This window comes from Levilactobacillus yiduensis (assembly GCF_024718525.1).
Lineage (GTDB): Bacteria > Bacillota > Bacilli > Lactobacillales > Lactobacillaceae > Levilactobacillus > Levilactobacillus yiduensis.
On record NZ_JAMXAZ010000013.1, the window covers coordinates 1 to 57671 of the forward strand.

At 52.0% G+C, this 57671-nt stretch carries 50 protein-coding genes, 1 tRNA gene, 1 rRNA gene and 1 CRISPR repeat array (1 of these 53 running past the window's edge); of the genes, 45 read left to right on the forward strand and 7 right to left on the reverse strand.

Going from position 1 to position 57671, the window contains the following annotated elements:
• From rrf to NGM66_RS08470, 5 genes are all read left to right on the forward strand, one after another.
• Nucleotides 1-98 (forward strand): 5S ribosomal RNA (gene rrf, locus NGM66_RS08450); the annotation flags it as partial.
• A gap of 74 nt (nucleotides 99-172) precedes the next feature.
• Nucleotides 173-245, forward strand: a tRNA-Thr gene (locus NGM66_RS08455).
• Between the two features lie 338 nt (nucleotides 246-583).
• Complete coding sequence (locus NGM66_RS08460; protein ID WP_245155269.1) at nucleotides 584-1495, forward strand: C39 family peptidase; 912 nt, start codon at nucleotides 584-586, stop codon at nucleotides 1493-1495.
• A gap of 4 nt (nucleotides 1496-1499) precedes the next feature.
• Nucleotides 1500-2345, forward strand: a complete 846-nt coding sequence (locus tag NGM66_RS08465; protein WP_208910845.1) for a C39 family peptidase — start codon at nucleotides 1500-1502, stop codon at nucleotides 2343-2345.
• Nucleotides 2346-2501: 156 nt separating this feature from the next.
• On the forward strand, nucleotides 2502-5525 hold the full coding sequence (locus NGM66_RS08470; protein ID WP_208910844.1) for a MucBP domain-containing protein: 3024 nt from the start codon (nucleotides 2502-2504) through the stop codon (nucleotides 5523-5525).
• A gap of 254 nt (nucleotides 5526-5779) precedes the next feature.
• Here NGM66_RS08470 and NGM66_RS08475 read toward each other — a convergent pair whose 3' ends face one another.
• The 3 genes from NGM66_RS08475 to NGM66_RS08485 all read right to left on the reverse strand — a co-directional run bounded on the left by NGM66_RS08475 (nucleotide 5780) and on the right by NGM66_RS08485 (nucleotide 7476).
• Nucleotides 5780-6310 (reverse strand): NUDIX hydrolase, encoded by a 531-nt coding sequence (locus NGM66_RS08475; protein ID WP_208910843.1) that lies wholly within the window; start codon nucleotides 6308-6310, stop codon nucleotides 5780-5782.
• Between the two features lie 77 nt (nucleotides 6311-6387).
• A complete protein-coding gene (locus NGM66_RS08480) occupies nucleotides 6388-7026 on the reverse strand; it encodes a DUF421 domain-containing protein (protein WP_208910840.1) in 639 nt (212 codons plus the stop codon).
• Nucleotides 7027-7029: 3 nt separating this feature from the next.
• On the reverse strand, nucleotides 7030-7476 hold the full coding sequence (locus NGM66_RS08485; protein WP_208910838.1) for a DUF3290 domain-containing protein: 447 nt from the start codon (nucleotides 7474-7476) through the stop codon (nucleotides 7030-7032).
• 136 nt (nucleotides 7477-7612) lie between these two features.
• Between NGM66_RS08485 and NGM66_RS08490 the strand changes: the two genes are divergently transcribed.
• The 7 genes from NGM66_RS08490 to NGM66_RS08520 all read left to right on the forward strand — a co-directional run bounded on the left by NGM66_RS08490 (nucleotide 7613) and on the right by NGM66_RS08520 (nucleotide 14751).
• Nucleotides 7613-8875 (forward strand): MFS transporter, encoded by a 1263-nt coding sequence (locus NGM66_RS08490; protein ID WP_208910836.1) that lies wholly within the window; start codon nucleotides 7613-7615, stop codon nucleotides 8873-8875.
• A 56-nt stretch (nucleotides 8876-8931) separates the two neighbouring features.
• Nucleotides 8932-10266 carry a dihydrolipoyl dehydrogenase family protein gene (locus tag NGM66_RS08495; RefSeq protein ID WP_208910834.1) on the forward strand — a complete coding sequence of 445 codons (1335 nt, stop codon included), beginning with the start codon at nucleotides 8932-8934 and terminating at the stop codon, nucleotides 10264-10266.
• Between the two features lie 883 nt (nucleotides 10267-11149).
• Complete coding sequence (locus tag NGM66_RS08500) at nucleotides 11150-12331, forward strand: cation:proton antiporter (protein WP_208910832.1); 1182 nt, start codon at nucleotides 11150-11152, stop codon at nucleotides 12329-12331.
• Between the two features lie 49 nt (nucleotides 12332-12380).
• On the forward strand, nucleotides 12381-12563 hold the full coding sequence (locus NGM66_RS08505) for a hypothetical protein (protein ID WP_208910830.1): 183 nt from the start codon (nucleotides 12381-12383) through the stop codon (nucleotides 12561-12563).
• Between the two features lie 286 nt (nucleotides 12564-12849).
• Nucleotides 12850-13311, forward strand: coding sequence for a hypothetical protein (locus NGM66_RS08510; protein ID WP_208910828.1), 462 nt, complete (start codon nucleotides 12850-12852; stop codon nucleotides 13309-13311).
• Nucleotides 13312-13586: 275 nt separating this feature from the next.
• Nucleotides 13587-14504, forward strand: coding sequence for a minor capsid protein (locus tag NGM66_RS08515; protein WP_208910826.1), 918 nt, complete (start codon nucleotides 13587-13589; stop codon nucleotides 14502-14504).
• On the forward strand, nucleotides 14491-14751 hold the full coding sequence (locus tag NGM66_RS08520; RefSeq protein ID WP_245155267.1) for a hypothetical protein: 261 nt from the start codon (nucleotides 14491-14493) through the stop codon (nucleotides 14749-14751). The genes NGM66_RS08515 and NGM66_RS08520 overlap by 14 nt, the downstream gene beginning before the upstream one ends.
• Before the next feature lie 71 nt (nucleotides 14752-14822).
• Here the strand turns inward: NGM66_RS08520 and helD are convergent, their stop codons facing one another.
• From helD to NGM66_RS08535, 3 genes are all read right to left on the reverse strand, one after another.
• A complete protein-coding gene (helD, locus tag NGM66_RS08525) occupies nucleotides 14823-17129 on the reverse strand; it encodes an RNA polymerase recycling motor HelD (RefSeq protein ID WP_258115552.1) in 2307 nt (768 codons plus the stop codon).
• Between the two features lie 191 nt (nucleotides 17130-17320).
• Nucleotides 17321-18958 (reverse strand): hypothetical protein, encoded by a 1638-nt coding sequence (locus NGM66_RS08530; protein ID WP_208910822.1) that lies wholly within the window; start codon nucleotides 18956-18958, stop codon nucleotides 17321-17323.
• A gap of 147 nt (nucleotides 18959-19105) precedes the next feature.
• A complete protein-coding gene (locus NGM66_RS08535; RefSeq protein WP_208910820.1) occupies nucleotides 19106-19789 on the reverse strand; it encodes a hypothetical protein in 684 nt (227 codons plus the stop codon).
• 1457 nt (nucleotides 19790-21246) lie between these two features.
• Here NGM66_RS08535 and NGM66_RS08540 point away from each other — a divergent pair.
• From NGM66_RS08540 to NGM66_RS08625, 18 genes are all read left to right on the forward strand, one after another.
• The gene (locus tag NGM66_RS08540; RefSeq protein ID WP_209279983.1) at nucleotides 21247-22206 is read left to right on the forward strand and encodes an alcohol dehydrogenase catalytic domain-containing protein; all 960 of its coding nucleotides are present in this window, start codon (nucleotides 21247-21249) and stop codon (nucleotides 22204-22206) included.
• 372 nt (nucleotides 22207-22578) lie between these two features.
• The gene (gene trpS, locus NGM66_RS08545) at nucleotides 22579-23598 is read left to right on the forward strand and encodes a tryptophan--tRNA ligase (RefSeq protein ID WP_208910818.1); all 1020 of its coding nucleotides are present in this window, start codon (nucleotides 22579-22581) and stop codon (nucleotides 23596-23598) included.
• 20 nt (nucleotides 23599-23618) lie between these two features.
• A complete protein-coding gene (locus NGM66_RS08550) occupies nucleotides 23619-24539 on the forward strand; it encodes a Ppx/GppA family phosphatase (protein WP_208910816.1) in 921 nt (306 codons plus the stop codon).
• 12 nt (nucleotides 24540-24551) lie between these two features.
• Nucleotides 24552-25814, forward strand: a complete 1263-nt coding sequence (locus NGM66_RS08555; protein WP_208910814.1) for a hydroxymethylglutaryl-CoA reductase, degradative — start codon at nucleotides 24552-24554, stop codon at nucleotides 25812-25814.
• A gap of 15 nt (nucleotides 25815-25829) precedes the next feature.
• Nucleotides 25830-26795, forward strand: a complete 966-nt coding sequence (locus tag NGM66_RS08560) for an IpaB/EvcA family protein (protein ID WP_208910812.1) — start codon at nucleotides 25830-25832, stop codon at nucleotides 26793-26795.
• A 30-nt stretch (nucleotides 26796-26825) separates the two neighbouring features.
• Nucleotides 26826-27530 (forward strand): NAD-dependent protein deacylase, encoded by a 705-nt coding sequence (locus tag NGM66_RS08565; RefSeq protein WP_208910809.1) that lies wholly within the window; start codon nucleotides 26826-26828, stop codon nucleotides 27528-27530.
• Nucleotides 27531-27535: 5 nt separating this feature from the next.
• Nucleotides 27536-27862 carry a hypothetical protein gene (locus NGM66_RS08570; RefSeq protein ID WP_208910807.1) on the forward strand — a complete coding sequence of 109 codons (327 nt, stop codon included), beginning with the start codon at nucleotides 27536-27538 and terminating at the stop codon, nucleotides 27860-27862.
• Between the two features lie 335 nt (nucleotides 27863-28197).
• Complete coding sequence (locus NGM66_RS08575; protein WP_208910804.1) at nucleotides 28198-29043, forward strand: DUF72 domain-containing protein; 846 nt, start codon at nucleotides 28198-28200, stop codon at nucleotides 29041-29043.
• A 371-nt stretch (nucleotides 29044-29414) separates the two neighbouring features.
• Entirely contained in the window at nucleotides 29415-31448 is a 2034-nt protein-coding gene (gene metG / locus NGM66_RS08580) for a methionine--tRNA ligase (protein WP_208910803.1), read from the forward strand.
• Between the two features lie 653 nt (nucleotides 31449-32101).
• On the forward strand, nucleotides 32102-32881 hold the full coding sequence (locus tag NGM66_RS08585) for a TatD family hydrolase (RefSeq protein ID WP_208910802.1): 780 nt from the start codon (nucleotides 32102-32104) through the stop codon (nucleotides 32879-32881).
• Nucleotides 32868-33431, forward strand: a complete 564-nt coding sequence (gene rnmV, locus NGM66_RS08590) for a ribonuclease M5 (protein WP_208910801.1) — start codon at nucleotides 32868-32870, stop codon at nucleotides 33429-33431. Before NGM66_RS08585 ends, rnmV begins: the two co-directional genes overlap by 14 nt.
• Entirely contained in the window at nucleotides 33431-34321 is an 891-nt protein-coding gene (rsmA, locus tag NGM66_RS08595) for a 16S rRNA (adenine(1518)-N(6)/adenine(1519)-N(6))-dimethyltransferase RsmA (RefSeq protein ID WP_208910799.1), read from the forward strand. Before rnmV ends, rsmA begins: the two co-directional genes overlap by 1 nt.
• Before the next feature lie 99 nt (nucleotides 34322-34420).
• Entirely contained in the window at nucleotides 34421-34657 is a 237-nt protein-coding gene (locus tag NGM66_RS08600) for a Veg family protein (RefSeq protein WP_061777444.1), read from the forward strand.
• Nucleotides 34658-34769: 112 nt separating this feature from the next.
• The gene (gene ispE, locus NGM66_RS08605; RefSeq protein ID WP_125576245.1) at nucleotides 34770-35624 is read left to right on the forward strand and encodes a 4-(cytidine 5'-diphospho)-2-C-methyl-D-erythritol kinase; all 855 of its coding nucleotides are present in this window, start codon (nucleotides 34770-34772) and stop codon (nucleotides 35622-35624) included.
• Between the two features lie 116 nt (nucleotides 35625-35740).
• Complete coding sequence (locus tag NGM66_RS08610; protein WP_258115553.1) at nucleotides 35741-36307, forward strand: ImmA/IrrE family metallo-endopeptidase; 567 nt, start codon at nucleotides 35741-35743, stop codon at nucleotides 36305-36307.
• A complete protein-coding gene (locus NGM66_RS08615; protein WP_208910795.1) occupies nucleotides 36300-36905 on the forward strand; it encodes an FRG domain-containing protein in 606 nt (201 codons plus the stop codon). Before NGM66_RS08610 ends, NGM66_RS08615 begins: the two co-directional genes overlap by 8 nt.
• A gap of 41 nt (nucleotides 36906-36946) precedes the next feature.
• Nucleotides 36947-37462: a hypothetical protein gene (locus NGM66_RS08620; RefSeq protein WP_208910794.1), complete on the forward strand. Its 516-nt coding sequence runs from the start codon at nucleotides 36947-36949 to the stop codon at nucleotides 37460-37462.
• A gap of 55 nt (nucleotides 37463-37517) precedes the next feature.
• Nucleotides 37518-38060: a uracil-DNA glycosylase family protein gene (locus NGM66_RS08625; protein WP_208910793.1), complete on the forward strand. Its 543-nt coding sequence runs from the start codon at nucleotides 37518-37520 to the stop codon at nucleotides 38058-38060.
• A gap of 97 nt (nucleotides 38061-38157) precedes the next feature.
• Here NGM66_RS08625 and yicI read toward each other — a convergent pair whose 3' ends face one another.
• On the reverse strand, nucleotides 38158-40446 hold the full coding sequence (yicI, locus tag NGM66_RS08630) for an alpha-xylosidase (protein ID WP_208910792.1): 2289 nt from the start codon (nucleotides 40444-40446) through the stop codon (nucleotides 38158-38160).
• A 502-nt stretch (nucleotides 40447-40948) separates the two neighbouring features.
• Between yicI and NGM66_RS08635 the strand changes: the two genes are divergently transcribed.
• The 15 genes from NGM66_RS08635 to NGM66_RS08705 all read left to right on the forward strand — a co-directional run.
• On the forward strand, nucleotides 40949-42349 hold the full coding sequence (locus tag NGM66_RS08635) for an MFS transporter (RefSeq protein WP_208910791.1): 1401 nt from the start codon (nucleotides 40949-40951) through the stop codon (nucleotides 42347-42349).
• A 21-nt stretch (nucleotides 42350-42370) separates the two neighbouring features.
• The gene (locus NGM66_RS08640) at nucleotides 42371-43522 is read left to right on the forward strand and encodes an ROK family transcriptional regulator (protein ID WP_208910790.1); all 1152 of its coding nucleotides are present in this window, start codon (nucleotides 42371-42373) and stop codon (nucleotides 43520-43522) included.
• 530 nt (nucleotides 43523-44052) lie between these two features.
• The gene (locus tag NGM66_RS08645) at nucleotides 44053-45528 is read left to right on the forward strand and encodes a 6-phospho-beta-glucosidase (RefSeq protein WP_258115555.1); all 1476 of its coding nucleotides are present in this window, start codon (nucleotides 44053-44055) and stop codon (nucleotides 45526-45528) included.
• Complete coding sequence (locus tag NGM66_RS08650; RefSeq protein ID WP_208910786.1) at nucleotides 45512-46423, forward strand: ROK family protein; 912 nt, start codon at nucleotides 45512-45514, stop codon at nucleotides 46421-46423. Before NGM66_RS08645 ends, NGM66_RS08650 begins: the two co-directional genes overlap by 17 nt.
• 113 nt (nucleotides 46424-46536) lie before the next feature.
• Complete coding sequence (locus NGM66_RS08655) at nucleotides 46537-47490, forward strand: alpha/beta hydrolase (protein ID WP_208910784.1); 954 nt, start codon at nucleotides 46537-46539, stop codon at nucleotides 47488-47490.
• A 55-nt stretch (nucleotides 47491-47545) separates the two neighbouring features.
• Nucleotides 47546-47878: direct repeats of the CRISPR family, unit length 28 nt; unit sequence GTATTCCCCACAGGTGTGGGGGTGATCC.
• A 275-nt stretch (nucleotides 47879-48153) separates the two neighbouring features.
• On the forward strand, nucleotides 48154-49095 hold the full coding sequence (locus NGM66_RS08660) for a dihydroorotate dehydrogenase (RefSeq protein ID WP_208910783.1): 942 nt from the start codon (nucleotides 48154-48156) through the stop codon (nucleotides 49093-49095).
• A 310-nt stretch (nucleotides 49096-49405) separates the two neighbouring features.
• Nucleotides 49406-50329: a metal ABC transporter solute-binding protein, Zn/Mn family gene (locus NGM66_RS08665; protein WP_208910782.1), complete on the forward strand. Its 924-nt coding sequence runs from the start codon at nucleotides 49406-49408 to the stop codon at nucleotides 50327-50329.
• Nucleotides 50326-51027, forward strand: a complete 702-nt coding sequence (locus NGM66_RS08670) for a metal ABC transporter ATP-binding protein (protein ID WP_135368859.1) — start codon at nucleotides 50326-50328, stop codon at nucleotides 51025-51027. Before NGM66_RS08665 ends, NGM66_RS08670 begins: the two co-directional genes overlap by 4 nt.
• The gene (locus tag NGM66_RS08675; RefSeq protein WP_208910781.1) at nucleotides 51020-51817 is read left to right on the forward strand and encodes a metal ABC transporter permease; all 798 of its coding nucleotides are present in this window, start codon (nucleotides 51020-51022) and stop codon (nucleotides 51815-51817) included. The genes NGM66_RS08670 and NGM66_RS08675 overlap by 8 nt, the downstream gene beginning before the upstream one ends.
• Before the next feature lie 779 nt (nucleotides 51818-52596).
• Complete coding sequence (gene purR, locus NGM66_RS08680) at nucleotides 52597-53436, forward strand: pur operon repressor (RefSeq protein ID WP_208910780.1); 840 nt, start codon at nucleotides 52597-52599, stop codon at nucleotides 53434-53436.
• A 16-nt stretch (nucleotides 53437-53452) separates the two neighbouring features.
• On the forward strand, nucleotides 53453-54832 hold the full coding sequence (gene glmU, locus NGM66_RS08685) for a bifunctional UDP-N-acetylglucosamine diphosphorylase/glucosamine-1-phosphate N-acetyltransferase GlmU (RefSeq protein ID WP_208910779.1): 1380 nt from the start codon (nucleotides 53453-53455) through the stop codon (nucleotides 54830-54832).
• A gap of 83 nt (nucleotides 54833-54915) precedes the next feature.
• Nucleotides 54916-55896 (forward strand): ribose-phosphate diphosphokinase, encoded by a 981-nt coding sequence (locus tag NGM66_RS08690; protein ID WP_125576272.1) that lies wholly within the window; start codon nucleotides 54916-54918, stop codon nucleotides 55894-55896.
• 148 nt (nucleotides 55897-56044) lie between these two features.
• A complete protein-coding gene (locus tag NGM66_RS08695; protein ID WP_208910778.1) occupies nucleotides 56045-56398 on the forward strand; it encodes a DUF3899 domain-containing protein in 354 nt (117 codons plus the stop codon).
• 197 nt (nucleotides 56399-56595) lie between these two features.
• Nucleotides 56596-56877 carry a hypothetical protein gene (locus NGM66_RS08700; RefSeq protein WP_208910776.1) on the forward strand — a complete coding sequence of 94 codons (282 nt, stop codon included), beginning with the start codon at nucleotides 56596-56598 and terminating at the stop codon, nucleotides 56875-56877.
• A 396-nt stretch (nucleotides 56878-57273) separates the two neighbouring features.
• A protein-coding gene (locus NGM66_RS08705; RefSeq protein ID WP_208910774.1) for a class I SAM-dependent methyltransferase crosses the window boundary here: on the forward strand, nucleotides 57274-57671 show its 5' portion. It continues 322 nt past the right edge of the window; the window shows 398 of its 720 coding nt (coding positions 1-398); its start codon is at nucleotides 57274-57276; its stop codon lies off the right edge, out of view.

Here is a 57671-nt window from a genome sequence, read left to right on the forward strand (position 1 = left end):
AGGATACACCCGTTCCCATGCCGAACACGGAAGTTAAGCTTTAGCACGCCGATAGTAGTTGGGGGATCGCCCCCTGCAAGGATAGGACGTTGCCACGCGACTGAAAGGACCCAGTGATTGGGTTCTTTTTTTGTATTGTCATTGCGTTTAAAATCGGTGATAATAGGAGTATGCCGCTTTAGCTCAGGAGGTAGAGCGTTTCCATGGTAAGGAAGAGGTCGTTGGTTCAAATCCAATAAGCGGCTTATGGGTAATATGTGAAAGGTCATGTTTAAAGGGAAGCGCCACGTTGGATAAGAATATCCGGCGTGGCCTTTTTTTAAAAACACCGGACTTATGGTGACGGGCTAGCGTTCAACGTTGATACGCCGTTGTGCCAGAAGCAGTTTAAAAGCAAGGAAGAGATGGTAAGTAGTCACCCAGTTATTTGGCACGGGGACAGGTCCTTCTGCCGGCTAAACAACACCATCAATAACTCGGCATCGAAGCCGTTAATATCATAACTATCCTTGTTTTCCGAAGGTTTCCCGCTGTATACTTTAAGTATATGTCAAAGGTTAATTTGAGGAATGGAGACGGAAAAATGAAGGTTAAAATGATGGTGTTGGGCCTGGCCACGCTGGGTGCGTTGGGGTTAGGGGCCGCACCACTGACGGCGCAGGCTAGTACCACGCAGAAAATCGTATCGCAAAAGTCAGTAGCCAAATTTGGTAAGGTCACCGGCAACGCGGCCGGTAGTCTGTACGCGTTTCGTACCACTGATGGGGCGTTGACGCTGACCGCCACGCATCAGTTGAAGAATTTTAAGCATACAGCTTGGGAAATCAGCAAGTCGGCGCTGATCCAAAAGGCCAATGGCAAAACGTATCGTTACTACTACGTGAAGGCGCTGGGTGCCAAGCAGACGGCGCGTGGTTGGGTGTGGCACCGTTATTTGAAGACACCAACGACCGTTAAATTGGGGGTCCCTTACGTTAGCCAACAGGCCGTCAAAGCCTGGATGGGGTGTGAGTCGGCCAGCCTACTGGAGGGCCTGCACTATAAGGGCGTGTTGAAGTCGACGGGCCTCGTCGCCTTCATGAAGCATTTGCCACGCAGTAAAAATAATAATCCTAATAATGGGTTTGCGGGGAGTCCTTACAAAGTAACACCGGGTGTCTTTCAATCGATTTTCCCGCGGCCATTAGCCAAGTGGGGCAACACCTACACGCCCGTGAAGAATATTAGTGGGGCTAAGCTCAGCCAGTTGCGGTCACAGTTACGGCGGCACAATCCCGTCGTGGTCTACGTGACATTGCACTTTGCCAAAGCCCAGTATGGCCATTACTTCTGGGGGACCGGGATCAACAACAGTCACGTCATGTTGCTGGACGGTTATCGCAAGGGTGGCTATCACGTGGCGGATCCGAACCACGGCAAGTACTGGGTCAGTGCGGCTAAATTTGCGCGTAGCTACAACTACAAGCACTTCGCCGTCGCTGTCGAAGGGAGATAACTGAATGAAGCAGTGGGTAAAATATCTAAGTAGCGTGATTGTGGGCCTGGGGCTCTTGAGCGTGGGCGTCACTGCTCAGGCCCAACAGGTCGTAACCAAATCTGGCCGGACTTACAATTCACGCGTCGTCCGTAGTGCTGGTTGGCGGTTGTGGCGCACAGCGGCGACCAAACAGGCTGTCCGCAAGACGGGCAACCTGACCGGCAAGCTGGTCCAAATTGACCGGGTAGCGCACGTGGGGCAAGCAACCTATATGCAGATCAGTCGGCGGGGACACGTGTACGGTTGGCTGAATCAAAAGGGGTTGCGGACGACAAAGAAATTTGTTTTGCCATATACCTACACCAGTCAGCTGTACCCGTTATATGCGCCCAACGGCTGTGAAGCAGCGAGCTTGAAAATGGCGTTGTCGGTCAAAGGCATTGCGACCAAGACGTCACTCAAAACGATCATCAGCAAGATGCCTAAGGCCAAAACACCTAGTAAGGGCTTCGTTGGCAACCCTTACACGGAGAGTCGACCGGGAGAAACACGCACCATTTATCCCAAGCCACTAACGGCCTATACCAATACGTATGATGCCCGGGCTACCAACATTACTGGCGCTACGAAAAAGCAATTGATTCGTGAAATCAAACGTGGGAATGCTGTCATTTTTGCGGGGGCTTGGCGGATGCAAGGGTCCCGACCGTATCACGTTTTGACCCTGGTTGGGTATCGCCGCGGTCAGTTTTTAGTCGCTGATCCATACATGAAAAAGAGCTGGCCAAATAAAACTTATTGGACCGGCACACGTAATTTTATGAAAGTGTACCAATCCCGCCATTCGCGGGCGATTGCGGTGCGTTAAGCCGCTACTGGGAGTCACCGTTCAAAGGCGGTGGTTCCTTTTTTGATTGTTCAGTAAAGAACTTATTCTCTTCTGTCTATGAACCTGATAGGATATTGATTATCGGAGAAAGAACTACAGCACTTATAGACATGATAATTTTTGGAGGAGAATAACATGGCACAAAACGTACGAACAACTCTTTGGCTCACTGCCGCAGCAGCCCTCGTGGGGACGGGGATGCTGATTGAATCACCGAAGGCTAGCGCAGACACGACAGATAGCGACAGGTATGGCGAACTCACCCGTAAGCGCGTGCCGATTACGTCGTGGATGCCCAGTCCGGAATTGCGTAAGATTGTGTTGAAAACGCTTCAACAGATGGGGAAGCGCATCAAAACGGAAGAAGAAATTAAACCATCCTACATGAAAGAAATTACGGAAATCATTGTGGATGAGACCAACGTCATTGGTAGCGGGGTCCAAAGCCGTTTGCCGGTCAGCTTGGAAGGCCTGGAATTAGCCACCAAGCTCCACACGTTGATTTTAGATGGTGGCGTCACCAATTATGATCACGAAGGAAACACCGTCTACGGTGAGCATCCAACGACCGCGCCGCGCGGGAACGTGACCAATTTAAGACCCCTGAGTGCCTTAACGAATCTGCGCACGCTGAAATTACCGAACAACCGACTGTCAGATATCCGCGTTTTAGCTGGTGTCACCAGTCTGCGCGACGTGGATCTCAGCGGCTGCCAAATTGAAGATTTTAGTATTTTGAGTCAAGGTCAGTTTGATAGTTTCAAGAGCGATAACCAAATCATTACGCGGTCGGTCCTGCTAAACGACAACAAATTAGTGGGAAGCTTACCCAACAAGACGCGGACGCGGGATAATCAGCGTTATCAAATCAAGTCATTAGATAAATACGCGCTGTTAATGTTTACGGAAGAAACGCGTCATAAGGATAACGGCGATTTGATCTCAACGAAGCCATTCTACCGTGTGCACTTTAGCGGTGGAGAGGCCAAGCCTGATGGCCAAGATGGTTTGCAATTTGACAAGCTGCACTACCAAGAACAGTTGAAGCCTAGCGATAACTTTACGGACGGCGAGGTGACCAATACGGTTTCCAAGCAACGGTATGCGATGATGGGGGAAATCCGGGATCCTAAGAAACCTGACCGGGTGCTGTGGACGTTCGTTCAGCAGTATCGGCCCAAGGATGAATCCGCGCCGGTTAAAGTGCATTACGTAGATACGACGGGCAAAACGATTGCCGAAGATGATGTCTTAGAAGGCGGTATCGGTGAAGCCTATGACGCGCAACCTAAAGACATTGAAGGTTTCACGTACAAGGAGACTAAAGGATCGTTGACCGGGAGCTTTACCCAAACTGAACAGGAAATTACCCACGTCTTTGATGTCGCCGCGACTGATGTCGATGACGGCGATGATGATGGTGATGGGTCAGGCAGCGATGGGAACAACAACGGTAACGACGGAGACAACAACGGCTCTGACGGTAACGGTGGCGGCGATGCAGGTTCTGGCGGTGACGACGGAGACAATAACGGCTCTGACGGCAACGGAGGCGGCGATGCAGGTTCTGGCGGTGACGACGGAAACAACAACGGCTCTGGCGGCAACGGTGGAGGTAATGCAGGTTCTGGCGGTAACGACGGAAACAACAGCGGCTCTGATGGCAATGGCGGAGGCGATGAAGGCTCTGGTGGTAATGACGGAGACAACAATGGCTCTGACGGCAACGGAGGCGGCGATGCAGGTTCTGGCGGTAACGACGGAGACAATAACGGCTCTGACGGCAACGGTGGAGGTGATGCAGGTTCTGGCGGCAACGACGGAGACAATAACGGCTCTGACGGTGATGGGGATGATAACAACTCTGGCGGCAACGACGGGGACAATAACGGTTCTGACGGCAACGGCGGAGACGGTAACGTGACTGGACCGGGAGGCGGTGGCAACGGAGGCGGTAATGGCTCTGGTGGCGGATCGGGTTCTGGTGGTTCCGATGGCGGAGACGGCTCTGGTAACGGCGATGGTGACGACTCTGACGGCAACGACGGGGACAATAATGGTTCTGACGGCAACGGTGGAGACGGTAATGTGACCGGACCAGGAGGCGGTAACGGCGGCAACGGCTCTGGCGGCGGATCAGGCTCTGGTGGTTCCGAAGGTGGAGACGGCTCTGGTAACGGAGATGGCGACGGCGATGGTGACGGAGACGGCAGCGGTTCTGATGGCAACGGAGACGGCAGCGGTTCTGATGGCAACGGAGACGGCAGCGGTTCTGATGGCAACGGAGACGGCAGCGGCTCTGATGGCAACGGCGGCAACGGTTCTGATGGCAACGGCGGCGGTAACGGCTCTGATGGCAACGGAGACGGCAGCGGTTCTGATGGCAACGGAGGCGGTAATGGCTCTGATGGCAATGGAGGCGGTAACGGCTCTGGTGGCAGCGGGTCCGGCGACGGCAACGGCACTGACGAGGGCGACCAAAACGATACCGGCAACGGTGGTGGCTCCGGCAGTGGTACCGGTAATGGTAACAACGGTGGCGGCACTGGTACTGGCAACGGCAACGGTAACGGTAACAATGGAGGTGGCTCTGGTACTGGCAACGGCAGTGGTAACAACGGTGGCGGCTCCGGTAGTGGTACTGGTAATGGCAACAACGGGAGCGGCTCCGGGAACACCAACGGCTCTGACGCTGGCAACAACAACACTGGTACCGGCAATGGCAACAACACCGGTAACAACCAAGGCAACGACAACACCAACGGTTCCGGCACTGGTACTGGCAACACGACCGGTAATGGCAGTGGCTCAACTGGGAGTTCTACAGGTCAAACGGGCGTTGAAGACGACGCCGAAGATCAAGAAATCACTGGTTCCGACGCCGATGATTTGACGGGGAGCACAGGTGGTAGTTACGGTGGTGGCAGTAGTTCGCCAAGCGGGATGAGCTACGGCGGTTCCGGGTCCTCTGGCTACTCCGGTGGGAGCGGGTCAGGTTCTGGTTCCGGTAGCTATGGCCATTCTAGCGGCGGTACTAGCGGTGGTGGCTCCGGCTTCTTACCGCAAACGGATGAACAGCAGTCCAAGCTCGCTTGGTTCGGCGCGTTACTGGCAGCCTTCACGCTGAGTGGCTGGAAGAAACGACGTGACCACGAATAAGCAGCAGAATAGAACAGCGACATGTAAGCGTGACGGCTTAGCCCGTTGTTAGCAGATTTGGCCAAAGAAACGAGGAGGAAAACAATGCGTGGTAAAACGGAAAACGTTCCCGTAACGTTTACCCCATTACACTGGTTGGGAAGCTTGCTGGCGGCGTTTCGTGAGGAAAGTTACGAACCCAAGCAGCATCGCTAACTGAACACAAAAGGACCGGGAAAATGGCTATCCCGGTCCTTTTTACATAGCAATAGCAATTAAGCCTCTGCGCGTTGACGCTGGTCGAGGTGGTCCCAAGCACGACTCAGCTCAGTCGTGTAGGCGTTGAATCCCACCTGATTGAGGTGGTCATGGGCAGTAGTCCGGTCAAAGTAGGCCACGCGTTGGAGCTCCTCACGTTGAATCGTGAAATCCGTCAAGGCGTGGTCTGTTTGAAAGGCAAACCAGGCTTCGATCCAGTGAGTGTGCGGCTGCAACAAAAAGTTGTCGGCCGGACTGACGGGAATGTCCACACCCAGTTCCTCCGTGATTTCGCGGTGCATGGCGGCCGTGATGGTCTCGCCGGCCACAACGGAGCCGCCAACGGAACAGTCCCAGCAGCTGGGAAAGTTCAGCTTGTTGGGCGACCGTTGCTGCAAGAGCACCTCACCCGCGGTATTAAAAATAAAGGCATCGACCACCAAGTGAAAACAGCCCGGACGAACGGGGTCTTGGCGCTGTTGCTGGCCGACGCGTTGGAGACGCTGGTTGTACACGTCCCAATATTCAGTTAAACGATCTGCGGCCATGTCGGTCATCTCCTTACCTCTAATCCTAGCGTACCACTTTTAAGGCTAAAGGTTGACCCACAAATTAAATAATCGGGTTAGTCAGCGTCGTAACGGGTAATTTCGAACTGGTGATTTTCGTATTTCGCCATGTACACGTCGCGAATATTTTGCACGCCGTGTTGCTTGAGCTGGGCCAGTAACCAGTCTTCGTCGTGGCTCATCAGCTCTAAGACGTCGTAGTCAATCTGACCGTCAACGATGACCGGGTAGCGAATCGAGCCGTCGCCCTGCCGCAATACCGTGAGACTCCCGTTTTGTTCGACGATGGCCCGCTTCACGTCGTTGATTTGATAGACGCCCGCGGTCCGCAGCTTGAAGTCGATTTCTTTAGCGGAGAGGTTGGCTTTCAGACAATTGTGGACCAGCAGTTGGCCGTTACGAATCACGGTGATGGGGCCGCCGTCGATGAATTTACCAATGGCGCGCACGTGAATCTTCAGGTAGCGGGTCACCAGAATCAGCAGTGACCAGATCAGCAGGACGATGACGAACTGAATCAGCGTGACGGCGGAATTGTAAATGACCCCACCGACGATGCCCCCTAACACGTAGTTTTGCACCTGGTCGATGGCCGAAGTGGGCGCCAAATTGCCTTTGCCAGAGAAGTTGATCAGCAGCGTCATAAACACGAAACCAACTAGTAATTTAATAAAGACATCTGAATAGACGAACATAGTTTACTCCTTTACGATGGTGACTTTGGGCCGGTGTAGCTGGACGCGCTCCAACACGTAAGCGGACCCGTCAGCGTTGTAATCCAAACGGTAGTAGCCGCTGGGGGCCTTGATCAAGAGGTTGGTATTGGTCGTGGTCGCGTTGACGGCCAGCTTACTGGGGTGCACATCGAGTTGCTTGGCCACGTTTTGCACGGTCGCTGTGATTTCACCAGTCTGTTCGGTTGCCGAACGCAACGAGACCAGACCGTTGATTTGAAAGCCTAAAACCAGTAAAACTAATGTGCCGGTTATAATACTCATATCTTTGTATTTGACGTTCCACCGGTGTCGGAGGTAGTAAACGAATAAGCCGATGAAGACCGCTAAAAGCGCGATAATCAGCCCGATTCGCAGGTACTGCCAGCTATTGTGATGCGTGGTGAGATAGCCATAAGTATAGAATGTCATCGTGTACTCCCTTCAATGATTGCTAGGGATAAGTTTATCACGAAATTTGGCCGATGGGGGAAATGACGCGAATGACCTTTTAATTAAAAAAACAATGAGAGTATAATTAGAATATTTATTAAAAGGGGGTGTCGCCGTGGGCATTCAGATTACAAATCGCCAGTCGATCATTCAAATTGTGAAGGCGGCTAGTAGCGATATCATTGGCACATTGGGTGGTGACGTGTTCAGTTTTGCCTTGGGGTTGATGCTGTTGCACGCCACACATTCAGCCATTAGTTTTGGCCTGGGGTCGATCATTTATCCGTTAGTCGGTCTCCTGCTGGTCGTGCCAGTTGGTAATCTGGTCGACCACCGGCGGCACAAACCGTTGCTGTTGACCAGTCGGGGCGTGGTCGTCGTTAGTTTTGGGGTGTACGCCCTGGTGGCACCGCACGTCAGTAACGTCATGGTGCTGGCGGTCATCGTTTTGACGGTCATTGCCTGTGCGGACAAGGTGACGACCACGACCTACATGGCGTCCGTTCACGAACTGGTCAACGACGAACACGTCAAGACCCTGGCAACCATTGAACAAGCGGCGACGGCTGGCATCCAGTTAGTTTCGCCCGTCTTAGCAGCCATGCTGTATTCCTGGATTGGGTTCGAGGGCATCGTCCGGGCCGAAATGGTGGTGGAGATCACGACCTGGCTGATTGCGCTAAGCATGCGATTCCATCCGTTGGTCGATGAGGAGAATCCGACCGAAACGTCCAAGTCGCCGTGGGCCCAATTTCGGGTCGGCCTCGACTTCATCCGGACCCATTTCACCTTACAGGCCGTGGTTACCATGGGGGTGTTTCTCAACTTCCTGCTGGCCTCCATCGACGTCGGCTTGCCGTATGCGCTGGTACAGACGCGTCATCTAGGCAATAATCGGCTGAGCTGGGTGCTGAGTGCCTTTGCCGGTGGCGTGTTATTGGGAAATATCGTGCTGACTGCGCTACCGAGATTTAAAAATGTCTTGATGGCGGTCTTGCGGTTGTCCTTGAGCCTCGGTGGCGTCATCGCCGTCATTGGTATCTGCTTCATTGCGCCATTGCAGGGGATGACGCTGATTGGCTGGCTGATTGGGCTAGCACTGATCTCTGGCATCGTCTTGGCCTTCGTCAACACGCCGATGTCCGTGTATATGCAGATGACGGTACCCACCAAATTGCTGGGGCGCGTCGGGTCGACGTTTAGCACGCTGATGCAACTGGCCCTGCCCCTCGGGACCGCCGCTTACGGCTTGTTCTTCCAGAAATTTCCCGCCGGTCCGGTTTACCTGGTAACGGGCATCGTCATCATGGTGTACATTGGCTTTAACCTCATTTTAGTTCGCCGTCACGATGCCGCGGAGCAAATTAAGCGAGGTTGAGGACGTTTCGTGCTAAACTCGAAGGCGTAGATGAGACGAAATGGAGGGTTCCAACTATGCAAGAGTTTGATATCGTGATTATCGGCGGCGGCCCCGGTGGCCTGGCTGCGGCGTATGGTCTGCACGCCAACGACATGAGCGTGGCGGTGGTGGAAAAAGACCTGTGGGGTGGCACCTGCCCCAACCGCGGGTGTGATCCTAAGAAGATTCTGATGGCCGCCGTGGAAGCGCAAGGTCGCAGTGAGGCCTTACAGGGCCACGGATTGACCAGTGTGCCACAGATCGACTGGACCGCCCTGATGGCGAAGAAACGGGCCTACACGGCTAAGATTCCGAGTGGCACCAAGAGTGGCCTGCAGGCGGCGGATATCGCGACCTTTGAGGGCAACGCCAGCTTCAACACAGATGGCACGCTGTCCGTGGGTGATACCCGGTTGAACGCGGCCAATTGGATCATTGCCACGGGGCAAGAACCCCGGTTACTCAACATTCCGGGCAAGGAATTTCTGCGCACCAGCAACGACTTCTTGGACCTGGACCAATTACCCGCCGACATCACGTTGATTGGTGCCGGGTACGTCGGCGTCGAGCTGGCAGCGATTGCTAACGCCGCCGGTAGTCGTGTGCATTTGGTTCACCACAATGACCGACCACTCCGGGCTTTTGACGGCGACCTAGTCCACGACTTGATGGAACGGTTGACGGCTGAGGGGGTCGATGTGAAATTAGACACGGACGTCACCGCCGTTTCTGCCGTTGACGATCAGTATCAACTGGCAACGGCGAGCGGCGAGGCCTGGACGTCTGATCTGGTCTTTGCCACGGCTGGTCGGACGCCGGTGATTGCCGACCTGCATTTGGACCGCATCAATGTGGTCACGACGTCCCACGGTATTACGGTCAATGGCCGTTTGCAGACGACCAACCACCACGTCTTTGCGTTAGGCGACGTGGTCGATCGGCCGCAGCCAAAATTAACGCCGGTGGCCGGCTATGAGGGCCGTTACCTGACGGATACGCTGACCAACGGGGATGCTGACCCCATCAGCTACCCGGTCATCCCGTCAGTCGTCTACGGTAAAACGCAACTGGCTCAGTTGGGCGTGACGCCGGCTGAAGCTGTAGCGGCACCGGAAAAATACCACGTCAACGACCTGGACTTGACCCACTGGTACAGCTATCAGCGGACGGCCGACCCAGCGGCTAGAATCAAAGTGGTCGTCGATCAAACCAGCGGCAATATCGTCGGTGCGGCAGTGCTAAGCAGTGAAGCCGAACAGGTCATCAACTACTTGGACTTCGTGATTCAAAACCACATGAGCACGGCCGACATCAACCAGACGATTCTGGCTTACCCAACGCTGGCCTCTGACTTGACGTACTTTAATTAATTACTCAAGGTTGCGGGTGTGAAAACACACGATAGTATCCGCCTCCCGTCCGCCAAATATGAGCCGGAACGCGGTGGGCGGCGGGACGAGCCAAGGAGCGGTCTCGTCTCCGCGACTTTGAGCCGAAAGACCGCGTCTCAAAGTCGCCAGTTCCCTAACCGGCGTGAACCGTGCCGCTAAAGGAACTCCCACGGCTGAGCTCATATTTGGCGGACTCCCGGCTACGAAGATGTTTCACTGCCAGTTGGTCTAGTCTTTGGCAGCAGTTGAACTGCGGTTGAATCTGACCACTTTCCCGTACGATGTTCTCTGAAAAACGAATTGGGCCAGCCGCTTAACCAAGCCGATTGACTGGTAGCGGCATAAAACTGCGATTAAGACAGGAGTCAAAACAAGCACCTCCGAAAATCAGCAGGAGGTGCTTTTGTGTTGGCCAATTTTGGCGTATGATGGAATTTATTAGTTGTTGTGGTCAGTGTTGATCGACGAGCGAACCAGTGACCGCTACCGGTATGGTGTAGGCGTATATGTAATGATATGTTGTGCAGTGGCATGGCCGTTACTGTTTAAAAACAATGGTGCAAGATTGTCGTGTTGGCGGTTGCGGTCGGTTGCTGACAACCGCAAGTTTAGCCGAGAGTTCGCTAGATATGAGTTCAGCCGCGGGAGTGTTCTTAGCAGCTTGCTGGTTAGAACACTGGCACCTTGGAGACGTGTTCTTTGGCTCCAAGGTGAGGGGCGAGACCGCTCTGTGGCTCGGCCCGTCCGCCCACAGCGTCACGACTCATATTGCGCGCCACGGCTGGCGGCCAGTACATACAACGTCGCAGCACTGAACCATCCGACCGCAACGATTAGCGAGACTAAAGAAGGAGGAATCCGCGTGGCATTTCTAGGAACGTTATGTTTGATTTTGATTCTGACGACCTTAGCGGGCAACTTGTCCAACCGCTTGGGCGTGCCAGCAGTCATCGGTGAGTTACTAGTAGGAATTGTTCTGGGACCGGCGCTACTGAACTGGGTACAGTTAAATAGTTTAGTCAGCTTATTCGCCGATATCGGGGTAGTGATTTTGATGTTTCTCGGGGGGCTGGAGAGTAATCTGCAGTTACTGATGAAGTATTTGCGCCCAGCTATCGTGGTGGCAACCTCCGGCGTGATTTTTCCGGTGACCTTGATGGGGCTGACGTCCTGGTGGTGGGGCTTTACCCCGCTGGAGTCGCTCTTTATTGGGGTGATTTTCTCGGCGACCTCGGTCTCGATTTCGGTGGCCGTGTTAAAGGAATATCACGCACTGACCACGCGTGAGGGTGCCACGATCCTGGGCGCAGCAGTGGCCGATGACATCATTGGTGTGATTTTGTTGTCCTTGATGATCAGCTTGTTAGCGAGCCAGGGGATTCAGACGGCGGGAAATCATCCGGCGCTGGCCCTGGTATTGTTGGAACAGGTCATCTTCTTTGTTGGGACGTACGCCTTGGTCAAATGGATTGCGCCGTACCTCATGCACTTGAGCGAGCGCCTGGTCATGGCGTCCAGCGTGACCATCATGTCGATGGTGATCTGTCTGGGGATGGCCTGGATTGCGGATATCGTTGGGCTGAGCGGTGCGATTGGCGCATTCTTCGCCGGTATCGCCGTAGCCCACACGCCGTACCGCGCCGTCTTGGCCGACCACGTGGAGCCGTTGGGAAATGCGATTTTCATTCCCGTATTTTTCGTCAGCGTGGGGCTGAACATGACGCTGAATCACTTGGTTGAAAATCTTGGCATCATCGTGATCTTAACGATTCTCGCCTGCGTGACGAAGCTGATTGGGTGTGGCCTGGGCGCACGGCTAAGTGGCTTTAATGCCAACAGTAGTACCGTCATCGGCACCGGGATGATTGCCCGTGGCGAAATGGGATTGATCACCGCCCAGATTGGTCACGAGGCTGGTCTGTTGGGCGGTAGCGATTACTCCGCCATGATTTTAGTGATTATTTTAGCAACTATTTTAGCACCATTGCTATTGAAACAGGCGCTCAAACGCATGCCGGCCGGGCGACCAGAAGAGGCCGTCTGACAGTGTTGGGGAACACTTAAAAATTTTGTCAAAGGGGTAGGGGAGCAACATGCGGTTTAATCGATTATTTTATCGCCAGATTGAGTTTTGGTTTGGTGTGATGTTAGTGCTGGCGGGGTTGGTCTTTCTGTTGATGGGCCAAGCATTTACCATGAGTTGGTGGCTAACCATTGTTGAAATCTTGATTGGTATCGCCCTCATCGGGGACTGTCTGGTGGATAGTCTGCGATAGTTGGGTTAGAAAAGGCGCCTGGGATGCCTCCCGGACGCCTTTTCCAATTTGCGGGTTCTAGATTGGTTACCCCTACCTTACCGAAGTTAGCCGCCACCGTCAACGATTTTCGTTTTAATGAAGAAATGGTTGGCGACAACGACTGATGCATTCTTAACCCAATCGACTAGCTGACAGGGTTTGTAAAATTTGTTCGATTAGTTAATAATCAGACTTGCTTTCTAGGCGGAAGACGCGTAAATTTAATGCAAGATGAACGGTACACGGATTTTCAAGGAGGAGCAGTATGAGTAAACCCTATTTTCTGATCGGTCTAGCCGCGGTCAGCTTCGGCCTGGCAGCGACCAGCCTGACGAATGCCCAGGCCGCCACGTGGCACAAAGGCACGCCCAAGGTCATGCGCCACACCTGGTATTACAACGGTAAGGCGGACAACAAGGCCTACATCACATACAACAAAACCAAGAGTATTGGCAATCTGTTCGGCTACGATACGGACAGCGGGAGCTACTACCGGCTACCGGGCTATGGCTTGAAAAAGCTGAAATACCAGTCACTGGGCAAGCACGTTTACCGGGTGTCCGGCATCCAGTATTCCCCCAAAGGCAGTACGGTCCAATTCGACGGGCAACGCATGACGTACAAGGTCAAGGCCACCAAAAAGCAGCTGCACTTCTACAAGGGCTACCATAACTACGTGCGCAAGGCCAGCTTCGCGACGATCAAGACGCCTAGCGCGTTGAAATAGCAATTAGGTTCACACCAATGAAAAAGGGTCTGGGACAAAAGTCTCAGGCCCTTTGTGTCTCCGAATATCTGGTGTTGAAACCTGGGCCAAAAGGCAGCTGGTTCCGCTTAAAACTGATAAGCAAACAATCCAAACCCGGGATTATTCGCTTATCAGCCTTAATGCTCGCCAGCTAACCGCCTTTCCCACTCTCTTCTCAACCGTGGGGGAAGGATGGCAAGGATTTTTCCCAGCGTATCTGGAAGGACTACCGTCAAGGACTGCCAAGCTATCTAATGGATACAGTTCTTCGTGGTACAGTGCTTGACTGGAGCCCACAGAAGGTCACGCAGATGTTTCATGCTCGATTTCAGGACGTTAAACGAAATGATATTCATCGACTAGTCGTTTCTGAGATGGGGCACGTTGCTGAAGAAGCTGCTTTTCAAAGCTACGAAGAAAATGAGATTGAGCAATATGAGTACATGGCAACTCTCGAAAGCCATACCTGTGATACTTGTGGGCGCTTAGATGGTCAGATGTTCAGAACGGATAAGCGAATTGTTGGTATTAACTATCCGCTTATTCATGCACGTTGTCGCTGTACTACGGTTCCATATATTGAAGGCATACCTGGCACATTTGAGCAGTGGATGCGTGATCCTGAAACTGGTAAGGGTAAGATGATTAAGAATGTTAAGTTCAGTGAGTGGAAGCGGCAATATGTTGACTTACCATTACACGAGCGAAAGTACGCCGAGACTTATGAGCTGTTAGGAAAGAATGCGCCTACCCGGTTAGAATATGATGCAATTAGATCAGGAAGTGTCGCAGAGCAAAAACTGACACATGATATTAAGACGGTAAAGTATATTCGTAATTCGACAAGTGAGACGGAATCATTTAACAGACGTGAGATTGCGGAAAAGGCTTATTTCTCATTCAAGAGAGATGAAATTAATATATCTGGTCATGCTGCGCTTCAATATGCTGTTAGAATGCAGAGAAAGAAAACAGGTCGAATTCTATTTAATTTCAATACGGTGAAAACCAATAGTTTAAAACCTGCTAATTATATTGATACTAGAAATTCAAGAATGGTGCATTATTATGGTAAACTTGCAGTGATTAAAGAACCTGATACTGGGGAAGTAGTTACCATTATCAGACAAAGAAAAGTAGGAAAGAGGTGGAAACAAATTGAAAAAGAGTGAAGCTAAGGCAATTGAAGTATTGGAAAATGCTTTTACAGATAGCGACTTAGAATCATACGTTTTTGTCATTCAAGATTACTATGCCGATGAAACTGATCAATTGGCTCTAGATAATCCTGAGATGGAGGACTATTTAAATGATATAATCCCTGAATTTACGGAAGGTTTTGATTTAAATAAGCGTAATGATTGGTTGAATAGACTTAAAGATATTATTAGGAATGCAAAAACATTTATACATGATTAAACAAGCACCCGACAAGAAAACGTTGAGTGCTATTTTTGTACCTATTTTTTCCCAGACACTTGGCATATCAGTTAATTTTGGAATTCATGTTCGATCGTTAGGTCAGCCGCCGGAATCTTGTCGGAGGCAATCAGTGGGGATGCCGGGCCAATCGATAGCAACGTCAAGTGGTGCATCGCCCGCGACGCAATCGTGTAGAGCGTCCCGGTCAGCTGGTCATCCGGGTAGTTGTCGGCGGAAACGTTGTAGGCAATCACGCTGTCGAACTCCAACCCCTTGGCCAGATAGATTGGCAGGACCACCACGCCCTTGGGCAGGGAGCGGTCGGTGTCGGTCAGGCGGGTCAGATCAAAGTCGCGGTGCAGTTCTTGATACACGTATTTGGCCTCGGCCGTGCTCTTGGTCAGAATCGCCACGGTCCCGTTGGTGGCCAGCTCGACGTTCAGCTCGTGAGCCAGCGCCTTGAAGGCGGCCGCCGTGTCGTAACGGATGATGACCTTGGGCAGGTCGCCGGGCCGGTTGAAGGCTTCAATCTGGTCGCCATCGGGCAGGAGTGCCTTGGCAAACGTCGTGATCGGTAGCGTCGAGCGGTAAGACCGCCGTAACGTGATCAGCCGCGAGCGTTTAACGTTCAGCGCAGCGTCCAATTTTTTCAAAATGGCTTCGGGAGCTTCCACGGCCTTGAAGAGGGCCTGTTCACTGTCGCCTAACAACGTGAGCTTGGCCCGCGGAAAGGCGTGTTGCAGGTAGATCAGTTGAGCCATCGAGTAGTCCTGCATCTCGTCGACGAACAGGTGCTGCATGCGATGGTTGGCCCCGCCACCGGCTAAAATATCGCGCAGGTATAAGAGGGGCGCTGCGTCGGTCAACGCCAAACGGTGAAATTCAATGTCGTGTTGGTAGGCGTCGATCACCGTTTGCCAGTCGGCCGCCGTCACGTCATCGGGCAACGGACACTGCTGGAGAAAGGCGGTGAACTGACTGTAGGCGTCCAGAAAGTAGCCGTTGTAAATGGCATCGTCCACGGACCGCAGCCGGCGCCGCACGATTTGCCGGGCGATGAAGTCAATCTCGTCATCGAGCTGTTCGAATTGCCCCAGGTGCTTTTCGCCCAGCAGGTTGTGGTAATCTTCATCGCTGAGTTGGTCGATGGTATCGCGAACCCAGTCGGCCTTGGCTTCCTCGGCGATGCGGTGCTTGAGCCGCTTCTCCAACACGTTCTTGGTCCGTAACAACCGGTCAGCAGGGGCCGCAGCCAGTGGAATCTGGCGGTAGATGTCGCGAATCTCTTCTTTACTGAAGAAGACGCGGCTCTTGAACCGGATGTCCGTGAACTTCAGGTCGTTGGCATCGCAGCCTAGGCAGTAATCGCGCACGGCCGTCATCATCGCGGCACTTTCCCGGAATCGGCGCAACGGTAGGTTGACCGGCGTTTGTTGGTCGGCTTCGTAGCGCTCGAACTGCGTCTGAACGTTGAGTCCCTGGAAGCGTTGCGTGAGAAATTCGGCCAGGGTGACTTGGCGCATGTTGCGCTCACCCAGACTGGGGAGCACGTCGCTGATGTAGTGGCTGAACAGGCGGTTGGGCGAGAACAGCACGATTTGGTCGGCTTCGAGGTCGCGGCGGCTGTGGTAGAGCAGAAAGGCAATGCGCTGTAAAATGGCGGACGTCTTGCCGGAACCAGCCACACCTTGAACCACCAGTAGGTCGCTCTTGGTATCGCGGATGATGTCATTTTGCTCGCGCTGAATGGTGGCCACGATATTTTGCATGGTGGCGTCGTTCTGCTCGCCCAGCGCGTGCTGGAGCATTTCGTCGCCGACAGTCTCGTTGGTGTCAAACATGCTCTCGATTTTGCCGTCCTGGATCAGAAATTGCCGCTTCTTCAAGAGGTCGGTCTGTTGCGGGCCGGCCGGGGTGTCGTAGGCAACTTTGCCCAGCACACCGTTGTAGTAGACACTGGAAATGGGCGCGCGCCAGTCGTAGACCAGAAATTCTTGGTCGTCGTTAACAAATGAGGCGGTCCCGATGTACAGCGATTCCGGTTGCGTCTCGTCTGGGTCTTGAATGTCGATGCGCCCGAAGTAGGGCGACTTCTGGAGTTCTTTAAAGGTATCGAGTTGTCCTTGAATAATATTTTGATTTTCAGTCAGTCGCGAGACTAAGGCCCGTTGCTGCTGAAGTTCGGCACTGGTTTCGATTCGGTCATCGACTTCAAACCAGTTGACCGAGGTGTTTTCGCTATAGTTCTTCAACACGTTACGCAGCTCTTGATGCGCCGCGTCGTAGTCGGCAGCGGTCTTATCGATGCGCTTGCCAATCTCATCACTCACGCGGTCGACGCGCTGTTGTTCCTGAGCTTCTTCGCTGGTGGTCAAAATGACCGCCTCCTTTGGGTAGACTAAAGTGCCTAACAAGTTTAGTCATTATTGGGGGCCGTGTCAATCAATCTTACTTGACTGGGAGGACTAGCAAACATGATTTTTGTAGGGTTACACCACAATCGCAAAATCTGTGAATGGGGGAAGTGCAATACCCCTCTGACACCCCGGCCTGAAAAAAACTTAACTCACTTGCGGCAGGTAGCGGCCTTGGCGACAGCGTGGTCATGGTGATCGAAATCAATGAAATACCCCTTGATTGACTGGTTCTTCAATGTCCATTTGGCAGTGTTGGAATTTTTGGATTGCCACTTACTTGAGGATACCTTTCGTTTGGAAGTGACATGGTTGTTGAAACTGGTGCGTTTCAGCGCTTGAGCCTTAGTGGTTTTGGAGACAACATAGAAATTGTAAGTCTTGGCCGCTTTGTAGACGTTGGTAGTGGCTTTGAATGTGACGTTATTCCCAGAAACTGACTTGGACCACCCCTTAGGAGCCGTAACCGAATCAATTGTCGTGCCTGCCGGGAGTTTGTCAGTAATGGTATACCCCTTACCAGAGTAGGAAGCCTTCTTCGTTTTTTGTTGAATCTTCCAACTGAAAGTCTTGGTGTAATCAACTAATGCTGACTTGGTTGCAGAATAGGTTGACGGCTTGGCTGATTGGGGACCAACATATTTCTTGGGGGAGGGTTGAGGTTGAGGAGACTTAGGAAGTTTCATACCGTTTATATCGAGTAAATCGGTATATGGTGCATGACCACGCCAACTAATCCCAATTGATGAAGTTTTATAAACAGCTAATGCCGAGTTTTTGACTTGAGGTCCACCGAAATCAGTATAATCTCTACCAGTTCCCTTTTTAGTGAAATATGTTGATGGAAATGAAGAATCATCCTTAAGTTTTAATACCCCATAAGAACCGAACTCTCGGTCAATGTTTGATTTACCAGCCTTAGTTGTGTAGTTACCTACTTGAACTGGAGTATCGTAAGTCATAACTCGTTGACCCAAACTATAATGACGTTTTCCCCCAGACTTCATATATGCTGGTTCAATTTCCATAAATCCAAGTCCAATAGTATGGTCGGCATCTGCCTTTACATTGGTGTTAGTACCATGTTTTACTATGCGGATTGTAAAATCGGCGTGGGAAGCATGGGCGTTCATACCAGGGGCATTTTTATATGATTTTCCAACACGAGCTTTTGCCCCGCCTACGTACTTTTTTGGAGTGGCTACCCCAAATTTGTTAGTCATGAAGACAACGGTTTGCTTAGCATAAGATGTTCCAGCACCACCTATAGTCTCTTTTAACTTTTGACCAGAATACCCCTTCATTTGAATAATCATATCAGTTTGTTTACCATCAAATTTCCCAACATTAGTATAACGAATAGCTGGATTACTACTTAATTTGTAAAAGTATCCTGAGTTCTTGTTAGCTGAGAACTGTGGACCACCGCCGTATGTATTGGTTCCTTTGGTTCCCCTAATCATTTTAGCTTTGGTACTTTTGGACCACAGGGGTGTGAAATACGGTGAAGGACTTGAAGAAAAATCAATTTTACCCCGTTTAGTTCTATAGGCATATCCACTTTTTGTTAATTCAGTATAATACGTAGTATAGTTTGGACCACCTTTGGTTGCATTAGAAAAGCTACTAGCATTTGCTTGGGTAGGTTGAGTCATCGTTAGACCAACAGTACCTAACGTCATTAAAGTTGCCGTTAGCAGTGGTATTTTATATGACATACTTAAAACCTCTCTTCTTTCTTTTGTTTTATTATGAAAATTTTGATGGTAACCCTCAGTACTCGAAGCCATCGGTCTAATACCCCAACTGGTTCGATATGAAAACCCATCAATGTCCACTATGTAATCCTGATGTTACTCAGACTATGCAAAAAAGAGTCCGCAAATAATCACGGACTCTTAGGTAATTCAATATTTGATGATGTAATGTTTGATTTGTTACTTGTATGCTTTCACAGTAACTTTCTTTGATGATGAAAGTAGGTGGAAGGTGTAAACAATCTTACCATGTTTCTTGACAACTTTACCATTCTTAACTTTCTTAGTGTAGTACCCAGCTTTAGCCCAAGTGTGTTTAGCTTTAGGCGCCTTAATGGTCTTCTTGAAAGTACCTTTCTTACTTAACCGAACATACTTATACCCCTTGTATGTGGTAATCCGAGCCCATTTTGCATGGTGCTTAGCAGCTAATGACTTGGTACTTACCTTGATAGTTCCATTGACCTTAACATACTTATTTGACTTAGTTTTCTTTGAAGTTAACTTTGATACTTTGTAAGCATATTTCTTTGTGGCTTTCTTCTTAGTTGTTTTCTTTGTGGTTGACTTCTTGGTTGATACTTTACGTAACTTACCCTTAGGAATGCTTGCCACTGCTGCCTTATTATCTGCTGAGTCTTCCTTTTTATCTTGAGCAATTGCTTTCTTTTGAGATGAGGTCAGTGTTTTATTTACCGCAGCTTCTACTTCTTTTTCAGTTTTATAAGTCTTCCCTTCGTAAGTATACCCACCAGAGGCTTGAGCTGACACTTGGTTAGACCCGGTAAATGTTGGGATTACTAGAGCTAAGCCTAAGGTTGCTGAGGCAACCATGATTGAAGTCATTACTTTGTTTTTAATCATTGTTATCTTCCTTTCAAATTCAAGTTTCTTGTTGTTTAAGTTTAGTTTTGTTTGTTATTCTTGGGTCGGCCTCATTGACCAACATGATAACTATACCCCGTGTTACCTGGTTTGCAAACCCCTTGTTCATAATTTGTGATAATTAAGTTGTTAATCATGTTGTTAATCGTGTTGGAACATACTTAGTTGATGAACGTGTCGGTGAGTGGGGAGTCGTGTTGGTGTGAGACGTGTGATGGTACTGATAGTGTTAATACCCCTGATTGGTTGAGGCTCGGAGGTACAGGTCAGGGACTGGTCAGAATTACCTAGATAACCACATCTTCAATCGTGGGTTCGTGAGAAGTTGTTGGGTCATCAGGAGTAGTGGTAGACCCGGAAACCCGGGATGTCCAAATCTCGATTGAGAAGGGACTCTCATCTAGTAGGCAATGTATTCAGTCAATTCAGTCAGGAGTCATGTCATTTAACCAGTTATCCATTAAGTCTAAACCCATGGACAGTCCGGAATTCCGGAAGCGGTCCCCCAACTTTCCTGGGAGATTCTCAAAAATTTGAAGATAAAATTCAAGGATTACTTCAATTGATCATGATTGATTGGGGACGGGGTGATCAAAGATTCCAGAAAACTAAGTCATTGTGCTGGAATGGCAGGTCATCATGGAATTAGCCGAAGGTTGTGTTAGTTATGGCGGGTGACCCTAATAGTTTCGGAATTAACTGTCGAAATGATTATCAAGTTACCCAGTTGTCCCGGAAAATTCAGCAATCGTGCCAAAACGGCAGATCATCACAGGATTAGCTGAGGGTTGTGGCAGTTACAGCGAGCGAACCTGATGTCTTTAAAACTGATAGTTAAAACAACCATCATGTTACCCAGTGATTCAACTAATGACAGTTAAGGTTGAGTGGCAAACTAAATTGGGTGTATTCGGTCGTCAGCAATCCTAAGTTTTCGGCAGGCATCCGTAATGTTTCCGCAGTATTCTCGGGGATGGGCAGTGGTCGGACATTTCGGCAGTCAACCGCCGTCACCAGCAGTCACTGACGCTAGCCGTAAGCAGACGTCCAGATCGACGCAGGTTGCCATTGTTAAAGGGATTTCATATTTTTCGCGTAGTTTATTCTTTTACCGTACCTCATGAGACTAAAAGATAATGCGTTAGACTTAAACGTTAAAATTCACACGACTCCCAGGTAAATAGCAGAGACTGCCAATATCTAAGGAAACTGCCATTCTAGCTTCAGGGATAGCAGAATAAATCTGGGAAATGAGCAAAAGGCGCCATTATTACGCGAGCCAACGAAAGAAAAATTTTGTACAATTAAATAGGAAAACGCTTACATAAAGATGCCGATTTATGTTAGGCTAAGTGTAAGGTAGCTGGCGTCCTGTGAAAACCACGCATCATTTACATAGAACAGGAGCCACGCCACCGCAATCAGCACGTGAAAGGATGAACGCTATGCAAGGCTGGCAATTTACGAAGACACACGCACCACTGCAACTGGTTGAGGTCGCCGATCCCGAGGCGGCAGCGGGTCAGGTCGTCGTTGACATCAAGGCGTCTGGACTCTGTCACACGGATGTGACCATCATGGATGATCCGGGCTGGATGGACTTGGTTCAGCCGCCCGTGATTCTGGGTCACGAATGCGCCGGGGTTATCGAATCGGTCGGCGCCGGCGTGAGCAAGTTCAAGCCGGGTGACCGCGTTGGGGTGTGCCCGATTGACCCAGATACGCAGGTCTCCATCGGTGGTGTGGTTGACGGCGCTTACGCCAACAAACTGGTCGTCCCACAAACGGAATTGATTCCACTGCCCGACAACGTGTCATTCATTGACGGTGCTGCGGCAACGGATGCCGGCATGACGTCTCATCGGGCCATCTTTGGCGTCGGTGGCGCGCAGGCGGGCATGAAGGTCGGCATCATCGGGATTGGTGGTATCGGCGACTTTGGCGCACAACTGGCGATTGCGGCCGGCTGTGAGGTTTACGCCGCAGACCCCAAACCTGAAGCCAAGCAGATGGCCCAGGCCATGGGCTGCAAGGGTATCTTTGACGATGTTAGCGAAATGAAAGACATCGCGCCTGATCTGATCGTTGATTTCGCGGGCTTTGACACGACGACGGCCCACGCGTTGTCCGTTGTGGCGCCTGGTGGCAAGGTCGTTGTGGTGGGGATGGGCATTCTCCATTCGACTATCAGTACCTGGGACTTGATCATGAAGCGTGCCCAACTCGTCGGCAGCATGGGCGGCGACAACTCGGACATTGCCTTTTGTTACGACGCGCTGTCCAAGGGCCAAGTTAAACCCACGCTCACGACCATCGACTTCAGTCAGATCGACCAAGGCTTGGAAAGGCTACGTCAGGGGGGCGTCACTGGTCGGTTGATTGCGACGCAAGACTAGTTGGGCAAGACCCAATCAGCCCCAGCTTTCGCACAACGGTGGGCGTTCAGGGGGACGCGTGTTGTGAGCCCTGAACGATAAAAATCTTTGTGGCAGATACCAGTTTACTTTACGCTGGAAAACCACTAAAATAAGGGAATGGAACTTGATAAAAGTAGGCCAATCCCAGAGAAAAACCGCCCGAGCTGAAACGGTTTTACGGTCGAAGTGGGTCAAGCAATTTTTAACCAAATCGATAAATACTTATCGCGGCGTCACCGTTATTGACAAAAGTGGTGGTCATAGATGGCCACAAATTAGGTGGTACCGCGCAGGAGCGTCCTATTGGCATTGGCCAATGGGGCGCCTTTTTAGAAAAGGAGAATACGTTTAATGAGTAAAAAACACGTGATTTTAACTGGTGACCGACCAACGGGTAAGCTCCATATTGGGCATTACGTGGGGTCATTGAAGAACCGGGTGGCACTGCAGAACACCGGCGATTACGATACCTACATCATGATTGCCGACATGCAGGCTTTGACCGACAACGCACGCGATCCCGAAAAGATTCGCCACAGTCTGTTACAAGTGGCTTTGGACTACCTGGCCGTGGGCATTGACCCTGCCAAGTCAACGATTCTGGTTCAATCCCAGATTCCAGCATTGAACGAACTGACGATGGCTTACTTGAACCTGGTCTCCGTTTCCCGGTTGAACCGGAACCCAACGGTCAAGAACGAGATCAAGCAAAAGGCCTTTGGTGAAAGTGTGCCCGCTGGCTTCTTCATCTACCCCGTCAGCCAAGCCGCTGATATCACGGCATTCAAGGCCGACACGGTGCCCGTGGGCGAAGACCAAGAGCCTATGCTGGAACAGACCCGCGAAATCGTGCGGAGCTTCAACAGTATTTACCAACAAGAAATTCTGGTCGAACCCGAAGGCTACTTCCCACCTAAGGGCCAAGGCCGGATTCCTGGCCTCGATGGCAACGCCAAGATGAGCAAGTCCTTGGACAACGCCATTTACCTGGGCGACAGTGCCGACACGATTCAAAAGAAGGTCATGTCCATGTACACCGACCCAGAGCACGTGCACATCGAAGATCCAGGCCACATCGAAGGCAACACCGTCTTCACGTACCTGGACATCTTCGCCGAAGACCGCGACCACGTCGAAGAACTCAAGGCACAATACCAGCACGGTGGCCTCGGGGATGTTAAGATTAAGCGGTATTTAAACGAAGTCTTACAAGCCAAGCTCCAACCGATCCGTGAACGGCGCGAGGCTTTTGCGGCTGACGAAGGCGCTGTTTATGACATCTTAAAGCAAGGTAGTGAAAAGGCTAACCAAGTGGCCGCACAGACGTTACACGAAGTCCGGCACGCGATTGGCATCGACTACTTCGGCTAAGCTGAAATGGGGGATGCACCATGCAAAATCTAGCAATTGTTGATTTAGGCTCAAATTCAGTGCGGATGGCCGTCAACGAACTGCATGATGACGGGACGTATCGCGAGGTGAACCGGGTCAAGGCAGATAGCCGGTTGTCCGAAGGCATGGGGCCGGAGAAGATTCTCCAACCCAAGGCCATGGACCGGACGATTGCGGCCCTCAAGTCGTTTCGACCGTACTACGAGCAGTTGCCACACCTGATTGTCCGTGGAATTGCCACGGCGGCGGTCCGGCAGGCGCGAAACCGCGATGAGTTTCTAAAACGTGTTGCGGCCGCGACAAACATTGAGTTAGAAGTGTTGTCCGGCGACCAGGAGGCCTACTACGACTACCTGGGAGCCGTGAATCGGCTGAAGATCAAGGACTGTCTGCTACTCGATACCGGTGGTGCCAGCTGTGAGCTGGTCCACGTCAAGGACGGGCGCGACGCCAATCTGATCAGTGTCCCCTTTGGCGCGGTCAACCTGTCGGAACAATTCCGGCTGGATGACCGGGTCACCGCGGTCGACCTCTTCTCCGCGCAGGTCTTCTTGCGCGAGCGGCTCCAAGATATTTGGTGGCTCAATGATGCCAAACATCTACCGCTGGTCCTGCTGGGCGGCGCTAACCGGACGTTGGCCCGGATGAACCGCCAGCAGCAAAAGATCTTGCACGTGGAAAATATCCACGGCTACCGGTTGACCACCGGCCAGGTCATGAAGACCTTCGAACGCTTGTTACGCGTACCACTCAACGAGCGCAAGCGAATCTCTGGCCTGGAGAGCGAACGAGCTGATATTATTATCGGGGGGATGTTGCCCCTAGTCACGCTACTCCAGATGCTCGATTCCGATCGGGTCGTCTTTTCCGAGAGTGGCGTGCGCGAAGGCATCATTTCTGAATACCTGAGCCAACGTTAAGGAGGCTGACCTATGCGTCCACAACCTTTTTACCGTCTGCCCTATGAGGCGCGCCGCCAGCGTTTGGCGACGCACAGTCACCTGACCCCAGCACAACTGGATACGCTGGCGGCACATCGGGCAACGGCTGATGAGGACTTGATTGAAAACTATTTAACGACCTACGGCTTACCCGAGGGCGTGGCGGTCAACCTGCGAGTGGATGGCCACGACCTGACTGTGCCGATGGTGACCGAGGAGCCCTCGGTGATTGCGGCGGCTAGTAATGGTGGGCGCCTGTTGACGAGTGACACCGGCATCACCACGACGATTACGCGGCGTGAGCTGATGGGCCAGATCGTCTTTGATCACGTAGCGAACCCCGCTGATTTGGTGGCCTGGTTAACGGCCAACCAGCAACGGTTACGCCAGGTGGCTGACGCGGCCCATCCCAGTCTATTGACGCACGGTGGGGGCACTCGGTCGTTACGGATTCGGCAATTGCCGCCGGATTGGGTATCCCTGGACCTGTTCATTGACGTGGGCGAGGCCATGGGGGCCAACCTGGTCAATACGCTGACCGAAGCGGTGGCGGCCGACATCAAGCTGCACCGCGACAACGATATTTTAATGAGTATTTTAAGCAATTACGCCACGCACAGTCTGGTCACGGCCAGCTGTTGCGTACCGGTGGCGCAATTGCAGACCAAGACCACTGCCGGGGCCACGGTCGCCCAACGGATTGCGGCGGCCAGTGACTTTGCCCAGGTCGACCCGTACCGCGCGGTGACCCACAACAAGGGCATCATGAATGGCATCGACGCCGTGGTCTTGGCCATGGGCAATGATTGGCGTGCCGTGGAAAGCGGTGTCCACGCCTATGCCAGCCGAAATGGCCAGTATCAAGGCCTGAGTCGCTGGTGGGTCCGTGATGACCAGCTCCACGGCGAGCTGACGGTACCACTGGCGTTAGGCTTCGTCGGTGGGGCCACGCGGGTCTTGCCGCTAGTCAAGGTCAACCAACAATTGGCCCAGGTCACCAGCGCCCGGCAACTTATGGGTGTCACGGCGGCCGTAGGGTTAGCCCAAAACGTGGCGGCTCTGCGTGCACTCGTGACCGACGGGATTCAGCGCGGCCACATGTCACTTCAGCGCAAGTCGCTGGCCCTGTCCGTGGGCGCGACTCCGGCCGAATTACCGGCAGTGGTCCAACGCCTGGCAACCATCACGCAACCGACGATGGCCCAGGCAACGGCGGCGCTTCAGGCGGTCCGTCAAGCAAATTTAAAGAAATAGGGGAATTGAACGCGCATGCAAGCAAAAGATGTTGAATTGAACGACACAGTACAAGATTTATTAGACCAAGTCAATGCCCTGTATCCCGGCAAGGTCACCGTCCAAATGATCGGCGAACTTCAAGCCGGCTTCGTGCGGCATGACCAAGCCCAACAGATGCAAATGGGCAAGGACATTGCCATTCAGGTAGCTGATCTGACGGCGCCCAACTACACGGCGTCCCACGAACTGCTACATTTATTGATGATTCTGTCCGGCTTCCCCCAAGTCTTCTTCTCATTGACCACGGGCCAACCTGCATTGGATGAACAACTAATGATCATGGGCACCGAGCTCTACGACATCGTGAGTCACATTGTGGTGGTCAGCGAACAACGCAAGCATCATTTGATCGACGACCACATCAAGGACCTATACTTGAAGGGAGTCACGGCCACCATCAAGCCAGAACCAACGCCAGTCGATGATGAAATGACGTTGCGGACCTTGACGCTGTTGGATGCGCTGGTCTTCTTTGGGACCGACGACCAGGCCATCATGGACCAGTTCACGCGCGACTACCCAATCAGCTTTGCCGCTGCGCAAAAGCTGTACGCAGTAATCACGGCCAAGCCGGTCGACTCGCCATTTAGCCTGCGACGTAACGTGGTCAAGCTCTTCAAGGCCTTCGACGAACAACTGGAAGCCTGGAGCCTGCCCGCTTTACACAACACCGAGTTCACCACGCTGACCAGTGTCTTGTCCAAACGACAACTGGGCTTACAGGTCAAGCAGATCTTTGAACTGTACCATTCCGATATGCACGAGAAGACCACGCAACGGCGGGGGTACGTCGGTTTTAACAAGGCGGATGAACAAAACGCCTTCGTGTTGCCGTCACCAGCGCCTAAGGATGATACGCCAGAGTACTACACCAAGATCTACAGTATGACCGTGGAAGATTTATTTAAGCAATTGAAGATGCCTTATATTTTACGTTAACAGTTAGCATTCACAGAAGGGATGATGGGGATGGAAGCGAGCTTACAAGCAACCTTTGACCAAGCCAAGCACATCGTATTTCTTACGGGTGCGGGCGTTTCGACGCCGTCGGGGATTCCGGATTACCGGTCGAAAAACGGCCTGTACACCGGGCACCGCAACGCCGAGTATTATTTGAGTCACGCCTGTCTGGCACAGGAACCAGAAGTCTTTTACGACTACGTGAAGCAAAACCTGTACCATCCGGACGCCAAGCCCAATGTCATTCATGAAAAGCAAGCGGCGTTGACCCGTCAAGACCGCGCGACGGTCATCACGCAAAATATCGATAACCTGTACAACGTGGCCGACACCAAGCATTTGGTCGAATTTCACGGCAACATGTATCGTGTCTACTGTCAGGTCTGCGGCGCACAGGTCCCGTGGCAAGACTATTTGAAGGACCCGCACCATGACGTGGACGGCGGCTGGTTACGGCCGGATGTCGTGTTGTATGATGAGGGACTCAACGAGTTAAATATTCAACGGTCCGTGGCGGCGATGAATCAAGCAGATTTGGTCGTCATCGTCGGTACCTCCATGCGGGTCTATCCGTTCGCTGGGCTGTTGGATTACCGCAATTCGGCGGCCAAAGTCGTGGTCGTCAATCAAGAAAAGTTAGATCTGGGCTTTGACTACGACATGGTGCAGGCCGAAGCCACCACGTTCTTCAACGACCTGCAAGTTCGGGGGTAACGCTGATGAGCCATCAAGAAGTCATTCGTCAACTGCGCAACCTGGTTCGCCGGCTGCGCTTGCTGAGCGTGCTCCAGCTGATTCCGGATACGCTGGTCATTTATGGGATTCTCCAACTGGCCTTCAGCGGGCAAATCGTGACGCTCTTCAACGCCAGCTTTGCCCGCAGCCAAGCGGTGTTGGTCACGGCACTCTTTGCGTTGATCGACCTGTGTGTGACGGGGATTCGCTACAATGACCGCTTGACCGGCAAACGTCTGATTGGCCAGCTCAGTGGGCGGCTGTCCACGCCGGAAGCTGAGCTGATCAAGCAGTTTGAACGGTTTAAGTGAAGTGCTGACTAAGCTGGCCGCCTCCCATCCGTCAAATATGAGCCGGAACGCTGTGGGCGGACGGGTCGAGCCGAAGGGCGGTCTCGACACCTCGACTTTGAGCCGAAAGACCGCGTCTCAAAGTCGCCAGTTCCCTAACCGGCGTGAATCGTGCCGCTAAGGGAACTCCCACGGCTGAGCTCATATTTGACGGACTCCGGCTACGGAGATATATCACAGCTAGTCGGGTTGGTCCTTCCCACAGCGTCACGGTCCAAATTGGGCGAACGGTCAGGCGGCCAGCGCGATTGACATGAGACGCTAACTGAGTTGCACGTAAGATAAGGGGGCATTGGATGATTACGATTGGTTTAACTACCTGGACGGAACATCCAGCCTTGATTGGCGGTGAGACGCGGCCGGTAACACTCAGCGAATACGCGGGGCACCTGCCCGTGGTTGAGTTGGACACGCCGTTTTACGGTATTCCGCGCCAGAGTACGGTTGAGAAATGGCAGGCGGCCGTACCGGATGGCTTTCAATATATTTTGAAGGCTAACCAGGTGATGACGCGTCACGACCGGCAGAACGCCGATGATGAGGTGGCCCGTAATACCGCCTTCACGGAGTTCCGTTCGGCGATTTGGCCGTTGATCAAGGCGCATAAATTATTGACGGTGCTGTTCCAATTTCCGCCGTTCTTCAACCGGACTACGGCAAACATCGAGTATCTGCGCAACGTGCGGGTCTTGATGGGTGATTTGCCGGTGGCCGTGGAGTTTCGTAGCCCCAGCTGGTTCGCCACGCCGGGGATGACGGCCGACGTCATGGCCTACCTGAAGTCGCTGCACTTTACTAACGTCACGACGGATGAGCCCCACAACTTAAACGATGGTATTCCGTTGGTGGAAATGGTCACGACACCAGAATTGGCGGTGGTCCGGCTTCACGGACGCAATGCCAAGGGCTGGTTCAACCAGGGGCAGGATTGGCGCAAGACGCGGACCTTGTACCGCTATTCGGAAGCAGAACTACAGGAGCTTGCGGCGTTGGCCAAGCGGTTGGATGCACAGGCGAAGGACGTTTGTGTCATCTTCAACAACAATTCCGGTCGGGACGCGGCACCCAACGCGTTACGCCTCCGCGAGATTCTCGGCCTCCACTGGCAGAACCTGGCCCCGCAGCAGTTGGATTTGTTTTAGGGACTAAGATTAGCTGAATTGAAGCCTGCGTCCGGCAAGTTCTCGCTACGAAGCTATAAACAACCAGTTTTAATGCTATAAGTCGCGTTATGACAATGATTATAGCTGATTTCTATCTGTCAATCTTCAGGTAGGTAACTGTGCCAGGAGCTTGCTGACGGAATAGATGGTCGGGTGGCACCCGAAAACCAAGTGCGCAGCCGGGAGACTGGTTGGGTACTTTTCGCTTTTCTACACACGATTTCTTAGACAAAAATCCCGGGTTAGCGCTATGGCTCGCCCAGGGTTTATGCTATACTTGATTAGAATTTACAATGAAAATTAACCCGATAATCACGGAACAATTTAGAGCGAGGGAAGGCTTTTATTTTATGGCAGACAAACCAAGTTTTTACATTACGACGCCGATCTACTACCCGTCTGGGCGGCTACATATCGGTAACTCTTACACCACGATTGCCTGTGACGTGGTCGCACGTTACAAGCGCAGCAACGGTTATGACGTTTTCTTCTTGACCGGGACCGATGAACACGGTCTGAAGATCGAAGACAAGGCCCAATCACAAGGTCAAACGCCCCAAGAATACGTGGATGGCATGGCCAAGGGCATCAAGCAACTGTGGAAGACGTTGGAAATTTCTAATGATAAATTCATTCGGACCACCGACAAGCAACACGTGGCGGCCGTTCAAGAAGTTTTCGAACGCCTGTTGAAGCAGGGCGACATTTACCTGGGTGAATACGAAGGTTGGTACTCCGAGGACGACGAAGAGTACTTTACCGAAACGCAATTGGCCGAAGTCTACCGTGATGACAACGGTAAGGTCATTGGTGGGAAGGCACCTTCTGGCCACGAAGTCTCATTGGTCAAGGAACAGTCGTACTTCTTCAAGATGAGTAAGTACGCCGATTGGCTGCTGGACTTCTACCACAGCCATCCCCACTTCATCCAACCAGAATCACGGATGACCGAAATGATCAACAACTTCATCAAGCCTGGCTTGGAAGACCTCGCCGTATCCCGGACCACCTTTACCTGGGGTGTGCCGGTCAAGAGCAACCCCAAGCACGTGGTCTACGTGTGGATCGACGCGTTGCTCAACTATATCACGGCCTTGGGCTACACCAGCGACGACGAGAGCCTCTTCAAGAAGTTCTGGCCCGCTAATGTCCAAATGGTCGGTAAGGAAATCGTCCGGTTCCACTCCATTTACTGGCCAATCGTGCTGCACGCCTTGGGTATCGAAGCCCCAGACGAATTGTTTGCGCACGGCTGGTTATTGATGAAGGACGGCAAGATGTCCAAGTCTAAAGGGAACGTCATTTACCCTGAAACGCTGGTTGACCGCTACGGCTTGGACGCGCTGCGGTACTACCTGATGCGCGCCATGCCTTATGGCAACGATGGGACGTTTACGCCCGAAGACTTCGTTGACCGCTTGAACTACGACTTGGCCAACGACTTGGGGAACCTGTTGAACCGGACTGTTGCTATGATCAACAAGTACGAAGACGGCAAGTTACCTGAATTCAAGGCAGGGGTCACGGCCTTTGACGCCGACCTCGAAGCCACGGCAGAAACGGTTATCGCCAACTATCGTGAGTTGATGGACAAGATGCACTTTGCTGACGCGCTGGCCGAAATTTGGAAGCTGGTTTCGCGGACCAACAAGTACATCGACGAAACGGAACCGTGGAACTTGGCTAAAGACGACAGTAAGGCTGCCGACCTATCTGCAGTCATGGCGCATTTGGCCGCTAGTCTGCGGGTCATTGCGACGCTGATCAGTCCAGTCATGACCCATGCGCCAAAGGAAATCTTTGACCAATTGGGTCTGGACCCAGCTACGCTACGCATGACCGACTTGAAGTTGGCTGATTTACCAGCTGGCAAACAGGTTGTGGCCAAAGGGACGCCAATCTTCCCTCGGATCGACGTGCAAGAAGAAGTCGACTTCATCCAGGGACAAATGACCAAGTCTGAAAAGACCAAGGGCCGCGCTGCCATGGCGGCGAAGGCCGAAGCCCAACAGGCTGCCGCAGCTGACGAAGCCGGCGACTTGACGCTGAACAAGCCCGAGATTCGGTTCGATAAATTCGAAAAGATCGAACTGCGAGTCGCTGAAGTCAAGGCGGTCGACCACGTTGAAGGGGCCGACAAACTGTTGAAGTTCCAATTGGACGCTGGTGATCAAGGTACCCGGCAAATTCTGTCCGGAATCGCCCAATGGTATCCAGAACCACAAGAACTGGTTGGCAAGAAGGTCGTTATCGTGGCCAACTTGAAGCCGCGGAAGATGCGCGGTCAGGTCAGCCAAGGGATGTTATTGTCCGCCGAACACGACGGTCAAGTCCAACTCTTGACGCTGCCAGACAGCATGGTTAACGGCTCAGACGTTAGCTAGTAATTGAAGAAACCATAACCAAAACGTGGGCGGCGGATCGATGAGACGCCGACCGCGTTTTGTTGTAAATGCCTTGGTGCTGACGAACACAGGTGCTGTCCGCCTTACCGTTCCGCGAAAATCTAGGCTGGCGAGCCCAGATGCCTGCGGCTGCCAGGGTTCCACCTGCTCTGGGGAACACCTCCAGCCTGAGGGGCGGTCTTCCGGTTCGCTTGAAAGTCTGGCAAAGTTCGCCAGTCTTCCAAGTCGTCCCACGGTGTAGGCTGAGAAAAGACCTCAGCCAACACCGTCGACACAGCTGGCTCCACCCTGGCTGCCTCCGGCAAGCTAGTGCTTATCAGTAACGCTGTGTTGGGCCTAGTGGAGTTGGTTGGTAAAGTAGCTGCTGCAGGGGGCTAAGCAAGTTGTTACTGGCAAGCACTTCTGTAGCCGATAGTCCGCCAAATATGGGTTCAGCCGTGGGAGTTCCCTTAGCGGGTGGTCTTTGCCCGCTTAGGAAACTGGCGTCTTTGAGACGTGTTCTTCGGCTCAAAGCGAGGCCGAGACCGCCTCTCAGGCTCGGTCCGGTCCGCCCACAGCGACACGACCCATATTTGGCGGACGGCAAGGCGGCCAGTCAAGACAGTAGAGAAAAAGTAAAAAAGGAGAACAAGATGAAAATCTTTGATTCGCATACGCATTTGAACAGCGAAGAGTTCATCAACGATGTGCCCGGCTACCTCAAGCGGGCGGCCGACTTGGGCGTGGTCAAGATGACCAACATCGGCTCGAACACACAGCTGAATGCCGACGCCATTAAGTTGGCCCACCAGTATCCGCAGCTCTATGCCGCGGTCGGTTGGCATCCGGAAGACTCAAAGAACTACGACGCCGCGGCCGAGAAGCTGTTGGAAGAACAACTGGCCGATGATCGGGTCGTGGCGTTGGGGGAGATTGGCCTGGACTATCATTGGGATACGTCGCCCCAAGACGTCCAACGCAAGGTCTTTGCCCGACAAATCGCCATTGCCAAGGAAGTCGGCAAGCCCATTGCCGTGCACAACCGGGATGCGTTTGAGGATACCTATCGCATCATCAAAGACGCCGATATCCGCGACATCGGGGGCGTGATGCACAGCTTTAACGGCGACCCCGAATGGCTGAAGAAGTTCTTGGACCTGGGCATGCACATTTCCTATTCGGGCGTGGCCAGCTTTAAGAACGCGCATGAGGTCCACGATTCCGTGCGCGCAACGCCGCTTGACGTGATGATGGTCGAGACCGACGCGCCGTATTTGACGCCGGAACCCCACCGTGGCGAGCAAAATGAACCCGGCTTTACCCGCTACACGGTCGAAGCGATTGCCAAGGAACGCGAGACCACACCGGAAGCCATCGCGGCCGCCACGTTTAAAAACGCAGAGGAGTTTTACAAGATAAATGAAGAAGATTAAAGAAGTCCTCGTGGTTGAGGGCAAGGATGACACCAAGCAGATCAACCGCGCCGTCAATGCCGATACGATTGAGACCCGCGGTTCCGCGATTGACGACGACACGTTGGCCCTGATTGAAAAATTAGCGGATCAACGTGGTATCATCATTTTCACGGATCCGGACTTTTCCGGTGAAAAGATTCGTAAGATTGTGGCCGAGGCCGTCCCCAACGCCAAGCATGCTTTTTTGCCCAAGGCGGAAGGGCGCCCGGACAAGGCCGGTGGGTCATTGGGTGTCGAGCACGCCAGTCCTGAAGCTATTCGCGCGGCCCTTGACCACGTTTACACGGAAACGACCGCTGCACCGACCTTGATCACGCACGAAGACCTCATGGCGGCCGGCTTGATCGGTGGTCCCGGGGCCAAGGAACGGCGTGAACAATTAGGTGAGCTGCTTCAGATTGGCTACGTCAACGGGAAGCAATTGGAAAAGCGGCTTCGGATGTTTGGCATTCAGCCGGCTGATTTTGCTGCCGCCCTCAAGCAGGTGCGGGCAAAGGAGGAAAATTAATGAAGAATGAAGTCCCTGAAATTGGTTCACCAGCCCGAACGAAAGCGATTCTGAACCGGTACCATTTGGTGGCGAAAAAGAGTCTGGGCCAAAACTTCCTGTCCGACCTGAATATTCTCCGGAATATCGTGGCCGCAGGGGATGTGACCGACCAAGACAACGTCATTGAAATCGGCCCCGGGATCGGTGCTCTGACGGAACAAATTGCCAAGCGGGCCCACAAGGTCGTGGCTTTTGAAATCGACGAAAACCTGCTACCCGTGCTGGATGAAACGCTGATGGACTACGACAATGTCAAAGTCATCAACGAAGACATTTTGCAGGCCAACTTACCGGACGTGGTAAAAAACGAGTTCGAACCCGGCCATCCCATCAAGCTGATTGCCAACCTGCCATACTACATCACGACGCCAATTCTCATGGGTGTGCTCCAGAGCACGGTGGATTTTGATGCCATCGTGGTCATGATGCAGGCGGAAGTTGCCGACCGCTTAGTCGCTGAACCAGGCACCAAGGCGTACGGGTCGCTGTCTGTGGTCATGCAATACCGTGCGCACGTAGAGGTGGCCTTCAACGTGCCGCGGACGGCCTTCATTCCCCAACCCAACGTGGATTCGGCCATCATCCGCTTGACGCCACGGGAGGCGCTGCCAGTTAATCCGTACGAAGACAAAGCCCTGTTTGGTTTTGTTAAGGGATGCTTTGCCCACCGGCGGAAGTCCCTGTGGAACAATCTTCAGGGGATCTTTGGCAAGCAACCAGAAGTACGCGAACGAATCGAAACAGTTTTAAATCAAACGGGTATTTCCCGACAACTACGGCCAGAACGGCTAACCTTGATAAATTTCATCGAATTAACCAACGCTTTCCACAATGAAGGACTTATGTAACCCTTACCAATTGAGGATTCTTGCGGATTGACGCGGGTTGTGGTATAATTTGCAATTCATGTGAAACGATGGTATAATTGTTTCACAGAGGTGAAGTGCATGCCAACAAGTTTAGCGAACATTAAGAACAAACTGGATGATCGGATCGGCGAAAAGCTGATGGTGATTGCCCAGGCCGGTCGTAAGAAAACGACAGAGCGGCATGGAATTCTTCGGGAAACCTATCCAGCCGTTTTCGTAGTGGATTTAGACCAAAACGAAAATTCGTTCGAACGGGTTTCATACAGCTATACCGATATTTTAACCAAAAACATCGAAGTTGACTTTGATGAATAAATAATTGGGCCTGATAAGGCCTTTTTATTTTGCCCAAAACCATAGTATAATAGGCTTAATCATACTTACGATAAGGGTAGGGTGCCCTACCGAAGAGAATTCAGGTGAGCGCATGCAACTGATTGAAAAGGCACCAGCCAAGATTAACCTCGGCCTCGACACACCGTACCACCATCAGGATGGCGCGGAAGAGTGGAACATGGTCATGACCTCCGTCGACTTGGCGGACTACGTGGAAATTCAGACGTTAACGAAACACAAACGAATCCGAGTCGCTTCCGACAGCGGCTTTTTACCGAATGATCAGCGAAACTTGGCTTTTCAGGCGGCAAATTTGTTGCAGACCAATTACCATATTGACGAGGGCGTCAACATTCGCATTAAGAAAAATATTCCGGTAGCGGCCGGTTTAGGTGGTGGCTCATCGGATGCCGCCGCCGTGTTACGCGGCTTGAATCAGGCCTGGTCGTTGGGCTTGAGCTGGCAGGAACTGGCCGAACTGGGCCTACAGATTGATTCCGATGTGCCGTACTGCGTGTACGGGCGCACCGCCCACGTCCGCGGTCGTGGTGAGCGTATTACGCCACTGTCCAAGTTGCCCGCGGCCTGGGTCGTGTTGGCCAAACCCAAGGTCAGTGTGTCCACCCCCAGCATCCTCCAGCAGATTCGTTACGATCAGCTGGCCCATCCCGACATCGACGCGTTATTGCGCGCCGTGCGGGAACAAGATATTGCGGGAATGTGCGCCGTGATGGGCAATGCGTTGGAGCCATTGACGGCCCACCGGTACCCAGAAATCACGCAACTCAAGCAACAGATGATGAAATTCGGCGCCGACGCGGCACAAATGAGCGGCACCGGGCCCACCGTGTTTGGCCTCTGCAGCAAGCAGTCACGGGCACAACGGGTCTTCAACGGCATGAAGGGCTTCTGCCGCGAGGTGTATTTGGTGCGGCCGTTGCCTTAGAACTAGTAAATGTTTAGCGGGTTGGTGAATTGACAGTGATTTAGTGCGGGCTATTTTATTTAGGTGAATCTTTACCAGTATGGTATATTTTAAGTCTAAAGAGAGGAGAAGATGTTATGCGGCTGAATGAAATATACTCACCTGAGTTCATCGCGCAATTTGGCGATCAGCAGCGGCAATTTGGTGACTTGCAGCTGCTAAACAAATCTCCATACGTTGACTTAAATGGAATCGCCGATTTACTTGGACTCCAGCTCCATTATGAGAATTTAAAAAGCAACGAGTCGGGAAACTTCGATGAAGTAGCTCATACAATTGCAATCAATCGTAGAGATTCCCAGACGCGACAGCGGTTTACGATTGCGCATGAAATTGGTCATGATGTTTTAGGACACCATGTTTTCTCACAGCGCTCAAGTGATTTGGGTGCCTATAAGAGTATTTTAGAAAAAAGTAATGAGATGGCTGCCAATAACTTTGCGGCGACCCTATTGATGCCAAGAAACTTATTGGTGAAACTTGTTAAGGGTGCCATCGCGCATTTGGCGCTTAATGCTTCGGGATTGACGCCACGTGAAGTCGATCAGATAACGGCAGATGTTGCTAGAGAGCTGGCGGTCTCCCAGGAATCCATGACTTACCGATTTCAAAATGTTAGGATGTTTGTAAAAAAAGATGACTAATGAAATCTACAGTGAGGTTCAAACGCGGCTGCCAAGTGTGAAATTGTTTTTTGATGCGAAAATTAATATTGTGGTAAAACCATGTTTGAAGCAAGACGAAGGTCAGATGGACCTAGGTAATTTGGCGCAATTTGGTGATTTTAATGAGTATCATATTGAGAAGCTGACCTATGAAAATGCACAGGCTGATCCGGCATTCATTCGTGTCGGTAGTGCGGTCGAAGCAATCAACAAAATGTTAAAAGATAACGATATTCATAACTGGAATATCTTTTACTTGTATAAAGAACTGATTCAACGACTAGTTAAAGATAGGAGCGATGGCTTCTTTAATTATTTTCGAGGGCAGTTTGATGATTGGCCATTGGTTCCTAGTCTCTTTCGCGAGAATACCAAGAATAGTTTCATTGAAACTTATGATCGTATCTATAGTGATATTGCCAAAGAATATCCAGATGTTTTGAGCTATGTGCCTTACAAAAAAGAACATGCGGAGGCACGTGCTGAGCAGTTGGCTATGCTGCAACATTATGGGATGCGCACCAGTTTACTTGATATTACTCAAAATCCCTTCATTGCGCTTCAATTTATGGTTTAGGTTTTTCTAAGTATGAACGTGCACATACTAGTTCGCTAGATATGTATTGCATTGATGAAGAACGTCATGCAGAAAACAATATTTTCGTTGCCGTCGTCAAAAATGACCGTAATAAACGAATAAAAGCGCAAAAGGGTGCCTTTTTTGACTACGATTATTTAAGCGATATCAAGCAAACCAAAATTGAGCGAATTCCGCGATTGAAGATTAGGGTAGTATTTGACGTGTCTGATACTGAGAGGGTTTTAAAAAAGCAGCAGCAAGATTTTCAAGAGCTATTGACCTTTTGGGAAAATTCAGAAGTAGCTATCCCTAAGACAAACGCCAAGGTTCCAATGAATAGACAGTTGGCAGACAACATCAAAGAAATTGATGAACTGTTGGAGCAAAGTCCAAACCTGATGAAAGGGAGACTCAGCTACTTGCTTAGTCGGGACATTAGTCAAAAATTGCGTGAATATTTTTATCTGGAGAAAAACCTTTTTCCAGATTTTGACAAGTACATCACGTATTTACAGGATAAAAATATTGAGTCGAGAGAAAAATTAAATCAGTAAGAGGTGAAGAACAGTTAAAGCAGACGAAATTTACCAAGCCATCCAAGCGGATCCCATGAATCAGGCCTTCACGCAACAGGGGATGTTGCCGCTGTATCACGTGGATCCGCACGCGGAGATTTTGCTGGTCAGTCAAGCGCCGAGTCGGCAGGCGCAGGCGTCGATGACCTTCTGGGACGACGCCAGTGGGAACCGGCTCCGGGATTGGATGGGCGTGACCAAAGACCAGTTTTATCATTCAGGTAAATTGGCGGTCTTGCCGCTGGATTTCTACTATCCCGGCAAACACGCGCATGGCGGCGATTTGCCACCACGTAAAGGATTTGCGGAAAAATGGCACGCGCCATTGCTGGAACTGATGCCACAAATCAAGCTGACCTTGCTGATCGGACAGTACGCGCAGAAATACTACTTGCCACACCGTGAGAAAACGTTGACGGCTACGGTCGCGCATTACGCGGACTACCTGCCGGATTACTTTCCACTGGTCCATCCCTCGCCGTTAAATTACGGCTGGATGCACCAGCACCCATGGTTCACGGAAACGGTGGTGCCAGAACTCCAGACCCGCGTGGCGGGGATTATGGCTGATCAGTAACACGGCTTACCAATTTAAGCAGATACGAAAAAACGGTTCTACCAACGACTCTCAGGTCGCTAGTGGAACCGGTTTTTAATTTATCCAAAATTCAGAATTACAGGGTGATCGTGACCGCATCGCCAGCCAGGGCTGCCTTCGTGACTTGGCCATTTTCATGAACCAAGACGGTGGCGTTGCCGGACAAGCCGGTCGTGGTGACGTCCAGTTCATTACCATGTCGGGTCACGGTGACGGTCCCAGCGTCTTGACCTTGTTGGTTCACGACGGCGACCGTAGTTGTGCCTTCATGCATATCGTACAGGTGGATGTCGAGATCTTTGGTGAAGTCGTAGTCCGCGTGTACGGCCTGTGGGTTCCGCAAGAGAATCGTGTTTTCCCGGGCCAGGACAGGCAGGTCGAGTTCACCGTAGTCCAGGCTGAGCCATTTGCCATCTTGGATATCGTGGACTTCATCGTCGTTGATGATGCTGGTCCACTTGCCGGCTGGCAGGTAGAGGTTGACATGGCCTTCGTGGTTGAAGACAGGTGCCACCAGAATCTGACTTCCCAGCATGTATTGGTTATCCAGAGTGTGGGCGGTACGGTCGGCCGTAAAGTCGAACCACATTGGCCGCATCAGCGGGTTACCGTAAGCCGTGTTGTGGGCGGCTTGGGTGTAAAGGTAAGGCATCAGGGAAAGCTTCAGGTTAACGAATTTCCGCGTGTTTTCAACGGCTTCGTCATCAAAGTTCCATGGCACCCGGTAAACGTTGCTCCCGTGGTAACGACTGTGGGAAGAAAGCAGGCCAAATTGGGTCCAACGCTTGTACAGGTCGGCCGTTGGCGTATCCGGACCATCTTCGAAACCACCGATATCGTGGCTCCAAAAGGCAAAGCCGGAGCTCAGGAAGGACAGCCCACCATGGAGCGTGTCGGCCATGTTCTTGAAGGTCGACAGTGCGTCGCCACCCCAGTGAACAGGGAACTTCTGGGAACCGACCGTAGCGGAACGGGCAAACACGACCGCTTCATCTACACCCTTAGCAGCAGCCAGTGTGTCAAAGACCGCTTGGTTGTATTGCAGGGTGTAGTAGTTGTGTTCGCGCTTAGGGTCGGAGCCATCGAAGAAGACCGCATCGTCTACCGGAATCCGTTCACCAAAGTCGGTCTTGAAGCAGTCCACACCCATGTCGATCAGGGCTTGGAGCTTACCTTGGTACCATTTCACGGCGTCGGGGTTGGTGAAGTCAACAAAGGCGTTTCCGGCTTGCCAGAGGTCCCACTGCCAGATGTTGCCGTCTTCGCGTTTCACGAAGTAACCCTTTTCCTTGCCTTCCGCAAACATCTTACCTTTTTGGGCGATGTACGGGTTGATCCAGACACAGACTTTGATGCCGCGGTCGTGAATCTTCTTGATCAAACCTTCTGGGTCGGGGAATTCGTCGCGGTCCCATTCCATGTTGGACCATTCAAAACCCTTTTGCCAGAAGCAGTCAAAGTGGAAGACGTCCAACGGAATATCGTGGTCCTTCATGCCGTCGATGAACTTCATGACGGTGGCTTCACTGTAATCAGTGGTGAAGGACGTCGTTAGCCACAGGCCAAATGACCATGCGGGTGGCAACTGGGTCTTGCCCGTCAGTTCCGTGTAGCGGTGAAGAATCTCTTGAGGCGTTGGGCCGTAGATCACGTAGTACTGGAGGGATTGGCCTTCGGTACTAAATTGGACCCGGTCAACGTTTTCCGATGTGATTTCAAAGTCTACGGGTTGCGGTTGATCGACGAAGACACCATAGCCGGCATCCGTCAGGTAGAACGGAATGTTCTTGTAAGATTGTTCGGAAGCAGTCCCACCATCTTGGTTGTCGATGCGGACCTCTTGGCCGTTCTTGATGAAGTTACCGAAGCGTTCGCCCAGGCCGTAAACCTTGTCCTCGACGCCGACGTTCAGCTGTTCGCGCATGTAGTCGGTGTTGGTGGACTTGTCATGGATAACCCCTTGAGCCTTGTCCAAGGACTGGGTCAGCAGGTGGTCACCGTGCAGGAAGTCCAGCTGGAAGGCCGTTTGGAACGGGATCCGTGCGGTCAATTCGCCAGACGTGAAGGTCAGTTCATCATCGTTCGTGGTGATGGTGACGTCTGGATTCTGGTTGTTAATGTGGTAGGAAGGGCCGTGGGTATCCTGATCAAAGTGGGTCAGCTTCACGCCAATCACGCCTTCGACGGGGGAGGTCAGGTCAATCGTACTCATCCCCAGGTTCAGTTCGTCGCCGCGTTCGTGAATGAACTTAAACGGTGCGTACAGGGTCAATTGCTTATCGCTCTGCCGGTAGTCAAAGACTTCCCGGGGAGATTCAATCTGATATTGTGGCCGGTCTAACCAGTAGCCATTCGTAAACTTCATGGATAAACACCTCTTAGAATTTTTAAAAAATTGAATTTCTTAATCGACAAACACAGTTTACGTGGGTCACGGCTGAATGTCAACGCTTTCATCAAGAAAATTTCTGACAAAGTGGCCGGTCTCGTTTACGCGATAGGGACCCATAAATGAAGAGATGTTGGCGAACCTATTTTGACAAACGGTTGCGCAAATCACTTAATGGTTAAGACTGTTAGCACGGGGTTAGTCGGCAACTAGCGGTTAGACCAGTTATGCGAAAAATTTTCTGTTGGGCGCTTTGCTAGTCGATAAATAACGGTAAATGCGCGGGGCTCTAAGCGCCAGTCGCGTGCCCGTTTGAGAAAATAGTTGGGTCAGCCAACCAACCGCAAAAAAACGCGTTGACAATTGGAAACGGTTACAGTATGCTATGTTTTGAAAATTGAATTTCCTTGAACGTCGACGGTTCAGCCATGATTCAGGCTTCAACATTTAGATTCATAAATTATAGAGGTGTGTACGTATGAGTGAAAATGCTCCTAAAGTGGCGGTCGCCGAGAAAAATATGGTGCCGTGGAACGAACGAATTGCCTATAGCTTTAGCGACTTTGCCTGCAACCTGTCCTTCCAAATGGTGGGGACTTACTTAATGATTTTCTACACCGATACGTTTGGTATCAGTGCCGCAGCCGTGGGGACCTTGTTCCTGGTTGCCCGGATCGTGGATGCATTTGATGGTCCGTTCTGGGGAATCATGATCGACCACACGCATACCAAGTGGGGGAAGAGCCGACCGTACTGGTTGTGGTTCGCGATTCCATTTGCCGTGTTCTGTGTCCTGGTCTTTACGACGCCAAACATGAGTCTGACCGGAAAATTGGTCTGGGCTTACGTGACCTATATTGGGGTCGACGTCTTGTATTCGGCCGTGAACATTCCCATCACATCAATTTTGCCATCATTGACCAGTAACCCCCAAGAGCGGGTCACCTTGTCAACGATTCGCCAATTCATGGGAACGGCCGGTGCGACCATCATTACCGGGATCACCTTAACGATGGTTGCCTTCTTCGGTAACGGCTCCACGACCAGTGCCCGCGGGTGGTTCATCTGGGCCCTGATCGTCGGAATCATCGTGGTCATCATCTTTGGGTTTGTCTTCAAATACACGACTGAACGGGTTCAAACCAAGAGCTCACGTCAATCGATTCCAATCAAGCAATCCTTGAAGGCTTTGAAGAAAAACTGGCCTTGGGCAATCATCATCTTCATTAACTTCATCTACTGGATGGGGATGCAAACGCGTTCACAAGTTACGGTGTACTTCTTCAAGTACAACATGCACGACGCCAAGCTGGCTTCCTTCGTGCTGAGTCTCCAAATGGTTGCGCTGGTGGCCGTGGTCTTAACGCCTTGGACTTCCAAGATGATTGGTAAGCGTAACACCATGTTAGGCGGGATGATCCTAGCCGTCGTGGGTCAGCTTCTGTTGAGCCTGGGCGCCACGCACCTCAGTGTGCCGATGATCATCTTCGCTACCGTTGTTGGTTACCTGGGAACCGGGTACGTTTCCGGCTTGATTGCCGTGATGTTAGCCGACGCCGTGGACTACGGTGAATGGAAGAACGGTGTCCGCGCTGAAGGAATTGTTACCTCATTCTCTAGTTTTAGTGCTAAATTAGGAATGGGGATTGGTGGGGTCATCACCGGTTGGATTCTGACCGGGACTGGCTACGTTGCCAATCACACGCAAACGGCTTCCGCGCTTCACGGGATTGAATTGAACTACATTTGGGTACCGCTGTTAGGGTTCGCACTCTCCGGTATTGCCCTGATGTTCTACCACGTCGATGGCATTGAAAAGCAAATGCAAAGCGACCTGGCAGAAAAGCATGCCCGGGAAAATGCGGCGGATGACGAATAATAAATGAAGTGAGTGAACGGCATGATTATCAATAAGGACGTGATGCGTGACCACAATGAGCGCTCAGTACTGCAGGCCATTGTGAACCACGGTCCCATCGCGCGTAACGAAATTTCTAAACTCCTGGGATTGAACAAGGTCACGGTGTCTGACATCGTGGGGACCTTTATTGACCGCAAGTTGGTCTCGAGCCAAGGCGAAAAGGCCTCCAGTCCCGGTAGCGGGCGCCGCGCCGAATTGGTCGCGTTCAACGCCACGTACGGGTACGTGATCAACTTCAGTATTTCCGGGGAGATCTTAGAGATGTTGGTGACCCAGCTAGACGGCCGGGCCTTGAGTTACAGCGAAAGTCCGTTGAATCAGCCCACTGTTAGTGAGATCACCACCAAGATGACAGACATGATTGGCCAACTGCCGGCATTCGAAGTCGAAAACGGGCTACAGGCCATCTCCATTGCCATCTTCGGCGTGGTCTACCAAAATGAAATCGTCACGTCGCCGTTCGTGGACTTCGGTGATTTCGACCTGGTCAGCTACTTTCAGGACCGTTACCACGTGCCGGTCATCATGGAAAATGAGGCCAACTTGGCGGCGGTGTTCGAACAGGATTTCAGTAAACAGGAACTTCAAAGCATCGTGACCGTCAGTATTCATGAGGGCATCGGGGCCGGTATCCTGTTGAACAAACAGCTCTACCGCGGCAATTACGGTCGGGCTGGTGAGATTGGGCAGATCATGATTCCGGGTGCTGGCAAACAGCGCTTGGCCAAGCTCCCTAGTTTTGACCGGGAATGGTCCGAGGCGGCGCTGCTAAAGAAGGCGGCGCGGCTCAAGGGCGTCGATCACTACTCGCTGGTGCAACTGGTTCAAGCCGAAGCTCAGGGGGACCCGGAGATTGCCGGCCTGCTGGAGAATCTGTGTTACCACCTGGCTATCGTGACCAGCGACCTGATTGTGGCCTACGATCCGCAGATGATTTTCTTTAACTCACCCCTAGTCGAACAGCTACCAGAACTTTTGAAAAACATTCAGATGAAACTGAGCTTTATGCCATTGGTGCCACCACTGGTGATGTCTAAGGACGTGAAGTACGCCACCTTGCTGGGTGGGGCTTCGCTGGCCATTCATCAGGTGTTGGATATGCCGGGCACGCGTTTGATTTTTCATCATTAGTCTCACCGAATGCGGGATGCACAGCTCATTGTTGGCTGTGTGTGCCGCATTTTATTTTACTAAAGGTTGCAAGTACAAAAACGCCTGATAGTACGCAGCTGACAAGGACAGTGAACATGAAATTAGTCCACGCCCGCCACCTGCGGCTGTCAGAGATATGGGGGCTGGCCGCCTCCCGTCCGCCAAATATGAGCCGGAACGCGGTGGGCGGCGGGACGAGCCAAAGTGCGGTCTCGTCTCCTCGACTTTGAGCCGAAGAGCGCGTCTCAAAGTCGCCAGTTCCCTAACCGGCGTGAACCGTGCCGCTAAGGAAACTCCCACGGCTGAGCTCATATTTGGCGAACGGCAAGGCGGCCAGCACGGACTACATGATGTTCAAAGACTAATTTTGCCGCTGCAGACTCAGCTATCACCATGAATCTAGCTACTTTCAAGCTTGCAACCTTTAGTTATTTTATTGTTTGCCAGTGTAAGCGTCTGGCTGCAATGACATTACATGATCTGATAAATTAATTTAGGAGGAAACGATTGTGACTAAAAAGACTTTACCAGCCGGATTTTTGTGGGGTGGCGCCGTTGTTGCCCACCAAGTTGAAGGCGCATACAATGTTGGTGGCAAGGGGTTGAGCGTCGCTGACGTGATGACCGCTGCGGGGAACCGGGAGGAGCGGCGGATTACCGCTGGCGTCCAGCCCGATGAATTTTACCCGAACCATGAGGCCGTGGACTTTTACCACCGTTATCCCGAAGACATTAAGCTATTGGCTGAGATGGGGTTCAAGTGTTTTCGGACCTCGATTGCCTGGTCGCGGATTTTTCCGCAGGGCGATGAGCTGGAACCCAATGAAGACGGACTGGCATTTTACGACCGCCTATTTGACGAATGCCTGAAGTACGGTATCGAACCGGTCGTGACGCTTTCCCATTTTGAAATGCCTTACCACCTGGTCACCGAGTACGGCGGCTTTCGTAGCCGGCAAACGATCACGTTCTTCACACGCTTTGCTCGCGCCGTCTTCACGCGGTTCCAGGACAAGGTCAAATACTGGCTGACGTTTAACGAAATTAATAATCAAACGAATTATGACCGCGCCTTCACGCTGTTTACCAACTCCGGAATTCAGGTTCATGCGGGGGAAAACGCCGAGGCAGTGATGTATCAAGCCGCCCACTACGAGGTGGTTGCCAGTTCGCTGGCCGTTCAGATTGGCCATAGCATCAATCCCGATTTTCAGATTGGGGCGATGGTGGCCTTCTCGCCGGTCTACCCGGCCAGTGACCAGCCGCGCGACGTGTTCAAGGCGCAACGGGCCATGCAGGCGCGCTTCTGGTTCTCCGATGTTCAGGTCGAAGGGCAGTATCCGGCTTGGTTGACGCGCTATTTTGTGGAAAAACAATTTGACCTCGACATCACGGCGGCTGACCTGGCCAACCTGAAGCGGGGGACCGTCGACTACCTGGGCTTCAGCTATTACATGTCGTTTGCCACCCAGGCCAGCGACCACGAGGATGACCAATTTTCTTATAATGAAGCGCACGACCTGGTGACCAATCAGTTCGTGCCGCAGTCTGAGTGGGGCTGGCAGGTGGATCCGCAGGGCTTGCGCTATGCCCTGAACTGGATGAACGACCGCTATCATTTGCCACTATTTATCGTGGAAAACGGTATCGGGGCCATCGATCAGTTGGAGACGGACCATGCCATTCACGACCAGTACCGCATCGACTATCTGCGGGACCACATCGCGCAAATGACCTTGGCCGTGAGCGAAGATGGCGTGGACGTTATGGGTTATACGCCGTGGAGTGCCATCGACATCGTGTCAGCCAGCACCGGTCAGTTGTCGAAGCGCTATGGGTTCATTTACGTGGACAGAAACGATGATGGGAGCGGGAGCCTGGCACGTTATCGCAAGGATTCTTTCTACTGGTACCAGCACGTAATCGCCACCAACGGCGCTGATCTTGACATGAAGGTGGGTGACGCCAATGACAGCCCAGCCTGAGCCTTTACTCGTGATCGACATTGGTGGGACGACCGTGAAATACGGCGTCTGGGCGCACCAACACTTGAGTCAGCAGGACCGCCTGGCCACGCCGCGGACCTGGCCGGAATTGTTGGCTGCCATCGTGCAGATTCGCCAAGAACTGGCGCTTCCATTTATTGGCGTGGCCATCAGTTTACCAGGAAGCGTCGACACTGTGGCCGGCAAAATATCGGGCACCAGTGCCGTGGACTACCTCAATGGTTTTCCAATAAAAGAGGCGCTGCGGCAGGCGTTAGACCTACCCGTCAGCATTCAAAATGATGCCAATTGTGCTGCTCTGGCCGAAATTTGGCAGGGCAACGCGCGCGATGTAACGGACGTGGCGCTGCTGGTGTTGGGAACCGGTGTGGGTGGTGCGGTGGTCTGGGACCATCAACTGGTCGCTGGCCGGCAAAATTTTACGGGTGAATTTGGCTATCAAGTGATGACCGCGCAAGGCGAAACGCTGAGTGAATTGGGCAGTCCCGTCCGGATGGCCGAACGCTATAGTCGTTTGGCAAAATTAACGGCGCCAATTTCAGCAAAAGCCGTGTATCTGGCAGCGGAGCAAGGGGATGACCTCGCCCAATTCTGTATCGACGAGATGCTTGACTGGCTGAGCTGCGCGGCGTTCAATCTGTTCGTCAGTCTGAACCCGCAGCGGCTGTTGATTGGCGGCGGCATTTCTGGGCGACCAGGCTTTGTAGCTGAGCTGAAACGGCGGGTACAAGCGCTGATGAGCCAGCACGGGGCACCGCTTACCGCGGACATCATGGCCTGCAAGTACCACAATGCTGCGAACTTGATCGGTGCGGTATACCAGTTTTACTTGGAAAATGGCGATGACGTTGCTGTTAGCGTGGCTAGCGCCTAGCAACGGTGTGTACCTGATATGATCCAGGACGTTTTCCAGGTGAATTAGTGGCAACCACCGCTAAATTTCGGTACAGTGGAGGTAGCTAAAAAACAGAAATGGGGTCGTTACTGATGAAGACTTGGCAAAAGGTAGTTGGCGGTGTGGCAGCGCTATCTGCTATAGGTGCCGTGAGCGTTTTTGGGGCCGCGGCAGGGTTGTATTTATCCGCCACGCGGTCTTACGCGCGGAGTCGCCGGCAGTCCAAGGAACGGGCGATTAGCGAGAATACGGCGGCGGACAACGCCTGGTACTTGCGCCACCACCCAGTTGAATGGACCCAGATCAGTCAAGACGGCCTGTGCTTGCGGGCCAGTTGGTTAGCGGCGGCACAACCCACGGACAAGGTTGCCATTTTGGCGCACGGCCTGGGCCACGCCCGCGAGCAAATGATTCCGTGGGCACGTGTCTTTCATGACTGGGGTTACGCAGTCCTGATGCCCGACGCCCGGGCCCACGGTGAGAGTGATGGGCATACGATTGGCTACGGTTGGACCGACCGTCACGACTACCAGCAATGGGTCAATCAGGTCGTGGCGAAGAATGGCGACCAAAGTCAGATCGTTATGTTAGGTATCTCCATGGGTGCCGCCACGGTCATGGCCACGGCTGGTGAAAAGTTGCCGGCTAACGTCAAGGCCATCATTGCCGATTCGGGCTACGCGTCCGTATTGGGTGAGGCGCGCTTCCGGATGCGCCACGAATTTCACGTACCGACCCAACCAACACTAGCGATTGCGGACCAATATTCGCGGCTAGGCGACTACCGCTTGGCGGACGGCGACATTGCCAATCAGCTGCGGAAGAGCCACATTCCACTGTTACTGATTCAGGGGGCCAATGACGAAACAGTACCGGTCGAGAATTTAGACCTCCTGTACCAAGCCGCCGCAGGTCCTAAGCAAAAATATCGCGACCCAATCGCCGCCCACATCGCCACGCGCGAGGAAAATCCAGAGCGGTATGATCGGTTGGTGGCAGATTTCTTGGCACCGTACGTGAAGGCGTCGAGCGAAGACGCAAGTTAAAGGAAAAGTGACTATTTGGAAAAATAGAATCCCGGTGTGACGGCGTTTGTTTAGTGTATTCCCCACAGGTGTGGGGGTGATCCTCGAACTGCTCGTTAACTTTCCAGGTAATCACAGTATTCCCCACAGGTGTGGGGGTGATCCCGGATTTACAGGCTGTAAAAAATGATGTGCAAAGTATTCCCCACAGGTGTGGGGGTGATCCTGCATATGCGTCGAAAAGATTGGGGAGACGGTAGTATTCCCCACAGGTGTGGGGGTGATCCTGTCCCGACTTCCACAACTAGAATGAACAAAAAGTATTCCCCACAGGTGTGGGGGTGATCCTTGGGTCGAACAAAGTTTTCCGGCTGAAATTAAGTATTCCCCACAGGTGTGGGGGTGGATTATATTTTAGTTGACAATTAGGTTCTAGTACTGTATATTAGTTTCTAATTCGTCGAATTGCTTTTGTTGACGTGCCCAGAGAGGCCGCACGAAGCACGGAACCCAACGACGAATCTTGAGAGTCCATTTTAAATGCAACGCACTTACCCTTTAATTGCTTCCAGCGAGGAGCAAAACGGTCTTGCTAAACCTAAAATTCGACCGATAAATGGCGCTGGGAGTTTCTACCCAGCGTTTTTTTGTGCGCCGAGACAATATATTTCACGGGAGGAAATTATGTCACTACTTCATGTTACTTTGCCAGGATTGTCACTCAAGAATCCCATCATACCGGCCAGTGGAACCGCCGCTTACGGCCAAGAACTCGCACAATACTTCGATTTAAATGCATTGGGGGCATTAGTGATCAAGTCTACGACCTTAGCACCGCGCAAAGGTAACCCACGGCCCAATGTGACCAAGACCGTGGGTGGCTGGATGAACGCTATCGGGTTGACTAACCCCGGCATTGACGTGGTGATGACGCAGCGGTTGCCGTGGCTGGCCGCACACTATCCGGACCTACCCATTATCGGTAGTGTAGCTGGCAGCACCTTTAGTGAATACGTGGCTGTTGCCAGGCAACTGACGCAAGCACCCAATGTCTGTGCACTGGAGGTCAACATCTCGTGTCCCAATGTGTCAAATGGTGGTCTAGCTTTTGGTACAGATCCAGAAGTGGTCCATGACCTAGTGTCCCAGATTTCTGTGGTGGCAACCAAACCGGTCTATGTGAAATTAACGCCGAATGTAACGGATATCACTGTGGTCGCTCAGGCGGCCGTGGCTGGCGGGGCGGCAGGCTTGACGCTGATTAACACACTGGCTGGGTTACAGCTGGATTTAGCCACCCGTCAGCCCACCCTCAGTCATGGCACCGGTGGTTTGTCTGGAGCGGCTATTCATCCCTTGGCCGTGCGTATGATTCGCGCCGTGCGGTCGGTGACCGATGTGCCTATTATGGGGGTCGGTGGCGCCAGTAGTGCAGAAGATGCCTTAGAGTTCTTTCTCGCTGGAGCCAACGCTGTGCAAGTGGGGGCGGCGACCTATGGTAATCCTTGTGCTTGTCGTGATATCGCTTCAGCCTTACCCGCAGCATTGGCTAAGTATCAACTACCGGACTTGATGACGTTGACGCGAGAACGGTACCAAGCAATTCGGGATGAACACCATCCCTAGGCTGGTATATTTCGTGGCTGGAAAAATCGTGAATTTTTTGTAACAAATAAATTGAAATTGTCTCTTTTAAGAGAAAATTTAAGGCCAAGCATGCTAGTCATTTTAGGTGCTTGGTCTTAATTGGATATTTAATTCACATAAATATAGAAGAAGATATAGTCTTTTTTACATTTGTGCAAAGATTCCAGGCACAACCGCGAAAATTCATTGACAAGTTTTCAATTTCTGGTAAACTACTAAACGGTAATCATTACTGTTTACATATCAAAAGCGAAAAAACTAGTAGTGAAATATTTTATTGAAGATGGGGATGACGGACTTGCAAAAACAAAATTGGTGGCGGCAAACGCGCTGGTTGACGGTGGTGGCCGCAGTCGTCGCGCTCTTGACGCTGGCGGGTTGCCAACCCACGACCCAACCCAAGCAGTCCGGCAAGATCAACGTGGTTGCCACGCTGGGTTTCTACGGCGAAGCGGCGCAAGCGATTTTGGGTAATCGCGGCAACGTGCAGACTATCATCAATAGTCCTAGCATCGACGCCGAGAGCTATGAGCCAGATGTGAAGACGGCCAAACTGGTCGCCAAGGCCAATGTGGTGGTCGAAAACGGCCTGGGCTATGACAGTTGGATGGACCGGGTCGTTGCGGCCAATGAAGGGTCCGGCACCAAGACCCTCACGATTGGTAAGCTGATGGGCAAGACCACTGGCGACAATCCGCACTTGTGGTCAGATCCAACCGTGATGACGCAGGTCACGCGGCGGTTGGTTCAACAATTTAGTCGCATCGAACCCCGTCATGCCGCTGAGTTCAAACGTCGCGGGGCCGTCTATGAGCGCCAACTGGCGGTCTTGGCCAAGACGGCTCGGCAGATCAAGCGCCATGCTCATGGCCAACAAGTTGCGGTGAGTGAGCCGGTCTTTGACATGGCCCTCACGGCAATGGGCTATCGTATCAGTGACGGGCATTTTGCCCAATCCATTGAGGAAGACAGCGACCCGACACCGGCCGACATTACCAAACTGCAAAAGCAGATCAAGCACCACGAAATTGCCTTTTTTGTGGAGAACACGCAGAACTCAAGCAAAAATGTTACCGCTATGGTTGAATTGGCCCGTCAGTACCACGTGCCGGTGGTCAAGGTGACCGAGACCATGCCGACTAACCAAACGTACCGGGCCTGGATGCTTGCACAGTATCGTCAGGTCCAGCGGATTCAGGAGGAACGTTCATGAGTGAACCAGCAATTTTAAAACTTGAAAATTTGGGCGTGACCTTTCCCAATCATCCGGTCTTTGCCGACCTTAATTTGACGATTCGTCAAGGCGAGTTCTGGAGCATTGTCGGGAAAAATGGGGTGGGTAAGACCACGCTGATGCGCGCCATCTTGCATCAGCTACGGCCGACCACGGGCAAGGTGACCTACCTGCCCAATGCCAATAGCGTCAAGATCGGCTACGTGCCGCAATTTCGGAACATCGACAGCGATTATCCACTGACCATCAAAGACTTTGTTGGGTTGAACCTGACCGGCTGGAAATGGCCGTGGCTGTCACGCAAAGAGCACGCGGAAATCGACCACATTTTAGCGGAAACTGGCCTGACCAAGCTGGCAAAACGGCCGATTGGTCAGGCTTCCGGTGGAGAACGACAGAAGGCCTATTTGGCCCAGGCGCTAGTCGAATCACCGAATTTATTAATTTTAGACGAATCGACGGCCAGTCTGGATCCGGTCACCAAGACGGAATTGCTGGACCTGGTGATTGAATTGAATCAGCGGCTCCATCTGACGGTACTTTTCGTGACCCATGACATTCCGATGGCCCGCAAGTACAGTTCACAATATCTGATGTTAACGCCGGACGGGGTCGAACAGGGCCCTATCAGCGGGTTGACCCAAGCCAAGGTCTGGGAGGGCGAGAAGAATGTTTAGTTATGAATTTATGCGCAACGCCTTCGCGGCCGGGACCATTATCGCCATTATCTGTGGCATCATGGGCGTCTTCGTGATTGCCCGTAACATGTCCTTTTTAACGCACACCTTATCTGAAATTGGTTTCTCCGGGGCGGCCTTTGGCGTCTTTGCCGGCTGGGCGCCGCTTAACGGGATGCTGCTGTTTACGGTCATCAGCTCGGTCATCGTAGGTCAGCTGAGTGCCCGTAGTGAACGTCGTGAAGCGGCTACCAGTGCCATTTCCGCGCTGTTCATTGGTTTGGGCATCTTGTTCCTATCGCTGGCCAATAAAAATGCCAGCTATGCTACCAGTATCTTGTTCGGGAGCGTTATCGGCATTAGTGCCAGCGACGTTCGGCAAATGTTGTGGCTGTCTATTCTGGTGTTGTTGGTCGTCTTCGTGATCTACCGGTTCCTGAAATTCGATTCGTTCGACCACACGGGTGCCCGGGTCAAGGGGCTGTGGACCAATACACTGTCCATCACATTTCTGGTTCTAGTGGCCCTAAGCGTGAGTGTTGCGGCGCAGATTGTCGGGTCCCTGTTGATCTTCATCCTGTTGACCTTACCAGCGGCGACGGCCAAGTACTTCGCCCACACGGTTGGCGGCATGATGACTCTGGCAGTCGGCCTCGCACTGGTCGGCGTCTGGGCGGGCTTAACGTTAAGCTACGTCACCAACTACCCGGTTTCCTTCTTCATCGCGGCCATCGAGGCGGTCTTCTACTTCCTGGCATTGGGCTGGCAGAAGCTACAGACGGCGGAGTAGCGCTGACGGTTAGTAGTTGGCTGAAGCAAGTGCCTGAGTCAGTCAAAAATGCTAGTACAAAAAATGCGTTAAAGTTAACAGGTCAGCTTCTCGTGAATTCGGGAGGCGGCCTGTTTTTCTGAGCAACTATGCAGTACAAAAACACCTGATAATACTCAGCTGACAAGGATTGTGAACGTTAAATCACCAGAGATTTCGGTAGCTATGGGGAACGCCTGCGGCTTGAAGAGCGATTCGTTGTCACAGCAGCAACCATCTCTGACTACCTACTAGTGATCAACTATAAAGTTAATAAAGACGTCGCTGAAACGGTGGTGGTGTTCATCCACATTAATGGTTAATCTACCACGTAGCCGTGAGTGAGCTAAATTTGGACTCAGCCGTGGGAGTTTTCAAGTGATCTGCTTGGAAACTGGCGTCTTCGAGACGTGGTTTTCGGCTCGAAGCGAGGTTGAAGACCGCTCTTTGGCTTCGACCGGTCCTTCCCACAGCGTCACGGTCCAAATTTGGCGAACGGTAAGGCGGCCAGGACCAACTTACGTAAAATTAGAGGTGTGGTCCCGGCAAAGTTAGGAAAAGTGTTGTATCCTAGGTCTGGTGCCAGCGCCTGGGGTAGACCAATTGCCAACAAATTCGTCAAAATCCCGGGAATTTGGCCTGTAATTTCTTAAGTTTGCACAAGTTTTGGGAATTCTCACGAAAATGTAACGAAAAACCCGAACATTTATGCTAAAATTGGGCTTACAATTAACTCTAAAGAAATCGTTGAGGTGAAGAAGTTGAAAGTCAGAAGAAGTGACCGATTGGTTGATATGACCCGGTATTTGTTGGAACGGCCGCATCAATTGGTTTCATTAACCTTTTTTGCGGCGCGTTATGAATCAGCAAAGTCTTCGATCAGTGAAGACTTGACGATTCTGAAACGTACCTTCCAGACGCGGGGAACGGGTCTGTTAGAGACGGTCCCTGGCGCTGCTGGTGGCGCGCGGTTCATTCCGTACGTGTTACGTGAAGAGGCGGAACAATTTGTGGACGACATGATCACCGAACTGTCCGAAGCCGACCGGTATTTGCCCGGTGGTTACGTGTACATGTCCGACATCTTGGGCCGGCCCTCGGCTTTACGGCAGATTGGGCGTATCTTAGCCACGCAGTACTTAAATCAAAACGTGGACGTTGTAGTGACCGTGGCCACCAAGGGGATTCCGTTGGCGCAAAGTGTGGCCAGCTATCTCGGGGTGCCATTTGTCATCGTGCGGCATGATTCACAGATCACTGAAGGTTCGACCGTCAGTGTGAACTACGTCTCCGGCTCGACCAAGCGCATCGAACGCATGGCGCTGTCCAAGCGTAGCGTCAAGCCTAATTCACGGGTCTTGATCGTCGATGATTACATGAAGGGCGGTGGGACCGTGGGTGGCCTGCGTTCCTTAGTCGATGAATTCGATTCCCAATTAGCTGGCGTGGCCGTGTTTGCTGAAGGCGATTTTGCCGGGCAACGGACCGTCAGCAAGTACACGTCGCTGTTGAAGATTCAGACAGCCGACGAACAGATTCGCGTATCACCCGGGAACTACCTGACCCAAATTTTTGGCGACGACGATTCCCAATCAAAATAGCTAGGAGACATTGCGTATGACGACTAGAAATACCATTATCCTCGCTGCCGGCAAGGGCACCCGGATGAAATCAAAACTTTACAAAGTGTTACATCAGGTTTGTGGCAAGGCCATGGTCGACCACGTGTTGAGCCAGGTCGAACAGACCAATATGGATAAAATCGTGACGGTCGTGGGCTACGGTGCCGACGACGTTAAGGCCACGTTGGGTGACCGGACGCAGTACGCCTTACAGGCCAAGCAGATGGGAACCGGCCATGCCGTGCTCCAAACGGAACCCATTTTAAAAGATGAAGAGGGGACCACGCTGATTGTTAGTGGTGACACGCCACTGTTCCGCGCAGAAACGTTTGACGATCTCTTTGCCTATCATGAAGCGAAGCACGCAGCGGCCACCATTTTGACCTCAATTGCGCCGGACCCGACTGGTTATGGCCGAATCGTCCGTAACAACATCGGCATCGTAGAAAAGATCGTGGAACAAAAGGATGCCAGCTCCGAGGAACAAGAGATTCATGAAATTAACACCGGGGTGTACGTTTTCGACAACCAAAAGTTGTTCAAGGCGTTGCACGAAACGTCTAACGACAATGCGCAGGGGGAATACTACCTGACCGACGTCATTGAAATCTTGAAGCACCAAGGCGACATCGTGGCGGCTTATCAAATGGCTGACTTCGATGAATCCATGGGGGTCAACGACCGCGTGGCCTTGTCCGCGGCGACCAAAATCATGCGTCAGCGCATCAATGAACAACACATGCGCGACGGGGTCACGTTGATCGACCCTGCCACGACCTACATTGATGCCGGCGTCAAGATTGGGGCCGACACCATCATCGAACCCGGCGTGCTCCTGAAGGGCGACACGGTCATTGGTGAGGACTGTTACATCGGGTCGCACTCCGAGTTGCGTAATGCCAAATTAGCCGACCACGTGACGGTCACGTCCTCCTTGCTGGAAGACTCCGACATGGCCAGTGGCTCAAACATTGGTCCTAACAGTCATTTGCGGCCAGAATCACACATCGGGCCAAAGGTTCACCTCGGCAATTTTGTTGAAGTGAAGAAGGCCACGATTGGTGAAGATACCAAGGTTGGTCATTTGACCTACGTGGGTAACGCCAAGCTGGGCAAGAACATCAACGTTGGCTGTGGGGTCGTCTTCGTCAATTACGACGGCAAGCACAAGCACGAAACGACCGTGGGCGACGACGCCTTCATCGGTTCGAACTCGAACTTAGTGGCCCCACTTGAAGTGGCCGACCACAGCTTTATCGCAGCGGGCTCGACGATTACCGACGGTGTGGCCAAGTACGACATGGCCATTGCCCGGTCACGGCAGACGAATAAACCCAATTATTACCAAAAATTACCTTATCGTGGTGAAGATTAAGGTGAAGGCCTTGTGTTTCCTAACGCGATAGCATAAAATTGTTGTAGGAAATTCAGACAGACTATACGCAATTGGAGGAAATTATGGCTACGCAATATTTTGACCCTAAATTAAAGATTTTTGCGTTGAACTCCAACAAACCGTTGGCGGAAAAAATCGCTAACGAAGTTGGTGTCGAATTAGGGAAAACTTCGGTGGACCGGTTCAGTGACGGCGAAATTCGGATTAACATCGAACAAAGTGTGCGGGGCAGCCACGTGTACGTGATTCAATCAACGTCGGCACCCGTAAACGACAATTTGATGGAACTGCTGATCATGATTGATGCGTTACGACGGGCAAGTGCGGCCACCATCAACGTGGTCATTCCGTACTACGGCTATGCGCGTCAAGACCGTAAAGCGCGTTCCCGCGAACCAATTACGGCAAAGTTAGTCGCAAACATGCTACAAACGGCCGGTGTAACTCGGGTCTTGGCATTAGACCTGCATGCGGCCCAGATCCAAGGCTTCTTCGACGTGCCAGTTGACCATTTGATGGGCGCACCGCTGTTAGCGGACTACTTCATCAACAGTGGCTTAGCTGAAGACGCCGTGGTGGTCTCACCCGATCACGGTGGCGTGACCCGGGCCCGGGCTTTGGCCGAATTCTTGAAGGCACCGATTGCCATCATCGACAAGCGGCGGCCTAAGGCTAATGTGGCTGAAATCATGAATATCATCGGGGATGTCAAAGGCAAACGTTGCATCATGATCGATGATATGATCGATACGGCCGGTACGATCACATTGGGGTCACAAGCCCTGATGGATGCCGGTGCCAAGGAAGTTTACGCTAGCTGTACGCATCCTGTCTTGTCAGGTCCTGCGATTGAACGGATCAAGAACTCACCGATTAAGAAATTAGTCGTGACGGACTCCATTCAATTAACGGCCGACAAGCAAATCGACAAGATCGAACAAATCTCAGTTGGTCCGCTGATTGGTCAAGCCATCAAGCGTATCAACGAAAACCGGCCAGTCAGCCCATTGTTCAAGAACCGTTTCCGGAGTCACGAACAATAAAAATTTGGACTTGAAAAAGAGAGTGGAACCAGCTACCTTTTGGCCCAGGTTTCGGCAATATAAGTTCAGAGATACCAAAGAGTTTGGGCGTTTTGGCCCAAACTCTTTTTTGGAAACGAGATAAGATTAAAACAAGGGATTGAAGCGAATGAAAAACTGGAAACGGGCAGCAACAGGTACCGTAGCGGCGGGCCTGCTGGTTGCATTAGTGATGAAAATATTGGGTCAGTCATTTATGACGATTGGCAACTTACTATTCATGGTCGGCCTGGCGCTAATCGTGTTCGGGGCTATCTGTGTCCTGTTAAAGGGCCACCTATTCACGGGCTGGCGGCATCTGTGGCACCGCAAGGACAAGGTCGAGCCACTACCCGGTGAAAAGGTTCCGGTCAAGCATGTGGCCAGCGTGAAAAACTCACCAATCGTGGTGAACACGTTTGCGCGCTTCGGATTGGTCAGTGGAGCCTGCTACATCATTTTGGGTATCGTGTTTACAATTTAGTAGATCAGTATGAGGCGGGGTGCGACAGTGCCCGGCCTTTTTGAATGACGTCATTAGCAAATGGTTAGCGCCCAAAATTTTACGAAGCCGGGTCTGCGCCATGCAAATAGTATTCAGATCGGCGCTCAGGGCCTATAGTGGGTGGTGAATAGACGGGGTGCCTGGTCACATCCCGCTTAGAAGGGAGCTAGGTATTGATGACAGTTAAGAATATTAGTGCCTTAGTGGGTGTTGTGTTGATCGGCGGTGTGGTCATTGCTGTGAGTGGGGGCCACCCAGAAGATCGTGTCAGTGCGGCGGCCGCACCACGAATGACGAGAGTCACAGCGCGAGAAGCCCAACCGGCGCCATTAGAAAATCAGCGTTATTCTGTGGAACCAATTGGCCAACACAGTCGAACCACGACCAATGCTGAACGCGAACCTATCGTTCCCAGCCGGGATGCGGGTACCACGGCACCGACAGGGGAAATCTGTTGACGGTGTGAGGAAGAACGGAATTGGGCTTTCTAACCCAATGCTTCCAAACATTCCAGCAGTTCGTTCAAGCACATAGCTTGATGGCGGTTGAGTAATAATGATTTAAACTACGGACACTTTTCTAGCGAAGGTGTCCATTTGTTTTGTCGTTAAGTTTCTGAATAGATTAATGGGGCAGTACGATTGTGCATTTTCCGCTAGAAAATGGCGGTGGATTTCTGTATAGTTAAACGTACCCCTAAGAAGCTGTCAACTGTTGATATGACAGCGTTTATAAGCACCTTAATAATCGGATGTTCTGATTAGAATTTACGCGATTTTTAGCGGCGTATTCTCTGGGTTAGATTGTTGGTAGGGAAGCGTGATCATGCTATTTTGTTGAGGGAGGACAGGCATATGCAAAAAATCAAAACGGGGATCGATGCGCCAGCCGTGCCAATTAGTTACGGACTGGTCGGCCTGATATTTTTAGTTGAGGCAGCGCTGACACCGGCAAATTATGGGCGGATTGGGCTAATTGTGGTAGGTATCAGCTTTGTCATCGGTTGCGGACTCTTTTTGCGAACGTCGTTGATTGGCAAAGCCTTGATTTGGACAAAACTATTGGATGAGGCCGGCGTATTGCCCACGGACCAGGCACTAGATCTGGGATGTGGTCATGGCGCGATTCTGTACCGGGTGGCCGAACGGCTAACATTACCTGGGACCGTAACCGGCGTCGATCTTTGGCATTCGCGGGACCAATCGAAAAATTCTCTGGCCGCGACCCAGACTAATCTGAATAGGTGGGGCAT

Bases quoted from the DNA above. Each gene is read 5' to 3' on its own strand.
- NGM66_RS08665 (WP_208910782.1), top strand. From the start codon at position 49,406: ATGACGGACTTGCAAAAACAAAATTGGTGGCGGCAAACGCGCTGGTTG.
- NGM66_RS08650 (WP_208910786.1), top strand. From the start codon at position 45,512: ATGACAGCCCAGCCTGAGCCTTTACTCGTGATCGACATTGGTGGGACG.
- NGM66_RS08555 (WP_208910814.1), top strand. From the start codon at position 24,552: ATGCGTCCACAACCTTTTTACCGTCTGCCCTATGAGGCGCGCCGCCAG.
- NGM66_RS08655 (WP_208910784.1), top strand. From the start codon at position 46,537: ATGAAGACTTGGCAAAAGGTAGTTGGCGGTGTGGCAGCGCTATCTGCT.
- NGM66_RS08635 (WP_208910791.1), top strand. From the start codon at position 40,949: ATGAGTGAAAATGCTCCTAAAGTGGCGGTCGCCGAGAAAAATATGGTG.
- NGM66_RS08475 (WP_208910843.1), bottom strand. From the start codon at position 6,310: ATGGCCGCAGATCGTTTAACTGAATATTGGGACGTGTACAACCAGCGT.
- NGM66_RS08600 (WP_061777444.1), top strand. From the start codon at position 34,421: ATGCCAACAAGTTTAGCGAACATTAAGAACAAACTGGATGATCGGATC.
- trpS (WP_208910818.1), top strand. From the start codon at position 22,579: ATGAGTAAAAAACACGTGATTTTAACTGGTGACCGACCAACGGGTAAG.
- NGM66_RS08615 (WP_208910795.1), top strand. From the start codon at position 36,300: ATGACTAATGAAATCTACAGTGAGGTTCAAACGCGGCTGCCAAGTGTG.
- NGM66_RS08575 (WP_208910804.1), top strand. From the start codon at position 28,198: ATGATTACGATTGGTTTAACTACCTGGACGGAACATCCAGCCTTGATT.
- yicI (WP_208910792.1), bottom strand. From the start codon at position 40,446: ATGAAGTTTACGAATGGCTACTGGTTAGACCGGCCACAATATCAGATT.
- NGM66_RS08550 (WP_208910816.1), top strand. From the start codon at position 23,619: ATGCAAAATCTAGCAATTGTTGATTTAGGCTCAAATTCAGTGCGGATG.
- NGM66_RS08690 (WP_125576272.1), top strand. From the start codon at position 54,916: ATGGCTACGCAATATTTTGACCCTAAATTAAAGATTTTTGCGTTGAAC.
- NGM66_RS08465 (WP_208910845.1), top strand. From the start codon at position 1,500: ATGAAGCAGTGGGTAAAATATCTAAGTAGCGTGATTGTGGGCCTGGGG.
- NGM66_RS08480 (WP_208910840.1), bottom strand. From the start codon at position 7,026: ATGTTCGTCTATTCAGATGTCTTTATTAAATTACTAGTTGGTTTCGTG.
- NGM66_RS08470 (WP_208910844.1), top strand. From the start codon at position 2,502: ATGGCACAAAACGTACGAACAACTCTTTGGCTCACTGCCGCAGCAGCC.
- NGM66_RS08675 (WP_208910781.1), top strand. From the start codon at position 51,020: ATGTTTAGTTATGAATTTATGCGCAACGCCTTCGCGGCCGGGACCATT.
- NGM66_RS08660 (WP_208910783.1), top strand. From the start codon at position 48,154: ATGTCACTACTTCATGTTACTTTGCCAGGATTGTCACTCAAGAATCCC.
- NGM66_RS08570 (WP_208910807.1), top strand. From the start codon at position 27,536: ATGAGCCATCAAGAAGTCATTCGTCAACTGCGCAACCTGGTTCGCCGG.
- rnmV (WP_208910801.1), top strand. From the start codon at position 32,868: ATGAAGAAGATTAAAGAAGTCCTCGTGGTTGAGGGCAAGGATGACACC.
- NGM66_RS08510 (WP_208910828.1), top strand. From the start codon at position 12,850: ATGAGTAAACCCTATTTTCTGATCGGTCTAGCCGCGGTCAGCTTCGGC.
- NGM66_RS08540 (WP_209279983.1), top strand. From the start codon at position 21,247: ATGAACGCTATGCAAGGCTGGCAATTTACGAAGACACACGCACCACTG.
- ispE (WP_125576245.1), top strand. From the start codon at position 34,770: ATGCAACTGATTGAAAAGGCACCAGCCAAGATTAACCTCGGCCTCGAC.
- NGM66_RS08460 (WP_245155269.1), top strand. From the start codon at position 584: ATGAAGGTTAAAATGATGGTGTTGGGCCTGGCCACGCTGGGTGCGTTG.
- NGM66_RS08620 (WP_208910794.1), top strand. From the start codon at position 36,947: ATGTATTGCATTGATGAAGAACGTCATGCAGAAAACAATATTTTCGTT.
- NGM66_RS08560 (WP_208910812.1), top strand. From the start codon at position 25,830: ATGCAAGCAAAAGATGTTGAATTGAACGACACAGTACAAGATTTATTA.
- NGM66_RS08695 (WP_208910778.1), top strand. From the start codon at position 56,045: ATGAAAAACTGGAAACGGGCAGCAACAGGTACCGTAGCGGCGGGCCTG.
- NGM66_RS08625 (WP_208910793.1), top strand. From the start codon at position 37,518: ATGAATCAGGCCTTCACGCAACAGGGGATGTTGCCGCTGTATCACGTG.
- NGM66_RS08530 (WP_208910822.1), bottom strand. From the start codon at position 18,958: ATGGCTTCGAGTACTGAGGGTTACCATCAAAATTTTCATAATAAAACA.
- NGM66_RS08535 (WP_208910820.1), bottom strand. From the start codon at position 19,789: ATGATTAAAAACAAAGTAATGACTTCAATCATGGTTGCCTCAGCAACC.
- NGM66_RS08485 (WP_208910838.1), bottom strand. From the start codon at position 7,476: ATGACATTCTATACTTATGGCTATCTCACCACGCATCACAATAGCTGG.
- NGM66_RS08700 (WP_208910776.1), top strand. From the start codon at position 56,596: ATGACAGTTAAGAATATTAGTGCCTTAGTGGGTGTTGTGTTGATCGGC.
- NGM66_RS08505 (WP_208910830.1), top strand. From the start codon at position 12,381: ATGCGGTTTAATCGATTATTTTATCGCCAGATTGAGTTTTGGTTTGGT.
- NGM66_RS08515 (WP_208910826.1), top strand. From the start codon at position 13,587: ATGGATACAGTTCTTCGTGGTACAGTGCTTGACTGGAGCCCACAGAAG.
- NGM66_RS08640 (WP_208910790.1), top strand. From the start codon at position 42,371: ATGATTATCAATAAGGACGTGATGCGTGACCACAATGAGCGCTCAGTA.
- metG (WP_208910803.1), top strand. From the start codon at position 29,415: ATGGCAGACAAACCAAGTTTTTACATTACGACGCCGATCTACTACCCG.
- NGM66_RS08495 (WP_208910834.1), top strand. From the start codon at position 8,932: ATGCAAGAGTTTGATATCGTGATTATCGGCGGCGGCCCCGGTGGCCTG.
- rsmA (WP_208910799.1), top strand. From the start codon at position 33,431: ATGAAGAATGAAGTCCCTGAAATTGGTTCACCAGCCCGAACGAAAGCG.
- NGM66_RS08565 (WP_208910809.1), top strand. From the start codon at position 26,826: ATGGAAGCGAGCTTACAAGCAACCTTTGACCAAGCCAAGCACATCGTA.
- NGM66_RS08670 (WP_135368859.1), top strand. From the start codon at position 50,326: ATGAGTGAACCAGCAATTTTAAAACTTGAAAATTTGGGCGTGACCTTT.
- glmU (WP_208910779.1), top strand. From the start codon at position 53,453: ATGACGACTAGAAATACCATTATCCTCGCTGCCGGCAAGGGCACCCGG.
- NGM66_RS08610 (WP_258115553.1), top strand. From the start codon at position 35,741: ATGCGGCTGAATGAAATATACTCACCTGAGTTCATCGCGCAATTTGGC.
- NGM66_RS08585 (WP_208910802.1), top strand. From the start codon at position 32,102: ATGAAAATCTTTGATTCGCATACGCATTTGAACAGCGAAGAGTTCATC.